The sequence below is a fragment of the Brenneria sp. hezel4-2-4 genome (assembly GCF_013155275.1).
Lineage (GTDB): Bacteria > Pseudomonadota > Gammaproteobacteria > Enterobacterales > Enterobacteriaceae > Brenneria.
The window spans coordinates 690,574-748,244 of sequence record NZ_JABJXS010000001.1; the positions used below are offsets into that span (position 1 = coordinate 690,574).

Genomic DNA, 57,671 nt, shown 5'->3' on the forward strand with positions numbered 1-57,671 from the left:
ATGCGTTTCCAGCGTAGGGTAAATGGCCTGCGCATCCTGCTGGTAATATTGTTGCCACTGGTAAAGCGTGAGTCCAATCGCTGATGTCATGATTTGAATTCCAACTGGTATACAAGATTGAATTCAAATTAGCAAAGCGCATACCAACTTTTAATTTATTGATTTTTATTACTTTATTTATTTCGCACGATCATGCGCACGCACAACCAGCGGGCAGCCGTGCGCTATAAAAGGGCAAGGAGATAACGAAAACTGATGAATATGCGGATCAGAGGGCAATGCCATAGCGCGACCGCTATATGTTATATTTTTTTGTTCATTGCACCAGAGCGGCATTGCGTTTATATCGAAGGAAAACATTCGGTCAGGTAAAGGTATGCATCTGGATTTGCGACAATTGCGCAATTTTCTCGCGTTGGCGGAACACGGCAGTTTTGTGCAGGCGGCGGAATCGGTCTGTTTGTCGCAGTCGGCGTTCAGCCGCAGCATTCAAATGCTGGAACAAACCATGGGCTATCCGCTCATCGACAGACAAAGCAAACGCTTTGCGCTGACGTGGCAGGGGAAAAAATTATTGCCTTTCGCCCGCCGGATACAGGAACTCTCCTGGGAACTGATCAATGACATGCAACAAATCAGCGATGAGGGCGGCGGCGAGTTGACCTTTGGCTGCGGCCCCGCGCCCGCCGTCGCGCTTATTCCGCTCGCGGTGGCGCATTTCCATCAACTGCGGCCGCGGGACAGAGTGGCCTACAGCGTGGATAACTGGCAGTCGCTGCGTCAACGCTTGCTGGCCGATGAATGGCCGTTTTTCGTTGCCGACACCTGGCATGCCGAACTCGAAGACAGGTTTCGGGTGCAGCCGTTAAGCCAGCAGCGCTGCTTTTTTATCTGTCATCGTTCACACCCGTTGGCGCAACAGGCGCGGGTTATGCCGGATGAACTGCTGCGTTATCCGCTAGCCTCGCCTTATTTGCCGGTCGGCATGCGCAAAATTCTGGCTACGTTGACACGCCAGCCCGACTTTCGCCCACAAATCCAGTGCGACCATATCTATTCGTTGTTCAACGTGCTGTGTCATACGCAGGCAATCAGTTTTGCCAGTGAAGACGGCTTTGCCCTGGGCCATCGCAGCCATCAACTGGTGGAAATTCCCCTGGCGGAAACGCCGCCGGAATGGGGAAAGATGCGAACCCGGTTTGGCATTATCTCCAACCTGCAAAAAAACCTCCCGCCACTGGCGCAACTGATGATCGACACTCTTATCGAGCAGGACAGGCAGCGCCAATCCGACGACTATTTCACCGATGCCTGACCAACAGCGTCATACGCAGGCCAAACCGCTTGCCACTGTTGGTCGGCCAGCGCCCGATCGACAAAACGGCTATCGAACCAGTCGCCCACCGGATAATCACGACGGATCAGCCCGGCGCTTTTTGCCCGTTGAATGCTGTCCTCAAAACTGCTCTGCAAAAAAACATCCAAACGCGGCGAGCTTTGGAAATTGAGATCGTCCGGCGCCAACTCTTCCTCAAACAACGCCTGCGGGATCTGACTCTGTGCCGACATCAGCGCGATATACTCCGCCAAATGCGCGGGGTCGCTGACCCAGCGGGCGTTCTCCACCAGCACATTCACCAGTTGTTGCGTCACCTGCGGGTAGCGCTGGATAAAATCGTCCGTCGCCAGCACCGCCGCCTGCGTGGTGTTGGCGCGGCCCAGCGCCCCGCTGCTCACCACAATGTTAATCCCCTGCTCACGCAATACCAGAAGCCCCATACCGCCCCATACCGCATCAACCCGTTTGGCGGCCAGCGCCGCTTTGCCTGCCGTCCAATCCAGATTAATCACCCGGATATCCCGTTCATTCAGTCCGGCGCTTTTCAGCGCCCGCTCAAAAGAGAGCTGATCCGCCGTTCCTTTATAGACCGCGACGCGTTTGCCGCGTAAATCTTCAATCCGCTGAATACCTGATTCCGGGGTGGCCGCCAGATAGGAATTTGCGCCGCGCGCCCCCACCAGCACCCGGGTCGGCAACCCGCCCGCCCGACCGATGATCGCCGCCAGATCCCCCAGGTAAACCACGTCCAACTGTTGGTTCGCCAGCGCTTCGTTCACCGCCGGCCCCGCGCCTTTAAAAAACGACCACTTGACTTTGATCCCTTGCGGTTCAAACACCTGCTCCAACTGCTGACGAATATGCGCCAACCCTAGCGGCCCACGGATAAACGGTTTACTGCCCGCACTCTGATCGGGCAGGCCGATACGAATTTCCGTCGGTTTATTTTCCGCCGCCTGTACGGCCGACGCGCCTGTCAGCGCAAAGCCGATCAGCATCAGCGCGCCTGCGAGGCGATGGATGGTCATTCGCCAACCATATCGCGGTGTTAATGATGTTTCCTGCATGATCTTCTCCGTGAATAACAGAACGTTACCACCAAACTAGCGAAACGATCGGCCACGGTTTAAATAACATTTACGGCTTTAGTCAGTGAAAAAAAGCATAAATCAGTGGGCAAGCGGCAATCCGCCATATATGCATTTCTTGCACGGCGGCTATCGGTTTAATGCATTGGCGTTAGAGGCTAAAAGCTGTTTTTTATGCCTTATCCGTCTTTTTTAGCCGATTCCCCGGAAAAAAATGAATAAGGTTATGTTGCTGAAAATGCCTACGCCGACGTGGCCCCCGGCGCCGCACAGGGCGTTTTATCCGTTCATCGTCCCGCTCGCGCTATTGCTGTTATGGTTCGTCAGCAGCCGGCAGGGGTGGATGCCGCCTCAAATTCTTCCCGCCCCCGTCACGGTGATGCAAACCGCCGCCGAGCTTTGGCAGGGCGATCTGGGTTCACAGTTGCTTATTAGCCTGTACCGGCTGATAACCGGCCTGCTGGCGGGGTTGCTCGCCGGCACCTTGCTGGGCGCGCTAATGGGCGCCTCGCCGCGCGCGGCCAATCTGCTGCACCCGACGGTTTATGCGCTGGCGCAAATTCCCACGCTGGGATGGATACCGCTGTTTATGGTGCTGTTCGGTATTGACGATGCGCTGAAGCTGGCGGTGATTGTCAAAGCGGTGATCGTCCCCGTCACGCTGCATACCCAAAGCGGCGTACGCAACGTCCCTGCTTCGCTGCTGGAAGTGGTGCGTATCCTGCGGCTGACTCCCTGGCAACGTCTGCGGCGTTTAACCTTGCCGGCGATGCTGCCGGTCTGGTTGACCGGACTGAGGCTGGCGCTGTCGCAGGCCTGGGTCTCTTTGATTGTGGTGGAGTTGCTGGCCTCTTCACAGGGCATTGGCTACCTGTTGGTATGGGGCCGTCAGCTGTTTCAACTGGATATTGTGTTTGTCTGTATCGCGGTCATCGGTTGCGCCGGGCTGGCGATGGAATGGCTGATTAACCAACTCGAACGGCGGCTGGTCTACTGGCCGCACCCACCGGTCAGTCGTCTTAACGCCATACCGTCAGGCCGGCTGTCCGGCGTGCTGCTGCCGGTAGCGCTGCTGGCATTATGGCAGCAGGCCAGCCTGTCTGGTTGGGTGGATACGTCGCTGCTGCCCCCGCCGTCCGCCGTATGGCAAACGCTGGTTCAGGGCGTCAGCGACGGCGTCTTACCGGATGCCATGCGCCGCAGCCTGATGCGGGCGCTGGCGGGCGCGGCGGGCGGCATCACCGTCGGTCTGCTGCTCGGGGTGGTGCTGGGACTCAGCCCGCGCGCCGACGCGCTGTTCACTCCGACCTTTGCCACGCTACGCCAGATTGCGCTGTTTGCCTGGCTGCCGTTGCTGACCGCCTGGGTAGGCAACGATGAAACGGGCAAAGTGGTGTTCGTGTCGCTGGCGTCCTTCTTTCCCATGCTGGTAGCCAGCCACCGTGGCGTGCGTCAGCGTTCGCTGGCGCTACAGGAGGTGGCGCAGGTACTGCAACTGTCGCTGGTCGTGCGGCTGCGGGTACTGATCCTGCCCGGCGCGGCGCCCGCCATCTTCGCCGGCCTGCGTCTGTCGCTGATTTATGCCTGGCTCGGTACGATCGGCGCGGAGTATTTCATGTCATCGGATATCGGCATCGGTAGCCTGATGATTAACGCTCAGCAGTTGCTGGACATGCCGACCATTCTCAGCGGCATGCTGTTGATTGGCCTTACCGGAGCGGCAATCGACCGCGCCGGCCTCATTCTGGAAAAACGCGCCACCCGCTGGCGCCGCGCAGGAGAATCCGTATGACCGCCATCCAGACCGGCTATCCGCCGGTGGTGCAGTTTGAGCGCCTAAAAAAACAGTTCAACGTGCAGGGACAACCGCTGACGGTGATTGACAACTTTTCGCTCTCCATCGATAGCGGAGAGCTGGTGGCGATTGTCGGCAGCAGCGGCTGCGGCAAATCCACGCTGCTGCGTATGCTGGTCGGATTGGATAACGACTATCAGGGCCGCATTCTGGTCGATGGCAAGCCGGCGCATGGCATCAGCCGCGAACGGGGAATGGTGTTTCAGGAACCACGACTGTTTCCCTGGCTGACGGTTCGCCAGAATATCGCGCTGGGTCTGGCGCGCGAAAAACAGCATCGCTCGGCGTGTGAACGCCTGATCGACCACTTTATCCGACTGGTTGACCTGCATGATTTCGCCGACGCCCTGCCCGCCCAGCTCTCCGGCGGTATGGCGCAGCGCGTCGCCATCGCCCGCGGTCTGGTGGCCAACCCGCGGATTTTATTGCTGGATGAACCCTTTGGCGCGCTGGACGCCTTGACCCGTCAGCAGATGCAGCAGGAGCTGCGGCGCATTCATCAGGCGGAAGGCACCACCACGCTGCTGGTAACGCACGACGTAGAGGAAGCGGTCTATCTGGCCGACCGCGTGGTGGTGCTGGCGCCCCGTCCAGGACGGATCAGACACGTCGCCACCCTCACGCTGCCGCATCCCCGGAAGCGCGACAGTCAGGCGTTTCACCAACAGTGCGGCGAATTGCTGTCGCTGTTGACCCAGCCGGCTTCATCGGCACACCCCCTCACCACTTTTTGAATGGAGTTTTGTTATGGGACACCCTTCCGTTTACCCCACCGGCACCACCCTCTATAACCCGGACAAGGCCTGGGGCGGCTATACCGTATTTCAGGCGCTGGAAAGCGGCGCCGTGCTGATCGATATGAACGGAACCGAGCTACGCCTGTGGGAAGGTCTGCATGGTTTCCCCAACAAAATCCTGCCCGGCGGCTATATCCTCGGCCATAGCGGTGAACGCGATCCGCGCTACGGCATGCAGGACATGGTTGATCTGATCCAGGTTGACTGGGAGGGGAATATCGTCTGGAAATTCAACGGCTATGAACAGATTAGCGATCCCGATTTGCCGGTTGAATGGATGGCGCGCGTTCACCATGACTATCAGCGCAGCGGCAACCCGGTAGGTTATTACGCACCGGGGCAAGAACCGCAGTCGATCGGCGGCAATACCCTGATTCTGGCTCATAAAAATCTGCACAATGCGCAAATCAGCGACAAGCTGCTGCTTGACGACACCATTATCGAAGTAGACTGGCAGGGAAATATCCTGTGGGAGTGGCGATGCAGCGATCATTTTAATGAACTGGGCTTTGACGACGCTGCAAAAACCGCTATCTACAACAACCCCAATCTGCGCAAAAGCGGCGGCGGCATGGGCGACTGGATGCATATCAACTCGATGTCGGCTCTCGGCCCCAATCCGTGGTTCGATCAGGGCGACAGCCGTTTCCATCCCGACAACATTATCTGGGACGCCCGTGAATCCAACATTATCGCCATTATTGATAAACAGAGCGGCAAGATCGTCTGGAAGCTCGGCCCGGACTACCGCACGCCGGAACTGAAGCATCTGGGCTGGATCATCGGCCAACACCATGCTCATATGATCCCCGCCGGCTTACCCGGCGCGGGCAATATTCTGGTATTCGACAACGGCGGCTGGGCAGGCTACGGCGCTCCCAATCCGGCATCCGCCGATGGCGTTAAAAACGTCTGGCGCGACTACTCGCGCATACTGGAAATCAACCCGGTCACGCTTGATATCGTCTGGCGCTATTCTCCCTATGAAGCCGGAATTCCGCACCCTACCGACGCGTTCCGCTTCTACAGCCCTTATATCAGTAATATTCAGCGCTTGCCCAACGGTAATACGCTGATCAATGAAGGCGCTAACGGCCGACTGTTTGAGGTGACGGCGGAACATGAAATCGTGTGGGAATATATCTCGCCGTACTGGGGGAAAACCGTTAACACCAATATGCTTTACCGGGCGTATCGCGTCCCTTACGACTGGGTGCCGCAGTTGGCCCGCCCGCAGGAAACCCCGGTCGTGGCGCCCGACAACACCCATTTTCGTCAACCGGGCGCCGCTCAACCCGGTTTCGCCAGCGTGATTCATGTCAGCGGCGTGCGACCCTATAAAAAAAACGGCGACGCGCTGTGCGTCGCCACCGACAGCGAGGATCTGAAACGCAGCCCCAAACTGTTCACCGTCAATCGTTCGCGCTTTACGCCACTGGCGGGCGACGGTTGGGAAACGCTGAAACAACACGCCGCGCCGCAGTTATTGCTGGTCGGCGCGGAGCGCTGCGTCCACTGTAAAAGTCTGTACCGCCAGTTGGAAGCGGTACTGAACGAAGAGCAATACCGCTCTCTTGCCAGCCACTATCTGGATGCCGACAGTCATAGCGACCTGGCCCGGCAGTTGGCGGTACGTACGCTGCCGACCCTTTTGTGGCTGGAACAGGGCGAGGAAAAAGGACGCATCGGCGGCGCGCAGTCACCGCAGAAGCTGCGTCAATGGCTCGCCGGCGTCGTCCGGTAATACCCTCTTCTTGTCAGAAGCTGCCGCTTAGTCACCTATTTACCGCTAACGGCAGCGGTGCCGTCAGCGTGAGGTGTTGCGCCAAAGCAAGGTAGTTTCATGCAACGTGTTATATGCCACGATAAGCCGCGTCAATCGCCGCGGCGCCTTGTGCGATGACTTTCGGCGCAACGTGGCGTAAATATTCAAGCTGTAGCAAAACGTTTCCTTTGCATCGCCCGCCTTTATTTTGTTATGTTATCACATATCAAATATTCAGCACGGCTCATCATGATAAGCAGGCACAGACAAACCGACGCGATACTGCAAATCGATCGTCTTGATTTATCTCTTGGCGGAGACAGTAAAGTCAGCGATGTGAGTTTCAGCCTGTACCCGGGCGAAAGAGTTTGTCTGATCGGCGCCTCCGGCTCCGGTAAGTCGCTAACCGCCAGAGCAGCGATCGGCACGCCGCCGGCAGGCTGTCGGATAAACGGGCGAATCCGGGTCAACGGCGAAGACGTCACCCATTTGAAGGCGCTGGCCCGTCCGGCGTCGGCGCGGGTATCAGCCATTTTTCAGGACTCCGCCGGCGCGCTTAATCCCTTGATGAGACTCGGCAAACAGCTGTCGCTGGCCTTGGGCGCTTCATCACAGGCCGAACTCGCCGCGCTGCTGGATGACATGGGGCTGGGGGATATTCCCCACCTGCAACAACGTTTTCCGGCAGAGCTATCCGGCGGGCAACGCCAGCGTATTTGCATCGCTCTGGCGCTGCTGGGCAAGACGCGTCTGTTGGTGGCCGACGAACCGACGACCGCGCTCGACGTCATTACCCAACAGCAGGTTTTGCAAGTATTGCAGGCCCGATGCGCGCGCCCCGACGCCCCCGCCTTGCTATTCATTACTCATGATATCGCCGTCGCTGCGCAGCTGTGTCAGCGCGGGCTGGTGATGGAAGCGGGTCGACTGGTGGAATCCGGCGACATGCGGCAATTGCTGAATGCCCCTCGGCACCCGTATACGCGTAGCCTGATTGCGGCGGCGCGGCGCGCCGGCTTGTCATTGCCGACCGCCGGAGGCCTGGTCGGATGAACCGCCATCTTCACGCCATATCAACCCCTTTTTTGCGCATGGAACGCGTCAGCCGTTATCGTCAGGCGCCGCGTTTCCGGTGGCGAAAAGCCGATCCCGCCGGCGCCATCTTTCGCGATCTGTCGCTGACGCTGCAACGCCATGAACGCGTTGGTCTGGTCGGCGCCTCCGGCTGCGGTAAATCCACATTGCTGAAAACCCTGCTGGCGTTGGACACGCCGGACAGCGGCACGATACACTGCGACGGCCAATTGGTGCGGCCGGGTTCGGTACGTTCACTGCTGTGGTATCGCCGTCGCGTACAGTATATTCCGCAGGATCCGGCCGCATCTCTGGATCCGCGCCAGCCTGTCGGCGCACTGATTGCCGAACCCTTGAAACGCCTGAGAAGCGGCGAAAATATTTCGTCATGCGTGCGGATGGCGATGGATCAGGTCGGTCTGAGCGTCAGCTTATGCTCAAGGCCTGCCGGTCTGCTGTCGGGCGGACAGGCCCAGCGCGTCGCGATGGCCCGTGCGCTGGTGACGCGCCCCGCTTTTTTACTCGCTGACGAGCCCACCAGCGGATTGGATCTACCGCTGCGTGAACAAATCAAAACGCTGCTGCAACAGGTAACGTCGCAAAATAATATGGGATTGCTGATGGTGTCACACGACATTTCACTACTTGCGGGTTTATGCGAACGTATGCTGGTCATGGACGATGGGCGCATTATCGAAGATCGTCCCACCGCCGATGTGCTGGCGTCGCCACAGCGCCGGCATACTCACCGGTTATTGCAGGCCATCCCTTCTTTACCTATTTGAACGGATAACTTTTATGTCAGACCTTATAGCCGGCCGCGCGGGACGGCCTTACCCGCCGTTATTACTCGGCAGCCAGTTGGTTTTCAATATTGGCTTCTATGCCGTGGTTCCTTTTCTGGCGATTTTCCTGCGTGACGATATGCTGCTTTCCGGCTGGGCGATCGGGCTGGTCATCGGATTAAGAACCTTTTCGCAGCAGGGCATGTTTTTGGTCGGCGGCGCGCTGGCCGATCGCTTCGGCGCCCGCATTATCATCCTCTGCGGCTGTGTGGTGCGCATTGCCGGATACCTGCTGCTGGCGCTCGCCGATTCGCTGTGGCCGATCATTCTCGGCGCCTGTCTGACCGGCGTCGGCGGCGCGCTGTTCTCGCCGTCCATTGAGGCGCTGATGGCGCAGGCCGGTACGCACAGCGAAAAAGACGGCAAACGCAGCCGTTCGGAATGGTTCGCGTTATTTGCCGTCTGCGGCGAGCTTGGCGCCGTACTCGGGCCGCTGATCGGTTCAATGCTGGCCGGCTACGGCTTCCAGCGGGTGGCATTGGCCGGGGCGTTCGTTTTTCTGCTGGCGCTGCTGGTGCTGTTTTTCAGCCTGCCCGCCACGCCGCGCAATCAGTCGCCCCTGCATATCGCGCCCTGGTGGCAAACTTTCCGCCAGCGGCGTTTTGTCGCTTTCATCATTGCCTACAGCGCTTATCTGTTCAGTTATAACCAGCTCTATCTGGCTTTGCCGGTGGAACTGCACCGCGCCGGCGGCAGTGAAAAAGATCTCGGCCCGCTGTTTGTGCTGGCCTCCATTCTGGTTATTTGCCTGCAACTGCCGCTGGCGCGTTTTGCCCGTCGTTACGGCGCGGCCCGCATGCTGCCGCTGGGGTTTGCGCTGTTATCCGCGTCTTTCGTCAGCGTGGCGCTGTTTGCGCCCGGCGTCCCGCCGGAAGGCTGGCTGCGATTACTGCCGGCGATATTATTGATTACGTTACTGACGCTGGGACAAATGCTGATCGTCCCCGTCGGTATGGATCTGATCCCTCACTTTGCCAATAACCATAATCTGGGCGCGCACTACGGCGCCTTGGCGTCAATGGGCGGGGTGGCGGTGTTGGCGGGTAATTTCCTGCTTGGCGGTCAGCTTGACCATGCGTTGACCCCCTCGCCGCGGGCGGCGGTTCCCTGGCTGATGCTGGCCGCCGTTCCGCTGTGCAGTTCGCTGGCGATGGCGCTGATTTGCCGCCCGTTTAAACCCCTTTCCGCGCTGAATCGATAAGGACCACCCGATGAGTATCCGCCCTTTATGGCCGGTTTCCGCTTTGCTCTGCGCCGCCCTGCTGCTCTCCGGCTGCTTCAGTGAGCCAGAGGAAAAGCCGGCCGCCAATAACGACAGCCGTATAAAACTCGCCATGTTGCAACCGCCGCGATCCGGGTTGACGCCGCTCAGCGACGATGCCTTTAAGCTATCGCGCTGGAGTACGGCGGAGACGCTGGTGGCGCTCGATGCGCTCGGCGAAGCGCAGCCCGCGCTGGCGACGCAGTGGCGGCAAATCGATGATAAGACCTGGCGTTTCGAACTGCGCCCGCATGTACGTTTCCATGACAACACTGCGTTGACCGCCGCCACGGTGGTCAATGCGTTGACGGCGGCGTCCACCGCCGCGCCTAAACCGCGTATCCTCGACGGCGTCCAGATGAAGGTGATGGCCGAGGGCGATGGCGCGGTGCTGGTTTCAACCGATAAGCCGGATCCGCTGCTTCCTCAACGGTTGTCCAGCCCGCAGTTGGCGATCCTGTCGGCCAATGCCTATGGCGCAAACGGCATCGTCAACCCGCAAAATACCGGCAGCGGCCCTTTCGTGTTGCGTAGCGTGAACGGCACCAGCGGCGCGACGCTGGACAGATTCGACGGCTATTGGGGCGAAAAGGCGCAGGCCGGCGGCATCGACGTCAGCTTCGTGCCTGACGGCGCGGCCCGTGCCGCCGCCTTGCGTACCGGCGCCGCCGATATCGTTGAAGCGATCCCGGTATCGCAGGCGCCGTTATTGGATCAACGGCTGGTGCATGAAGTGCCGATGCCGCGCACCAACACGCTGTACCTCAATACCCGGCAGGGGCCGATGGCGGATCCGGCGCTGCGCGCGGCGGTTCGCGATGCCGTGAACCGTCGGCAACTGGTGGATAACGTTTATGAAAAACGCGCCGATGTCGCGCAAGGGTTGCTTGGCCCGGCCCTGCCGTGGGCGGCGACGCTGCGCCAGCCGATAGCCGCCCCGGTGCCGGCCGCGTCGCCTAACGGCGCCGGCATCACGCTGGCGACCTTCAGTGATCGCGCGGAACTGCCGGAAGCGGCGGTTTATCTGGCGCAACAACTTACCGCCGCCGGCTTCACGGTAAAACAGGTGGTACGCGAATACGCCCAAATCGAAAGCGATGCGCTGGCCGGTAAATTCGACGCCTTTATATTGTCGCGGGCCACCGTGCTGGACTCCGGCGACCCGGTGGCCTATCTCTACAGTGATTTCGCCTGTGAAGGCTCTTTCAATATTTCCCAGCTCTGCCGCCCGGAAATCGATCGGGCCTTGCAACAGGCCGCCGCGATCCCGGCGGGCGATGAACGGCGTCAGGCGATTATGCGGGCGGAAAACCTGATCCTCGCCAGCGACGCCGCCATCCCGATGCTGCATGAACGCGTGATTCAGGGGGAAAGTGCAGCGGTAACAAACGCGTTGCGTGACCCGCGCGAACGCACGCTCATCAACTCAGCGACCCGAATCCGTTCGGATAACGACGCGAATTAATGAGCGCGCCGCAGCCGTGAGCGAACAGCAGCCATGAGCGAACAACCACCATGAGTGAACAGATCTATTGCCGTACCTGCGCCAATCTCAGCCGTACGCGCCATCCGCGCTACGGCGTATTGATCCCGCTGGCGTCACGTCTGCTGACGTTGGCGGGCATTATCGCGCTGATCGGCATTTTGCCGTGGCTGTCAGGGCAAGATCCGGCGCTGGCCCTGCTGCGCGCCCGTTCCGGCGAGCAGGAAGCCACGGCGGAAACGTTAAATGCCATCCGTCAGTCGCTGGGGCTGGATCAGGGGCCGTTGCGGCTGCTGGCAAACTGGCTCAGCGGATTGCTGCGCGGCGATGCCGGCCATTCATGGGTATCGGGACGGCCGGTATTGCCGGGGATGCTACAGGCCGCGGGAGTATCGCTGACGTTGATGGCGTCGGCCGCGCTGGTGGCCTTTTCGCTGGCGGCGGCGCTGTGCGCCCGCACCTTCCGGCAAGGGCTGCGCGGTCAAATCAGCCGCTCAAACGGTCTCTTCGCCGCGCTGTTCACGGCGCTGCCGGAATTCCTGCTGGCCTCGTTCCTGCTGATCGTCGGGGCGGTATGGCTGCAATGGTTTCCGCCCTATGGCTGGCAGGGGCTGCATTACGCGGTATTGCCCGCGCTGGCGCTGGGTATTCCCGCCGGCGGATACCTCGGTCGGATTATCGCCGATGCGCTGTCGGCGACCTTCAGCGAAAGCTGGCTGATAACCTGGAGCGTTGCCGGCGTCAGCCGCCGGCATCTTGCGCTGGCGGTGCTCAAACGCACCTTGCCCAGCGTGATGCCGCTTGTCGGGCTGGTTTTAGTCTCCTTGACGGGCGGGGCGATCGCGGTAGAAAAAGTCTTCGCCATTCCGGGACTTGGCCGAGCGACGCTGGGCGCGTCGGCGGCGCAGGATCTGCCCGCGCTACAGGCCGGCGTGTTGATTTTACTGATTATCGCGTCATTAATCGGTATGGCGGCAGGCGGCATACGATTGCTGATCCTTGGGCGCGCCCTGAACAGCGGCGCGATGCCGGTGCCGGAAGAAACGCAACTGACGGTATCACGTTACGCCCGCTGGGTGCCGCTGCTTTGCCTATTGCTATTAGCATTGCTGTTGCTCGCCGGATTGCCGCGCGATCCCTATACCTCCGCCTTTTTACGTTTGCAATCCCCGTCCTGGGAACTGCCTTTCGGCGCGGATGCCATGGGGCGCGATCTGCTGGCCCGCGTGGCGCATGGTACGCTTAACACCTGTTTGCTGGCATTAATGGTATCGCTGGCCTGTCTGGCGATCGGCCTGTTTATCGGGCTGTTTCCCCGGCTGTTTAGCGGCCCGGTCGAAGTGGCCAACGCCCTGCCTCCGGTTATCGCCGGCCTGTTGGTGGCGGCAATCAATGGCCCGTCGTCAATGGGCGCGGCGCTGGCGGTGATCGCCGTCAGTTGGGCGCCGCTGGCGGCGCACACCGCGGCGTTGGTTGCCGAAATCGGCGCGCGCCCTTATATCCGCATGTTGCCGGTGATCGGCGTCGGCCCGGTACGCCGCAGCCTGTTTTACGTGTTACCGGCGTTAATCGGGCCGCTATTCCGCCATGCGATGCTGCGTTTGCCCGGTATCGCCCTGGCGCTGGCGTCGCTGGGGTTTTTAGGCTTAGGCGCAGCGCCCCCCACGCCGGAATGGGGCCGCGTACTGGCGGAAGGGATGCCCTATATTGAGCGGGCATTCTGGGGCGTATTGGCGCCGGCCGCCGCGCTGGGCATTCTGTCGATTCTGGCGGTCAGCGCCGCGAATCTATCCGGTCTGGCAAAACGGTGACGCTTTTGCTTCCCTTTTGCGCCAGCCTGTTACAGCATGGTTCATCACTAACGCATTCAAAAAACAAACGGAGAAAACGATGGGCGACAACGGATCCGGCACAAACCTCACCACCGCCGAAGCGCTTGATAAACTGGAAGCGTTGTATGATAAGGCGGTTTCAGCGCTGCGCGACGCCATCGGCGATTTCATCAGCCACGGTAAACTGCCTGACGTGAAGGCCCGCGCCGAGGGTCTGTTCGCCTATCCTGAGCTGCGCGTCAAATGGGATGGCGTAACGCCCGGCCACCCCAAACATCGGGCCTATGGGCGTTTTACCCGCCCCGGCAGCTACGCCACCACCATTACCCGTCCCCATTTTTTCCGTCACTATCTGGCAGAACAGTTGTCCCTGCTTGAAGGCGAGTATGCCGCCAGCATCGATGTGGCGCCGTCACAGCAGGAAATCCCTTTCCCGTACGTTCTGGACGGCTCCGATCTGCTTCTCGATCGTTCGATGAGCGCCGGGATCGCCAAGCATTTTCCGACCACGGAACTTTCTCAGATCGGCGACGAAACCGCCGACGGGTTATTTCACGCCACCACCACCTCTCCGCTGTCGCATTTTGACGCCCTGAGGACGGACTTCTCGCTGGCGCGATTGCGGCACTATACCGGCACGCCGGTGGAACATTTTCAGCCTTTCGTTCTGTTTACCAACTATACCCGTTACGTCGATGAATTCGTGCGCTGGGCCTGTAGCCAGATTGCCGATCCGGACAGCCCGTATGACGCCCTTTCCTGCGCCGGCGGCATCGTCATTAGCGCCGAAACGGCGGATCCCGACCAGACCGTTTCCGATCTCGCCTGGAAAAATCACCAGATGCCGGCTTACCATCTGATTTCACGCCACGGCAAAGGCATTACGCTGGTCAATATTGGCGTCGGGCCGTCCAATGCCAAAACCATCTGCGATCACCTCGCGGTGCTGCGCCCGCATGCTTGGCTGATGATCGGCCACTGCGGCGGCCTGCGTGAAAGTCAGGCGATTGGCGATTATGTGCTGGCGCATGCCTACCTGCGCGACGATCATGTTCTGGATTCGGTGCTGCCGCCAGACATTCCGATCCCCAGCATCGCCGAAGTCCAGCGCGCGCTTTATGACGCCACCAAAACGGTAAGCGGCATGCCCGGTGAGGAAGTGAAACAACGGCTGCGCACCGGCACGGTAGTCACCACCGACGATCGCAATTGGGAGCTGCGCTATTCCGCCTCGGCGCTGCGATTTAATCTCAGCCGCGCGGTTGCCGTGGATATGGAAAGCGCGACGATTGCCGCGCAGGGTTATCGCTTCCGGGTGCCTTACGGCACGCTGCTGTGCGTCTCGGACAAGCCGTTGCATGGTGAAATCAAGCTGCCCGGCCAGGCCAACCGCTTCTATGAAGGCGCCATTTCTGAGCATCTGCAAATCGGTATCTGCGCCATCGACCTGCTGCGCGCGGAAGGCGACCGCCTGCATTCACGCAAGCTGCGCACCTTTAACGAACCGCCGTTCCGCTAAAGCGCGATTCATTAAAACAAGGCCGGGGGCTTGCGGGAATATCGCCGCTACCTTTTGTGCAGCAATTCTTTGATTTCCTGCGTTTCTTTTGCATCAATGCTTAATTCCGCCGTCGGTCTTAGCAACAGACGGCGCAGCCCAATGGGGTCGCCCGTTTCAAGACAATAGCCATATTCGCCGGTTCGTATACGCTGCAATGCCGCATCGATTTTCGGCAGCAGCCGGCTTTCGCGGTCGATCTGGCGAAACAGCATTCGCTGTTCTTCCTCTCTGGTGGCTTTATCTCCGTCATCCCCCTGCCGCTCGTTGAATTGAAGATTCCCCTTAAGCTCATCAATATGATTGAGGAGCGCGATCCGCTCCTTATCAAGCCGGCTTTTAAAAAAATCCAACTGCTGCTGGTTCATATACGCTTCCGACGGCATGGCCAGAAGCTGTAATTCTTCTTGTGCTGATTTCGGCATCTTTGCCTCCAAAAAGGTGGGTAAATCCTGTTCTCTCAACAGCGATAACTGGCGGTAAAACATGATTTAGTCTGCCAGTAAATTCGTTTCCCATCCGCTTGTTATGTCACAGGCGGGGAATCAATGCCGCCCCTGTAGCATAGTTCCGTTCCGGCATTCCGGCATTCGACAGCGAGCGAGCTTTTTCAGCGCGCGGCGTAGTGAGTTGATTAAAGACAACGGGTGACGATTACCAGGAGTTGCGAACAGATATGAGCGGGCGGATTTTCGTCAGAACAGGAAATATCGATGCATAAAAAACCGCCCCTTACCCTTAGTTTTGGAATCCTGTCCGGCGTTAAGGGGCAGTTCAATGATCCATCGCGTTAATTTATTTCCGGGTGCTGAACGATCAAGGCTTTTCTTCTCTTCTGTAGCGCCGCAATTTGCTCATCAATATCTTCTATTTTCTGCTCGATATTATCATATTGCTCCTGCAACAATTCTCTCGCCTCGGCCCGGTCTGAAGCCGCCGGCGTCGCGCCTTTTAATGGCTGGTTGGCCGTTTCTTTCATCGATATCCCGGTGACCAGACCAATAACGGCGATAACCATTAAATAATAGGCCGGCATATAGAGATTACTTGTCGCTTCAACCAGCCATGCCGCCGCCGTGGGGGTAAAACCGGCAACCAGAACGGAGATATTAAATGATATTGCCAACGCGCTATAACGGATATGCGTCGGGAACATGGCCGGCAAAATAGACGCCATTACGCCGGTAAAAGAGTTCAGCAGAACAGCCAGAATCAACAACCCGCAAAAAATAAGACCAATCACGCCGCTGTTAATCAACATAAAACTTGGAATGGATAAAATAAACAGCCCAATGCTGCCGCAGATAATAAAAGGCTTACGCCCAAATCTGTCGCTCATTAATCCCATTATTGGCTGTACAAATAACATACCGATCATTACAGCGATAATAATCATGACGCCATGATCTTCAGAATAATGGAGGCTGTGTGAAAGGTAACTCGGCATATACGTCAGCAGCATATAGTAGGTGACGTTGGTGACAATAACCACGCCGACGCACAGCAGCAAATTCCGCCATTGCGTGGTTGCAATCTCGCGGAACGACACCTTCGGTGATGATTGCAGGCTATCTTTCGATGCTTTATCAATATTGTCAAAATGTTGCTGGAAAGTAGGCGTTTCCTCCAATGCGTGTCGCAAATAGATCCCAATCAGGCCCAAAGGCGCCGCGATAAAGAAAGGAATGCGCCATCCCCATTCAAGGAAATCCGCTTCGCCGACAATGGATGAAATCAGGACCACCACGCCAGCCCCTAAAACAAAACCGGCGATCGATCCAAAATCCAGCCAACTGCCTAAAAATCCGCGCTTTCTGTCGGGTGAATATTCGGCGACGAATATCGCCGCGCCGGTGTATTCGCCGCCAACGGAGAACCCCTGGGCCAATTTTGCCAACAATAATAATATCGGCGCCCAGATACCGATTGACGCATAGGACGGGATCAAACCGATACAAAACGTACTGACCGCCATAATAATAATGGTGATCGACAACACTTTCTGGCGACCGAATTTATCGCCCATCGCGCCAAAAAATATCCCGCCCAGCGGCCTGACCAGAAAAGGAACGGAAAATGTCGCCAGCGCAGCAATCATTTGCACGCCGGGATCGGCGCCGGGGAAAAATACCCTGCCGAGGGCATAAGCAACAAAACCATATACGCCAAAATCAAACCATTCCATGGCATTGCCAAGCGCCGCCGCCGTAATGGCCTTTTTAAGCTTGGCGTCATCAATAATAGTAATGTCCTGTATTTTCATTGGCTCAGTTCGTTTCTTTCTGAATACCATTTATGACTTCCTCTGTTTAAAAAACAACCACTCATAAAACGATATCTATAAGCCATTGCAATAACCGTATCCCAAAACCTTCTGATTATAGAATATTTTAAAAAGCGACGCATGTTACGCCCGGAAATTGATACAGGCGGAAATTTCATTGAGTAATAAATAACCAGGCGTTATTTCAATTTGAAATTATTTGGCGACGAAATACTAAACAGGAATACTAAACAGATCGTTAAGCCGACGTCCCAGACAAAAGGGAAGTCGGCTTTAGAAGCTTTTAGCGTGAACTGCGGGCGGCAATGATCGCTTCCGTCACATTGCGCGGCGCTTCCACATAGTGCTTAAACTCCATGGTGTAGGTGGCGCGCCCCTGAGACATCGAACGCAGCGCGGTGGAATAGCCAAACATCTCAGACAACGGCACCTCGGCGCGAATAACCCGTCCGGCGATCATTTCCTCCATGCCCTGCACCAGACCGCGCCGGGACGACAAGTCCCCCATCACGCCGCCGGCATACTCTTCCGGCGTTTCCACCTCCACTTTCATCACCGGCTCCAGAATCACCGGGTTGGCGCGTTTAATGGCGTCGCGGAAGCCGAAAATCGCCGCCATTTTGAAGGCCATTTCCGAGGAATCCACCTCATGGTAGGAACCGAAGGTCAACGTGACCTTGACGTCGACAATCGGATAGCCCGCCAGCACGCCGGTCATCATCGCTTCGCGCACGCCTTTTTCCACCGACGGAATAAATTCGCGCGGAACCACCCCGCCTTTGGTGGCATCCTCGAAAGCAAAGCCTTTACCCGCTTCCTGCGGCTCCACCGTCAGCACCACATGACCGTACTGGCCTTTCCCACCGGACTGGCGGACAAATTTCCCTTCCACGTCAGTCACTTTGCTGCGAATGGTTTCACGATAGGTGACCTGCGGCCTGCCGATATTGGCCGCCACGCCGAACTCGCGCTTCATGCGATCGACGATAATTTCCAGGTGCAGCTCGCCCATGCCGGAAATGATCGTCTGACCGGATTCCTCGTCGGTTTTGAGCCGGAATGAGGGATCTTCGGACGCCAGCCGTTGCAGGGCGATGCCCATTCTTTCCTGATCGGCCTTGGTTTTCGGCTCTATTGCCAGCGAAATCACCGGTTCGGGGAACTCCATACGTTCCAGCGTCAGCACGGCATCCGGGTCGCACAGGGTTTCCCCGGTGGTCACCTCTTTCAGACCGACGCAGGCGGCAATGTCGCCGGCCCGAATTTCATCCACCTCATGACGGGCATTGGCATGCATCTGGACGATACGCCCGATGCGCTCTTTCTTGCCCCGCACCGGGTTATAGACGCTGTCGCCTTTTTTCAGCACGCCGGAATACACCCGCACGAAGGTCAGTTGGCCGACGTAAGGATCGGTCATCAGTTTAAACGCCAGCGCCGAGAATTTGTCGTTGTCGTCGGCGTGACGGATCGCCTCGTTGCCTTTTTCATCCATACCGCTGACCGGCGGAATATCCAGCGGCGACGGCATCAATTCGATAATGGCATCCAGCATGCGCTGCACGCCTTTATTTTTAAACGCGCTGCCGCACAGCATCGGCTGGATGTCACCGGCGATGGTGCGGGCGCGCAAACCAAAGGTAATCTCCTCTTCGCTCAGCGCCACGCCGTCCAGATACTTAGTCATCAGTTCGTCAGACGCCTCTGCCGCCGCCGTCACCATTTTCTCCCGCCATTCCTGCGCCGTCGCCAGCAAGGCGTCCGGGATCGCCTCATAGCTAAAGGTCATGCCCTGCGAGGCTTCATCCCAGATGATGGCGCGCATCTTGATCAGATCCACCACGCCAATAAAGTTTTCTTCGCTGCCTATCGGGATCACAATCGGCACCGGATTGGCTTTCAGCCGGTCAATCATCATCTGACGGACGCGGAAATAGTCGGCGCCGGGGCGATCCATTTTGTTGACGAACGCCAGCCGCGGCACATGATATTTATTGGCCTGACGCCAGACCGTCTCCGACTGCGGCTGCACGCCGCCGACAGAGTCATACACCATCACCGCGCCATCCAGTACGCGCATTGAACGCTCCACCTCAATGGTGAAGTCCACGTGTCCGGGGGTATCGATAATATTGATATGGTGCCTGGGATAGCGATGATCCATGCCCTGCCAGAAGCAGGTTACCGCCGCCGAGGTGATGGTAATGCCGCGTTCCTGCTCCTGCGCCATCCAGTCGGTGGTTGCCGCGCCATCGTGTACTTCCCCCATCTTGTGACTCACCCCGGTGTAAAACAGGATGCGTTCCGTGGTGGTGGTTTTCCCGGCATCAATGTGGGCCGAGATGCCAATATTACGATAGCGTTCAATGGGGGTTGTACGAGCCATATAAAACATCCTTAATTAGTGAAACTAATTCTGGGCCGGCAGATAACTGTCTGCGACAGAACGCGGTACTGATATCGGCGAACAGTATAGTACAATTGTACGAGTATATACGAACTATTTAAGGCATTGCTTTTCCCCAACGGCCATAGCGCTTTTCTGACGATTGGCATGCCAAACTTCTACAGTATTACCGATCGGGAGATTTTTGCCGAAAAGTGCCTTTATTGTATTATGCGCGCTCCGGCGTTGATTGCCGTCACACATACTTTCCCTGATCGTTGTCATATCAATCTACTTTTTCTATATATAGACTCACAGGGCGTTACGAATAAAGGCGAAACCTGACAGATCTGGCTTTATTGCCAGGTCTGTCAGGTTTTTTTTTGGCGCTAGAAAAGGAGCAACTCGAATGAATAAATTACTCGCAGCCGGATTATTGCTGCTCTCCACCGCCAGCCAATCGGTATTGGCCGACCAACCGCAGGTCACGCTGCACAGCGGGCGTATTGCGGGAATATCCGCTCAGGGCGTGGAGGCGTTTAAAGGCATCCCGTTTGCCGCCTCTCCCATCGGCGAACGACGCTGGCAACCGCCGCAGCCGGTCACAAACTGGACGGACGTCCGCCCCGCCGTCGACTTCGGCAAAGATTGTTTACAGGAGCCGTTTCCCGGCGATGCCGCGCCGCTCGGCATCGGTTTTAGCGAGGACTGTCTGACCCTTAACGTATGGCGTCCGGCCAATGCCAGCGGCCCGTTGCCGGTCATGGTGTGGATCCACGGCGGCGGTTTCGTCAACGGCGGCTCATCGCCGGACGTCTACGCCGGGGAATCATTTGCCCGTCAGGGGATCGTGTTCGTCAGTTTCAATTATCGCCTCGGCCGTTTCGGCTTTTTTGCCCATCCGGCATTGGCTGACCAGCCGCTGCGCGGCAATTACGGTTTAATGGATCAGATTGCGGCGTTGAAATGGGTGCAAAAAAACATCGCCGAATTTAATGGCGATGCGCAAAATATCACGCTGTTCGGCGAATCGGCCGGCGGGTTCGCCATCCATTCACTGCTCACGACTGATTTGGCGAAGGGGCTGTTTCATAAAGCCATTATTCAGTCGGGCGGCGGCAGACATAATCTGGCGATCGCTCAAGACTGGTCCAGCGCGGAACAGGCCGGAGCGGCATTCGCGCAATTAAACGGCATCAGCGGAAAAGATGAGAACGCCCTGGCGGCGCTGCGCAACATTCCGGCGGATAAGGTGGTGAATGGCCTGAACATGGCAATCAATCCGGCGGATTATTCCGGCCCGATGATTGACGGCAAACTGATTACCGGCGAACCACAAGATCGTTATCGTCAGGAGGCGTTCCATCGCATGCCGCTGATGGTTGGCGCCACCGACGCCGATATCGGTTTTCCCCCTGAGGTGGCGACGCTGGATGAAGCGGTGGCCGTTTTCGCCGCGGCCGATCGCCAGCAAGCCAAACAGGCTTATCAGGACATGTCGCCCCAGGACGCCGCCATGGCGATCTCAAGCGATGGTTTTATGGTGGAGCCGGCCCGGTTCATCGCCCGCATTTGGGAAAAGGCCGCCATTCCGGTCTGGCAGTACCGTTTTGGCTATGTGGCCGACAGCATGCGCGGCGAGTGGCAGGCAGCGGTGCACGCCAGCGAGATCCCTTACGTGTTCAACACCCTGAGCGCCCGCTACGCGGATAAGGTCACGGCCAAAGATCAGGCCGTCGCCCGGCAAACGCATCAGTATTGGGTCAACTTTGCCCGTACGGGTAATCCCCATAGCGCCGGGTTACCGGCCTGGAATGCGTATAACAGCCGGCAAGATAATGTGCTGATCATTCCGGCCGCCGGTGCGGAACACACCAAAGAGTTTGCCGATCCGTGGAAGACGCGGCTTGACCTGATTGAAAAATTGGCGGAAAGCAGCAACTAACGTTTTTCAACGGTATGGCGTAGCGGCCCGCAGGGGCGCGGACAAAAACCGCCCGCCATAAAAAAACCAGTCAGGATTAACTGACTGGTTTTTAGCATAACGAAAAGAAAACACGGTATGTCCGGTCGGCATGGCGTGTATTACTCAACCACGTATTCCTTCACTTTATTCTCTCCTGTGCTTTCTTTCGACATCACGCCTCTGAGCTTTTTTAACACCTCACCCGCTTCTTTCAGCACGCGCGCGCACTGTTCGTGAGTGATGGTCAGCGGCGGCTCGATACGCACCGATTTAGCATTATTCAGCGTCCCTGCGACCAGAATATGGCGATGAAAAAGTTCTTTCGCAAACGCATAACCGATCTCGTTTTTCCTGAATTCGATAGCCAGCAGTAAGCCAAGACCACGGGATTCGGAAATCAAATCAGGATAGTCGGCGGCAAGCTGCTTCAATCCTTGCAGCAAAAAGTCTCCTTTTACCGCCGCCTGCTCCGGCAGCTTTTCCGTCAGCAGGACATTGATGGTCGCCAACGCCGCCGAACAGGCTAGGGGGTTGCCGCCAAAGGTGGTGGTGTGCAGGAACGGATTTTCGAATAGCACGGAAAACACCTCTTCCGTCGCCACCGTTGCGCCAATGGGCATTACGCCGCCGCCCAGGGCTTTAGCCAGACACAGAATGTCGGGCTGAACGCCATAATGCTCACAGGCAAACATCTTGCCCGTCCGCCCCATGCCGGTCTGAACTTCATCCAGAATCAGCAATGCCCCAACCTCATCACATAATGCTCTGACAGCAGGCAAGTAATTATCCGGCGGTACAATTACGCCGCCTTCTCCCTGAATAGGTTCAAGGATGATGGCGGCAACGTCGTCTCCGGTCTTCTGGCATTGATGAACCTGCTTCCTGATGGCAGCGATATCGCCAAAAGGAACATGGTGAAAACCCGGCAGTAACGGCATGAAAGGACGACGAAACTCGGCCTTGGCGGTAGCGGACAGCGAACCGAGCGACTTACCGTGAAACGCGCCCGATGCGGCGATAAAGGTATATTTGCCGCGCTGAGATTGATAAGCCTTAGCCAGCTTCAACGCCGCCTCAACCGCCTCCGTTCCGCTATTGCTTAAAAAGCTGTATTTCAGATTGCCCGGCGTTAGCGCCGCCAGCGTCTTTGCCAACATGGCCCGTAGCGGATCAAGGAGTTCCTGACTATGCAAGGGTTGTTTGGCAAGCTGCTGCTCTACGGCCGCGATAACCGTGGGGTTGCGATGACCGACATTGAAGATGCCGTAGCCGCCCAGACAGTCCAGATATTCCTGTCCCTGGGTATCAACCAGCGTATTCGGGCCGCTGGCGCGCCATTCGACTGCGCCGTACTCGCCCCCGGAGGTGACGGATTTTCGATATTCAAGAAAACCCGGATTGACGTATTCACGAAATGAGTTCAAGACATCTTGATTTAACGAGGAAATCTCCCCGGTAGTCAGTTTTTCACACTTAATCCATTTTAATGCCTGCTGAGTACACTCTAGCGGGTTGAGGTTAGCCTTTGATCTGGACAAAATGCACTCCTTGATAACTGATATCACGTGATATCAAGTTAATTAATGCACATAACACGCCAGTTGGCTGCATAAAACGGCAATAAAATATTAAAATCTGATACAGCACGCAAAACTAAAATAAAAACAAAAGTAAAACCGCCACGTCAGCATAAAAACGCAATATCGACGATTAATTCAGGGGAAAAGGCAGAAAAAAACGCCTAAATGCATCATAACCGCGCACCTGGCACTATTTTAGTGCAAAACAGCGAAAAAAAGCCGCACTCAGCAACCGTGCGGATTATCGGCAATCCCGCATGGCTCGATTAATGATTAAGCCATACGGGATGATGCGCCCAGGCGGGAAATCAATGGCGGATCATGACGTGACGAACGAGGGTGTAATCTTCCAGGCCGTAGATCGACATATCTTTGCCATAGCCGGAAAGTTTCTGGCCGCCGTGCGGCATTTCGCTCACCAGCATGAAATGGGTATTAACCCAGGTACAACCATACTGTAGATTAGCCGCCAGACGGTGCGCCCGGCCGATATCCTGGGTCCAGACCGATGAGGCCAGTCCGTAATTGGAGGCATTGGCCCAGCCAATCACCTGCTCTTCATCGTCAAACGGCGTGATGGAAACCACCGGGCCAAAGACCTCTTTTTGCACGATCTCATCTTCCTGACGCGCCCCCGCCAGCACCGTCGGCTGGAAGTAGTAGCCCTTGCCCGCCACCCGTTCGCCGCCGGTCACCACGGTGATGTGCGACAGCGCCTTGGCCCGTTCAACAAATCCGATCACCCTGTCCAACTGTGGCTCGGTAATTAACGGCCCCAGCTCGGTTTTTTCATCCAGCGGATCGCCCATGTTCAATGTGGATACGGCCTCGCCCAGTTCGGACACCACCCGATCATAGATATTGCGCTGTACATACAGGCGGCAGGCGGCGGTACAGTCCTGCCCGGCATTATAAAAGCCGAAGCTGCGAATACCGTCGACCACCTGTTCGATATCCGCGTCGTCAAACACAATCACCGGCGCTTTGCCGCCCAACTCCATATGCGTACGTTTTACGCCGGAGGCCGTATTAGAAAGAATGTGCGCGCCGGTGGCAATGGAGCCCGTCAGCGAAACCATCCGCACCAACTCATGCCCGGTCAAGACATCGCCAATGTCGGCGCCGCGTCCGAACAGAATATTCACCACGCCGGCCGGCAGAATATCCGCCAGCAAATGCGCTAAATAAAAGGTGGTCAGCGGGGTTTGTTCAGCGGGTTTCAGCACCACGCAGTTCCCCCCGGCCAGCGCAGGCGCCAGCTTCCACGACGCCATCATCAGCGGGTAATTCCACGGGGCGATGGACGCCACCACCCCCACCGGATCGCGCCGGATCATTGACGTATGCCCTGAAAGATATTCGCCCGCCGCCGAACCGTTCAGGCAACGCGCCGCGCCGGCAAAAAACCGGAATACATCGGCAACCGCCGGGATCTCATCATTCAGCACCGCATGATAAGGTTTGCCGCAGTTAATGGACTCCAGCCGGGCAAACTCCTCAGCATGCTCTTCAATCACATCCGCAATTTGTAATAAATACGCGGCACGGTCTTTCGGCGTGGTTTTCCCCCACTGCGCAAATGCCGCATCCGCCGCCTTGACGGCGGCATCGACCTGAGCCAGGTCAGCCTGCGCAATCAAGGCGATTTGCTCTCCGTTTGCAGGATTAAAAACCGCCAAAGCCTCACCCCGGCCTGCAACTTGCTTACCCTCTATGAGCAACTTGTCGTGCATAATGGTTTCCTTATAAACAGAAAATCAGTGGTGGTTTTCATTTACTGGTTCTTCAGCCAATAACGGACACCTGCAAAATATCTGCCACTTTGTCAGGCTGATGAACACGTTGATGTTGTCTGTTGTCTGCTACCGCGACGGCGCATTGCCTGTCTCTTTCTTGATCCGCTCTTTCCTGGTCTGCTCCGCGGCGTTTTTAGCCTCTTCGGCCAGGGCTTCAATTTCTTCTTCCGTCAGTCGGTCGGACGCTTTATGCACTTTCGCCAACCCTTCGCTGACGGTCACATCTTTTGGATTTGATTTAGTCATGCTGTCTTTAACTCCTGCTATATAAAAGGTGAAAGATATCAAAAAGTATAGTCGGTCATCCCGATACTCAACGGTATGCGCCAACAAGGCGCTGCGCTTGATTAACGATGCGGGTACGGTTAAGCGCTGCCGACGGCGCAAGAAATGAGCGAAGAGGCCATCACTTAACGCGGCGCCTATTCGGGAGGAGGGATAATATATTCTAAAAAAATTTATAAAATGATCGGTTTAATAACTTATAAAGCTATCAATAAAAATAGCCCAAATTTCATCAAGAAAAAATAAAAATACAATAAAAGGCAATTTTAGACAAAACCGAGCGGTAAATTTCCACCATTATCATTGATAGCGCCGACCGCCGGCGTAGAATTATTGACATTCACCCCCAATAAGAGGTGTGTTATAATTAAATAAAAATATACAATTAAATCAATATGATAACTTAATTCACTTCATAATAAATAGCTTTCTCCGGCTAAAAAAAGGTTTTCTCAGGCATAAATCAAACCAGATAAGCCAAAAACAAAAACCAATATATAACAAAAGGAACACAATAAATTAATGAATAATCAATATTTAAAACATGAATTTATTCAAATAAGAGCATGGCATTTAAAAAACTAATATTACAGTTAAAAAACTAAATAAAGCAGATAAAAATAATTATTGCGACTTACTTCTTTTATTTGAAGTAAAAAAAAGAAACATAAAAAATAATAGACTTAGATCAAGAAAAATAATAACAAATAATACCTATAGTACCCGCGACGAAGGTAAGACAACCTAATTAATTAACTCGTCACTTTTAGCAATGGGGTATCTATGGATTTTATCATTCAACTAGTCATTGTCCTGATCTGTCTTTTCTACGGTGCTAGAAAAGGCGGGATCGCGCTGGGGTTATTAGGCGGTATAGGACTCGTTATTCTGGTCTTTGTATTTAAACTTCAACCAGGTAGACCACCCGTTGACGTCATGTTGGTTATCATCGCCGTGGTAGCCGCATCGGCAACACTTCAGGCCTCGGGCGGCCTGGATGTCATGTTACAGATCGCAGAGCGTCTGCTGCGCCGTAATCCAAAATACGTCTCGATTATTGCGCCGTTCGTCACCTGTACTCTGACCATTCTGTGCGGAACCGGCCACGTGGTCTATACCATCCTGCCGATTATCTATGATGTCGCCATCAAAAATAATATCCGCCCGGAAAGACCTATGGCCGCCAGCTCCATCGGCGCGCAAATGGGTATCATCGCCAGCCCGGTATCGGTGGCCGTGGTCTCGCTGGTCGCCATGCTGGGTAACTTTACCTTCCAGGGCAAACATCTGGAGTTCCTCGACTTACTGGCGATTACCATTCCCTCTACTCTGCTGGGTATCCTGGCGATTGGTATTTTCAGTTGGTTCCGCGGTAAGGATTTGGATAAAGACCCGGATTTCCAGAAATTTATCTCCGTCCCTGAAAATAAACATTACGTTTATGGCGATACGGCGACACTGCTGGACAAAAAACTTCCGCGCAGCAACTGGGTTGCCATGTGGATCTTTTTGTCCGCCATCGCCGCGGTAGCGATTCTGGGCGCCGTATCGGAGCTGCGTCCGACATTTGATGGCAAGCCGTTGTCCATGGTGCTGGTTATTCAGATGTTTATGTTGTTCGCCGGCGCCATCATTATCATGGCGACCAAAACCAACCCGGCATCCATTTCCAAGAACGAAGTGTTCCGGTCAGGGATGATTGCCATCGTGGCGGTGTATGGGATTGCCTGGATGGCCGAAACCATGTTCGGCGCGCATCTGGAGCAGATTAAAGCCACGCTGGGTACGCTGGTAAAAGAGTATCCGTGGGCCTATGCGGTGATTCTGCTGCTGGTATCGAAATTTGTTAACTCACAGGCCGCGGCATTGGCGGCGATTGTGCCTGTTGCGTTGGCAATCGGCGTTAATCCGGCTTATATCGTTGCGTCCGCGCCGGCCTGCTACGGTTATTACATTCTGCCAACCTACCCAAGCGATCTGGCGGCGATTCAGTTTGACCGCTCAGGCACCACCAAGATTGGTCGTTTCGTTATCAACCACAGCTTTATCCTGCCTGGCTTGATCGGGGTAATCACATCCTGCATATTCGGCTGGGTATTTGCCGCCATGTATGGCTTCCTATAATAGCTAACGCCAGCCAAAGGCCGTTCGGTTTCCGAACGGCCTTTTACTTTGGTTAGCCCGCAGCAGAACGCCGCCATTCCCAGACGCAAGCCTGGGCCAGCGCTCGCGTCGGATCGATACTGACATCCAGCCAGCGCGAATTTACCGCCGTCAACGCCGGCGGCACCTCGGTACAGGCCAATACCAGCCACTCCGCGCCACGCTCAACCAGCCGCTGGGCCAGTTGGTCAAGCAACTCCCCGCCCTTTGATAACTCGCCGCGTTTGACCGCATAGCAGCCCGGTACAAACAGCGTCGCCATTTCCTGCTCATTCGGCGTCAGCGTAACCGCGCCCAAGGTGGCAAATCGCTGCTGATACCACCCGGCATCAAGCGTGCCCGTTGTCGCGATCAGCCCGATTTTACGCGGCGCCTGAACCTGACCTTGTACCAGACTGACCGCGGACGCCAGCGTTGCATCGGCGATATGAATCAAAGGAACGCGGCTCTCAGCCTGCAATGCGTCAAACCAGTGATGCGCCGTATTGCAGGGAATAACGATATGACTGAGCGGTAACTGATTAAGCTGGCGAATTGCCGCCAGCAGCACCGGCAACGGCGATACCCCGGTTCCCGCCAGCGCCTGCTGGCGATCCGGGATTTGAGGCACATTCCAGACCACTACCGGTACATGATCCTGATCGCGGCAGACGGGGGTTTCTGCGATAATTTTCTGCAACAGGTCAACGGTTGCCAGCGGCCCCATGCCGCCCAGCACGCCGATCAAGGTTTCATTACCTGGCTGAATATTCATCAGAAAGACGTTTGTTCAAAAAGCTGGCGATAGCCGAACAGTCCGGCTGCGCCGCCGGTATGAATAAAGACGATGTTCTGATCGCGGTCAAAATGCCCCTGGCGGATCAGATCGATCAGTCCCGCCATACCTTTCCCGGAATAGACCGGATCAAGCAGAATACCTTCCAACTGCGCCAGTAAAGTCAGGGCTTCCAGCGTGCCTTCGGTCGGAATACCATATCCTTTCCCCACGTAGTCGCTATTGACTTTCACCGCCTGACGGGGAATTTCACCGGCAATACCCAGCAGTCGCCAGGTTTGCTGGGCCAGCGCATACACATTTTCTTCCTGCTTCTCCCGCGGCGCTCTCACGCTGATGCCCAACAGGGGGATCTGGCTGTTGGTCGCGGTTAATCCGGTGACCAGGCCCGCCTGCGTACCGGTGCTACCGGTGGCGTGCACAATATGATCGATGCGCAAACGCTGCTGACTGGACTGAAACAGCAGTTCCTCCGCACAGGCCACATACCCCAGCGCCCCAACAGGACTCGATCCGCCGCCGGGGATCACATAGGGCTTACGTCCCTCTTTACGCAACGAATCCGCCAGCGTTTCCATCGCCTGCTGCATATCGGTGCCGGCCGGCAAATGGTCGACAATTTCGCCCCCCAGCAGGTTATCCAGCAAAATATTACCGGAGCGCTGATACTCCTCGCCATAATCGGTAACGCGCTTTTCCAGCAGGATTTTGGTTTTCAGCCCCAATTTTGCCGCAGCGGCAATCGTTTGCCGGACATGGTTGGACTGCGTGGCGCCCTGGGTGATAATCACGTCGGCCCCCTGTTGCCGAGCATCGGCCAACAGGAATTCCAGCTTGCGGGTTTTGTTGCCGCCGGTGGCCAATCCCGTGGCATCATCACGTTTGATGTAAATCGTCGGGCCGCCCAGATAGTCGGTCAGCGCAGGTAATGGCTCCAGCGGCGTGGGGAAATGCCCCAACGCCAGCCGGGGAAAACGGGCAAGGTGCATGATTTTCTCCTCAAAAAGTAACGTCAACTGCTTACAGATTAATATGACGCCGGGCTTCCTCACGGACACGATGCAACACGTGCCGTTTCAGCTCTGCGTACTCAGGATGCTGCGCCAGTGTTTCAATATTCCGCTCCCGTCCAAACGGCAGACGAATTTCTTCGGCGATACGCCCGGGGCGCGCCGACATCACCAGCACCCGATCGGCCAAAAACAACGCTTCCTCCACATCGTGCGTCACAAACAGCAGAGTGGTGCCGGTTTTCTGCCAGGCCGACAACAGTAGCTCCTGCATCATCAAACGGGTTTGCGCATCCAGCGCGCCAAACGGTTCATCCATCAGCAGCACTTCGGGTTGAGGCAACCACGCCCGCGCCAATGCCACCCGCTGCTTCATGCCGCCGGAAAGCTGCCACGGGTAATGTTGATGAAATCCTTCCAGCCCCACCAGCGCCAGATAGTCCGCCGCTTCGCGCTGAACCTGCTTTTTATCCGCCCCTTGCATCCGCGGGCCGAAAGTGACGTTGTCCAGCACCGTTAACCAGGGAAATAAATTAGCCTGCTGAAAAACCATGCCGCGCGACGGCCCCGGGCTGGAGACGGGTTGCCCTGCGCATAGCACCTGCCCCCGGCTGGGATTTTCGAAACCGGCAATCAAATTCAAAATGGTCGACTTACCGCACCCGGAAGGGCCAAGCAGTACGACAAACTCCCCACGATTCACCTGTAGCGATACGTCATCCAGTACAGTCAATCTTCCGCTCTGGGAGGGAAAAGTGAGGCTGACACGATCGACGGCGATATGCGCCTGATTTGCTTGCGTCATTATTCTTTTCCCGCCCACGGCACTAAAATGCGTTGCAACCCAACCAGCAATAGATCGAGTAAATAGCCGATACCGCCCAATAGCAGGATCCCCAACATGACAATATCCGTTCGCAGATAGGCGCTGGCGTTCATGACCATCCAGCCGATTCCCGAGGTCGCCGCCACCATTTCCGCCGCAATCAGCGATGTCCAGCCAATACCAATGGAGAGTCTGACGGTGGTAAAGAGTTCAGGCAGCGTATCGGGCAACACCACGCGAAAGAAAATCTGTCTGCGGCTGGCGCCCAGCGTTTGCGCCACCCGAATGCGGTTACGACCGATACGTTCCACGGCCGCATTGGCGCCGACCACCACGCTGAGAAAGGTGGCGATAAAAATCAGGAAGAATTTCGATGCCTCGCCAATTCCCAGCCACACCACCGCCAGCGGTATCAGCGCAATTTTCGGCAGCGGGCGTAAAAACTGCACAAAAGGATTAAAAATCGCGGCGATCGGGGCCGACAGCCCCATTATCAATCCCAAAGGGACGCCGATAAAAATCGCCACGCTGAAAGCGCTCATAGCCCGGGCAACGCTGACCATCACATGTTGCCACAGCGGCACCTGCCGGTAGCCCTCCTGCACCAGTTCCCGAGCGGTTAGCCCGATGTCCGACAACGGCGGCAACAGCAAGGGATCGATCCACTGTCTGATACCGGCTATCTGCCACAGGGCCAGCACAGACAGCACGGAGATGATACTTAATAACGCATAGGACAAATTTTTCACGACCCGTTAATTCCCTGCCGCCGCCTGCTTCAAATAGGTGGAATTAATCGAATCTGCAAAGGAGGAAGGGATGTCCCGCTGACGAACTTCACCGATGCTTTCCAAAAAATGCGCCGTTTTGGCGACGGCCTGTCCGATGCCGCTTTGATCCGTATCGCTGCCGTCCCCCAGCCACTGGGCCGTTGCCTGTTGTTCAAGCGTTGGATATTCCAGACCCGACAGCGTATTGGTCGCCGTAGTGACGGCCGCGCCGACTTCTTTTGCCACCGTTGCCGCCGCTTTTTCCGGGTCTTGCTGGAATTCTTTCACTTTTTGCTGATGCACCTTGAGGAAACGAGCCACGGTTTGCGGATACTGCTGGGCAAAAGCCTTTCTGACCACATAGTTGTTGTAAATCAGATAACCGTCTTTTTGCAGATCCTTAGTCGCGAATACGCCGTGCCCGCCGGAGGCTTCCAACTCCTGGGCAAACGGCGCCCAGACATAACCGGCGTCAATATCGCCGCGTTTCCACGCCGCCACCATTTCGGCCGGACGCAATGGTATCAGGGTGATTTTGCTGCGATCGAGCTGATGGACGGCTATCGCGGCTTCCAGCGCATACTGCGCGGTGGAGTTAGGCGGATAGGCGACCCGTTTGCCTTCTATATCCTTCAGTGAGGTAATACCCTGTTTGGCGATCAGCCGCTCATAGGTGGCAATCACACCTGAAACGCCGATAATCTCAATGGGCAATTTACGTACGATTCCGGCGGTCGCCGGACTGGATCCGAAATTGGCAATATCAATCGCATTACTGGCGAAATAATTAAGCGCATCCGCGCCGGAGGCGAATTGCACCCACTTAACCGGCGTTTCCAGCGCTTTTTCCAACGATCCATCCGCTTTTGATAACACCAATACCTGTGAACCGCCGCTGTAGGCAACCCGGACTTCATCCGGTTTATTTTCCGCCGCCCATGCCGATGTGGCGATCAATAACAGGCCGCTTATGCCCAAGACGCTGGCTATATTTTTTCTCACGTTTATTTTCCCTATTGGATTAAAATGTCATACCGAATTATGCAACCTGTTTATTTAAATCAGTAAGTTGCCGCCAGCTAGCGTCATCAACATAAATACCCTCTTTAATTCGCTGAAGATATTCTTGTTTTTCCACATCGCCCGGCAATAATAATTCCCCATCATCGCGCGACTGGCGAACCCAGGCTAATAAGGCCGGAATTTCCTGCTGATAAGAATCCGCGCCGCCTAAGCGATTCGGATCAATTAATATAGACAGCATACTGTTGATGATTTGTTTCTTTTCTCCTTTTACCGTGCGCTCGGTTTTCCCGCCGGTTAATGCGGCGCCCAGAAGCGAACAAATAAGTGATAATCCCGATCCTTTATGTTGCCCAAACGGCAGCAACGCCCCCAGCGGCTGTTCCATCAGCCAGCGCGGATCAACCGTCGGGTTCCCCTGATTATCAACAATGCAGCCGGGTGGCAGGCGTTTACCTTCGTTCCAGGCAATGCGCGCTTTATTACCGGCAATCACGCTGGTGGCGAAATCCAGAATCACCGGATCGCCTTCCGCTACCGGCACCCCGACACAGAAAGGATTAGTGCCGAAACGAGGCCGCTCTCCCTGCCACGGTAAAACCACCGTGGTATGAACATTGGCGAAATGCAGCGAAACCAGCCCGGCGTCCACGGCCTGTTCGGCCCAGGCGCCGATGCGCCCCAGATGATGGGCGTCCGCCAGACTGACCACCGCCACACCGTGCGTTTGCGCGCGGGCAATCCCTTCGGCCAGCGCCTGCTTCGCCACCACCTGACCAAATCCCTGTTGGCCGTTAAAGGAAATAAGCGGCCCGAAATCCAGGGTTTTCTCTGCATTGGCGTGCGGCGCCAGCCCACCTTCTTTGATAGCCGCGATATAACGGGGCAGCATACTGACGCCGTGCGAATCATGCCCCTTGAGGCTCGACTCCACCAAATTATCCGCCACGATCTGCGCCACACTGGCATCAACTTCGATATTCACTAATCGGTCACGCAAATAATCGCGTAAATAATGATGACTAAATATCGGCATAATCGCCTCTGAATACGAATTAAATTATATGGGCAACACTATAACGCCGGCACTTTTATACCTAACTGAGAAATAAAACTATCGATAGCAAATAATGTGCTAAAGCCATTACCTGTCGATATTTACTTGATATTTGGCAACAAGTTTAAAATTCATTCTAAGTTATTCCAAAACGGACTTTAGCAATAAATGCAGAAGAAAATAGGATGCGAAAATCCTGTCTATTTAAACCAGGTCTATCAGCTTTATATTTTATTTAGCTGTCATCAGGGTAATGCCAAAAGAGAGAAAAAAATGAGCCAACCACCCAAAAATAAAACCTTCCGTCATTTGACTCTGGCGGCAACGCTGGCATGCACGTTAGCCTCATTTGGCGCCGGTGCGGAAGGGAAGATCAGCATCGCCCAGCAGTTTGGCATTGGTTATCTCATCCTGGATGTGGTGCGCGATCAAAACTTGATCGAAAAACACGGTAAACAACAGGGGATTGATATCCAGGTGGACTGGCGTACGCTCTCCGGCGCAACCGCCATCAATGAAGCGCTGCTGTCCGGCGCGCTGGATGTCGCGTCGGCCGGCGTACCGCCGATGCTGACCGTGTGGGATCGCACTCACGGCCGCCAGAACGTCAAGGCCATCGCCTCGCTGGGATCGATGCCCAACTATCTGCTGAGCAATAATCCGGCGGTGAAAACCATTGGCGATTTAAGTGAAAAGGATCGCATCGCCGTTCCCGCCGCCGGCGTAGGGTTCCAGTCGCGCACCTTACAGATTGAAACCGCCAAGCAATACGGCGTCGATGACTTTAAGCGCTTTGACAAAATCAGCGTAAGCCTGCCCCACCCCGACGCCAGCGCGGCGCTGGTTGCCGGCGGCTCTGAAATCAGCGCTCACTTCTCCAGCCCGCCATTCCAGTACCAGGCGCTGGAGAACAAGAATGTGCATAAAATTCTCAGCTCTTACGACGTGTTAGGCGGGCCGGCGACGTTCAACGTGCTGTACACCACCCAGAAATTTCATGATGAAAACCCTAAAACCTACCGCGCGTTTTACCAGGCGCTGGAGGAAGCGGCTGAAATTATCAAAGCCGATAAAGCGGCGGCGGCTGAAACCTATATCCGGGTGGAGAAATCACGGCTCGACCCGGCGCTGATCAAGCGCATCGTTGAGGATCCTGAAATCGACTTCACCATCACCCCGCAACGTACCTATATCTATGCCGAAAAATTACATCAGCTTGGGGTACTGAAAAACAAGGCGGACAGTTGGAAAGATTACTTCTTCAGTGAAATCCATGACCAGCCGGGAAGCTAAGCGGCTGAGCGCTAACCCTCGGCTCATCACGCACAGGAGGATTTATGGACATCTCTAATCACGACGCGTCGGCACAGCCGCTGTTGCAGATAGACGGCGTCGGGCTGGAATACCGCACCCGGCGCAGCCAGGTACGGGCCACCCACGACGTGAGTTTCGACGTGTTTCCCGCCGACCGTTTCGTGCTGCTGGGGCCGTCGGGATGCGGCAAGTCCAGTCTGCTGAAGTCAATCGGCGGCTTCCTGCCGCCGGTGGACGGCGAGATCCGGCTGGATGGCGAGGCCATCACGCGGCCGGGGCCGGATCGGATCATGGTATTTCAGGAGTTTGATCAGCTACCGCCGTGGAAAACCGTGCTCGAAAATACGCTGTTTCCGCTGGTCGCCAGCCGCAAAGCCAATCGTGCCGAAGCAAGGGACAGGGCTATGTATTTTCTGGAGAAAGTCGGCTTGACGAAGTTTGCCGACGCCTATCCGCATACGCTGTCCGGCGGCATGAAGCAGCGGGTGGCGATTGCCAGAGCGCTGGCGATGCAGCCCAAAGTGTTGCTAATGGACGAGCCGTTCGCCGCGCTGGATGCGCTGACCCGCCGTAAAATGCAGGAAGAACTGCTGATCCTGTGGGAAGAGGTGCGGTTCACGCTGCTTTTCGTCACCCATTCCATTGAAGAAGCGCTGATCGTCGGCAGCCGGGTGCTGCTGCTCTCGCCGCATCCGGGACGCGTTCGCGCTGAAATCAACTGTCACCAGTTCGCCCTGGCCGATCAGGGCAGCGAGGCTTTCCAGGCGACGGCCCAGCGCATTCACCATCTTCTTTTCCCGGCAGAAGGCGCCGCACCAACGCCAGCCGCTACGCATCAGGGTAACTATTATGAGCATCCAGCCGCCCGTCCGACCCGAGTATCAGCGTGAACTGACGCCGCTGACCCATTTCACGCTGGCGCAGCCGCTGCCCCTGTTCACCCGGTTATGGAATCAGGAATGGTTGCGCAAGCTGGTGATTCTACTGGCGCTGCTGGCGCTATGGGAGTTGGTCGCCCGCTGGCAGAACAACGATCTGATGTTCCCCGGTTTTGTGCAAACCTTGCAGGCCTTCAAGGCCGATGTGGCCAGCGGCGAGCTGCCGGAAAAAGTGGTTGTTTCGCTTGGCACGCTGCTGAAAGGCTATGTCATCGGCAGCCTGCTGGCGCTGGGACTCAGCGCGCTGGCGGTGTCAACCCGTACCGGGCGCGATCTGCTGGCGACCTTGACCTCGATGTTCAACCCGTTGCCCGCCATTGCCCTGCTGCCGCTGGCGTTGCTGTGGTTTGGTCTGGGAGAAAACAGCCTGATCTTCGTGCTTGTCCACTCGGTGATGTGGCCGATGGCGCTTAATACTTACTCCGGTTTCCTCAGCGTGTCGGAAACGCTGCGGATGACGGGACGCAACTATGGTTTAACCGGCCGACGTTATGTGACCTATATTCTGATCCCGGCGGCGTTGCCCTCCATCTTGTCCGGTCTGAAAATCGGCTGGGCGTTCGCCTGGCGAACCCTGATCGCCGCCGAACTGGTCTTTGGGGCATCCAGCGGCGGCGGCGGTCTGGGCTGGTATATTTTCCAGAACCGTAATGAACTGTATACCGACCGCGTTTTCGCCGGTCTGGCGTCCGTCATCATAATTGGTTTACTGGTGGAAAGCCTGATTTTCGCCAGTATCGAAAAACTGACGGTAAAACGCTGGGGGATGCAACGTTAAGCAATAGTTGGACGATTCTGGTTATGCGAAATTTACCCATGCTTAGCCAGAATCATTCTTTTGCCGCATAGTGCATCGCTGCTACAACTACTTATCCCTTTTCCCAGATATGCGAGGCCTCGTAGATGATCGCAATACAAGCGCCGCAGACCTACCTGAATCGTGATGGCGTCATCACTACCGTCGGTGAGTTTGTCAAACCACTGGCCGACACCCTGCTGATTGTAACCAGCCCGCAGGCATGGCGCGCCACGGCGGAAAAAGTCGAGCGCAGTCTGAACCAGCACGGCCTGAAGTATCAGGTGGAATTTCTGCCGGGAGACTGCACCAAATCCGCCATCGAAGCCTTGACCATACAGGCCCGCAAGCTTGAGGCTGAACTGATTCTGGGGATTGGCGGGGGACGGGCGCTGGATGCGGCCAAAGCCGTCGGCGAAGTATTGGGGCAGATCCCGGTGATTACGGTTCCCACCATCGCCGCCACCTGCGCCGCCTGGTCGCCCATCAGCGTGATCTACAGCGATACGGGAGCGCATCAGGGCGCATTAGCGCTGAAGCGGCTGCCGGTATGGGTATTGGTGGACAGCGAAGCGATCGCCCAAAGTTCGCCGCGTTACCTTAAGGCCGGCATCGTTGACGCGCTGGCGAAATGGTATGAATTCCAGCCCTATCTGCGCAACGGCGATGACGGGCTGGCGCTGGCATTGAAAGCGCAGGCCGCCAAACTGGCGCTGGATACGTTTAATGCCTACGGCGAACAGGCCATCGCCGACAATCAGCAAAAGCAGGTTACCCCGGCATTACGCAAAGTGATTGACGCCGTTATCGCGCTGGCGGGCGTGGCGAACAGCATGAAAGACGACGTGCCGCGTATCGGCGTTGCTCACGCCATTCATAACAGCATGACGCGCCTGCCGGAACTACATCACTGGCTACACGGTGAAAAGGTGGGATTCGGTCTGGCGGCGCAAACGTTTCTGGAACATGACAACGCCCGTGACAGAGAAGAATTATTATCGCAGCTCCAGCGTTACGGCGGCCCGTTAACGCTGACGTCGCTCGGTCTTGACCAGCAGCCCCAGCGCATTGATGAAATTGCCGACAACGTGAAGATCACGCCCCCTATTGCCGCCTTACTGCCCTTCTCGGTCGAAGCGGCGCGCATTAAACAAGCGTTATGGAGCACCCAGCAACTGGCCGCGCTAACGGCCGATAACCAGGCCGCCTGATCCCGTTTCCCCGATCTTTTCGGGGAAGCCTTTGGTTTACGCGCTGAGCGCATTGATAAACGAGTGGGTGCGGCTATTGTCCGGCCGCCTGAATACCTGTTCAGGCGTGCCTTGTTCAACGATCCTGCCATGCTCGGTAAACACCACCTGATGGCTAACCTCCTGCGCAAAACGCATTTCATGGGTGACCAGAATACAGGTCATCCCGTCGTTTACCAGTTCGCGGATGACCGTCAACACCTCCCCGACGGTTTCCGGATCCAGCGCGGAAGTCACTTCGTCAAACAACACCAGTTCCGGCTCCATCGCCAGCGCGCGGGCGATCGCCACTCTTTGCTGTTGTCCGCCGGACAGTTCGCCGGGATAGCTATCGGCCTTATGCTCCAGCCGCACCCGCTTGAGTAACCGCCGGCCAAGCCGCTCCGCCCGGTCACGCGTCTGACCGAGGATCTTGACCGGCGCGACCATGATATTTTCCAGCACGCTGAGATGGGGAAAAAGATTGTACTGCTGAAACACAAACCCCACCCGTTTACGCAGCGCAATTTTATCGACTTCGCGCTTTAATTCATGCACGGCGGTATCACCGACATAGATATGCCCCTGATGAGGCGTCAGCAATCCATTGATGCAGCGCAGGATAGAAGACTTTCCTGAACCAGATGGGCCGATAATGGTGGTCACTTCCCCCTGATTAACCACCAGATCGATACCTTGCAGTATCGCATTGTTCCCCAATGTCAGATGCACATCCTCCAGCCGCACCAGGGTTCGGGCGGCGGAACGCGGCTTAAAGGGTAATGTCGTCATCAGTGGCTCCTCTGTCAAATAAGGGTGCGTTATTGCGTCTGACTAAAACCGAAACGACGTTCAAGACGCTGGGTAAAGCGCGCGATCGGGTAGCAATAAGCAAAAAACAACAGCAACACTGCCAGATAAACCAGCATGGTGAAGCTAATCTGATTGACCGTACTGGCGGCATTGCGGGCCGATTCCAGTACGTCGCCCACGCCCACCAGCGAGGCCATGGTGGTTCCCATTGCAATATGGGCGTACAGATTCATCCACGGAGGCAGCATACGTTTAAAACACTGCGGCAGGATCAGCCAGCGCAGCGCCTGAACCCGGCTGAACGCCAGCGAAAGCGCCGTTTCCCATTGCGCGGCGGGAATCGATCGGATCGCTCCGCGAAAGATCTCCGCCACATTGGCGCAGGCCGGCAACGCCAGCCCCAGCATCACTTTGATCCAGTCAGGAAAAGACACATAGACGTCGCCAATCTTTAACTCGAACGGGAACAGATAGGTGGTGAAAAATATCAACACCAGCAACGGCGCATTGCGGAAAATATGAATAAACAACCGGGCGGGGGCGTTCAGCCAACGCCAGTCCGAGTGAGCCATGGCCCCGACGATAAGCCCGGTCAGGGTGCCCAACGCGATGGCTAAAATACTGATCCAGATATTCAACGCAAAGCCTTTCAGCAGATACGGCATCCACTTAACCAGTTGCGCCAGGCCGCTATTCTCCGCCGGCCGCCATATCTGGCTGAGCAACAGCAAGGCGAATAGCGCCGCCGCCGTCACAATAACGCACTTCAACTTGCCCGTTGAGGTCCAGAACGCCACCGATGAATCAGGCATAACCCGGCATCCTCAGTTTCTCCTCAAGATAGCGTCCGGCCACCGCCACCAGCCAGGTCAGCAAGCTGTAGATAGCCAGCAACAGGATCATCAACTCCAGTACGTTGTCGCGCTGTGACCAAATCATCAGCGATGCGTAGGTCACTTCGCCCACCGCCACGGCCGCGCCCAGCGACGTGGACTTGACCAGATTAACCAAGTTATTGACCAGCGCAGGCAGGGCAAAACGCGTGGCAATCGGCAGATCAACCAGCGTCAGCAGTTGATAACGGTTAAACCCCATCGACCGGGCTGATTCGCGCATCACGTCAGGCACCGCGCCAATCCCGGCGCGAAGCGCCTCGGCGTGCAGCGCGCCATAGTGCATCGCCAGCACGATGATCACCCACACATACGCAGTGAGCGGATTGTTAGCCGCGCCATCCGTCACATGCAAATTAATCAGCATATTCAGTACCAGCACGGCAAAATAAATCTGCACCAGCGTCGGCGTATTACGGGTAAGCTCGACAAACCATCGCGTCGGCAGCGCCAGATAACGGCGTTCGGAGGTTAACATGGCGGAAAACAGCACGCCCAGAATCAGGCTCAGCACCAGCGTAACGGCCACCAGATTCAGCGTCGTCACGATGCCGTCGAGCCACGCCTGACGATCGTAAGGGCTGAGCAGAAAGGCATAGTCCAACCCGATACCGTCAAACCATTGCACCGCGGCGCTGATAACATTCATCATCATGCTATTCCTATGGCGTTGCGAGAACGATTAAGCCGCCGGCTGGTTCAGGATTTCCTGATGCAGCTTTTCCAGCTCGGGCGTCAGGTAAGGCCAGTTATTCTCTTTAGCCACGTTGACCAGCCACCCGGAGCGATGCCATTCGTTGACGATCTCGTCCAACGCGGTTGCCGTATCCTGCTGACCTTTCTTCACCCAAATGACGCCGGGCGACAGCTCCAGCGGCTGCTGAATCGGCACTTCATAATCAGCCCAATCCGGATTAGTCGATAACAGATAACGCAGCGAGGCGCCGTCATGCACCGAAGCCGAGCAATTGCCGCCCTTTAATGCCAGCAGCGATTCGGCCGAACCGGCCAGCCCTTTGGTCTTGATGCCATACCCCTCCACCAGCGGTTTGGCATAGTTGCTGCCCTGCGACAGGCACACCTCTTTACCCCGCAAATCTTCCCAGCGCGTCACGCCGCTGCCCTTCTTGATCATTGCCGAGCCGTAAGCGTATTTATACGGCGTTTTGGCGTGATCCAGCGCTTTTTCACGCTCTGGCGTCACCTGCATGTTGGCCAGCAAGGCATCCACCTTTCCCTGCTGCAAAAACTGTACGCGATTGGCTGGGTTAACCTGAACAATCTCGGCTTCGGCACCCAGACGCTTGGCAATATCATTAGCCAGTACGATTTCAAATCCGGCCGGCTTGTGGGTATTCACATCGGTATAGCCAAGCGGCGGGCTATTGAGAATGACGCCGATACGCACTTTTTTGGTTGCCTGGATACGATCCAATGTCGCATCCGCGTTCGCCTGTGACATAAGCGCCATGCCGAATACGATCAACGCTGTTTTTAGTTTGGTTTTTTTCATCTTGTTGCGACCCTTTGATCTACACATCCCCCGGTTCCGGCTAAACGACAATCCAGACCATTAAAAAATCACCTTAATGGCTCTTCAGCCACCGCGACAAATGACTTATTTGGCTTTAGATTGATGGAATACGCATTTCCGGGCCGTATGCCGGCTTTTATTCGGTACGAGTGCGTGGAAGATAACAGGACACGGGGTTCAGACCCTGCCCGCCGGAGCGGCCAGGGTGAGTAAGGATACAAGAGAGGAAAGAGTGAAAATGCTATCCCTGCCGGGCAGGTTCAGTGCGGATACCGTTCAGTTCGCGTTCATAGGCGCGCGCTTTTTCCTCGTCAAACTGGTGTTCCCACTTGGCAATCACCAGCACCGCCAGCGCATTGCCCACCACATTGAGCGCGGTACGCGCCATATCCAGAATGCGATCCACCCCGGCAATAAACGCCAGCCCTTCCAGCGGGATACCCACGCTGCCGAGCGTCGCCAGCAGCACGACAAAAGAGACGCCCGGCACGCCGGCGATCCCCTTTGAGGTCAGCATCAGCGTTACCACCAGCACGACTTCCTGTCCGATAGACAGCTCAATGCCATACAGCTGCGCAATAAAGATCGCCGCGATGCTCTGATACAGCGTCGAACCATCCAGGTTAAACGAATAGCCGGTCGGCACGACAAAGCTGGTGATCGATTTCGGCGCGCCGTACGCCTCCATCTTCTCAATGATGCGCGGCAATACGGTTTCCGAACTGGCGGTGGAATAAGACAGAATCAGTTCATCTTTCAGAATGCGGATCAGCGTAGTGATGCGCAGTTTACACAGCCGGGCAATCCCTCCCAGCACGATCAGAGCAAAGAACAGGATCGCGCCGTAAACCAGCACCACCAGCTTCGCCAGCGGCCACAGCGAGGAAAAACCGAAATTAGCCACGGTGACGGAAATCAGGGCAAACACCCCGACAGGCGCATAGCGCATGATCATGTGCGTCACTTTAAACATGCTTTCCGACACGCCGCGAAACACATTCAACAGCGGTTCCCGATTCGCTTTTGGCAAAGAAGACAGCCCCAGGCCAAACAGCACCGAGAAGAAAATGATCGGCAGCATGTCTCCGTCGGCCATGGCGGCAAAAATATTCGGGGGGATTAAAGACAGCACGGTCGCCACCAGACTATGGGAGCCGCTCTGCACCTGTTCCGTGGTTTTCTCATATTGAGAAATATCAACCGAGGTCAGCATCGACATATCAATGCCGACACCCGGTTGAAAGACGTTTGCCAGCGTAATCCCCAATATAATGGCCAGGGTGGTGACGATTTCAAAATAGACGATGGTTTTAACGCCAATCCGCCCAAGCTTTTTTGCATCGCCGACGCCGGCAATCCCCACAATCAAGGTGGCGATAACAATCGGCACGACGATCATCTTGATCAGGCGAATAAAGATATCGCCGGCAGGGCTGAGAATATTACTGATAAGCCATTGGCGACTGTCCGGCTGTTCATGCAATACCGCACCGAGGGCGATACCGAGGACCAACGCAATAAGGATTTGCCAGGCCAGGCTGATTTTCTGTGTTTTCATAGCGATCTTCCGTTTCAAAACTCCCCGCCACGAACGAATGGCGATAACGCGAATTGCAGCTCAATGCGAGCCGAAAAATAAGCGTGGAGATAGCGAGTATCAGGCATGTTTGATGGGGCAGTTACCGATATTTTTTCGGGTATCGGTACGCAGAATGAATTACATAATTATGCAATAAAAACCCACAAGTCTTTGTATCTAAAAACAAAACATCAAACATAACTTATTGTTATGCGGGAGGATGCTACTATCCCGGTACGGTGAGATCAAGCGGATTGTTGATGGGTAAAACCATAAACATGCTAATGGCCTGCATGAATACTGCGGCCTGGACGATAGGGTAAACAGGCAAAACAGCGGTGGTAAAACGCGGGCGCAGCCAGATATTTTCTGGCTGGCTAACCAATTAGCCTCCGGCGGATTTCGAGGCGCAGCCAGACGACAATCTGAGAACGGATCGGCGGTCGCTACGGCAATAAATCAGATTTGGTAATCAATCACGTTCTCGTCATTCTCGGCGAACACTTTGTCTTTAATCTCATCCAGGGACAACTCCGTGTTGCATAGCTGGATAAACTTCCAGGCATAGTTACGTTGTAACTGATTCTTTTTTAACCCCAGCCAAACAGTGTTGGCTTCAAACAGATGCTCGGCATTCAGCCGCACCAGTCCTTTGTCGCGCTGCGGATCGTAAGCCTTATCCGCCAGAATGCCTACCCCCAACCCCAACTCCACATAGGTTTTGATGACATCGGAATCCTGCGCGCTCAGCGTAATATCCGGCGACATGCCCGCCGCCTGGAAGGCGCGATCCACGCGAGAACGCCCGGTGATCCCCTGACGATAGGTAATCAACGGCGCCGCGTTGAGCATATCCAGCGTGACCACCGGCTCGTGCGCCAGTGGGTGCGCTTCCGGCACCACAATCGAATGGTGCCAGCGATAATAAGGAAACGCCGCCAGCGAAGGATCGTTAATCAGCCGTTCGCTGGCGATCCCGATATCGGCTTCCCCTGAATGCAGCATCGTCGCGATCTCGTCGGGCGTGCCCTGATTGAGCACCAGCCGTACCTGCGGATAAAGCGCCCGGAATGCCTTGATCACTTGAGGTAAGCTGTAACGCGCCTGGGTATGCGTGGTGGCGATCACCAGTTGCCCGGTATCATTATTGGTAAAGACATTGGCTAAACGTCGGATATTGCTGGCGTCATTCAGGATCCGCTCCGCCACGATCAGCAGCTCTTTACCCGGCTCGGTCATTCCCAGCAGACGTTTACCGCGACGGATGAATATTTCAATCCCCAGTTCCTCTTCCAACTCGCGAATATGGCGGCTCACACCGGATTGAGAGGTAAACAGCGCATTCGCCACTTCGGTCAGATTGTAATTACACCGTGCTGATTCACGAATAATCTTCAATTGCTGAAAATTCACCCTGTACTCCATCACTGTTGCAACATATAGGTGTATTGATACGGAGGAATAATGGCGGGGACAAATAAGGAAATGGTTTTGTTTATATTTTTTTATACTAACGCCGATCGCACAATCAACGTTGAGCGACAAATGACGCGGACAAGAATAAAAATAGTTTGTATTCAATGTATTGGAAAAGACATAAAATCATGACGGGTATTTCCCCGGCGAATATTTAGATCTTTACGCTATGAATTATTGGTTTTAAATCTAACCAATCCCGCTGCGTGGGAAGGCGTGGACGGGAATATGCGAGGCGCATATTTACCAAGACAGCCGCGCTTTACCTGCCATACACTACACCGAACGCGGCTCAGCCAACAAAATAAAACAGGTTTTATCATGCCAACTGGTGTTCTCTTTGCTCTTTCCGCAGGATTACTGTGGGGATTAGTGTTTGTCAGTCCTCTGCTGGTGCCGGAGTATCCGGCCGCCTTGCAATCAACGGGACGCTACCTTGCCTTCGGCCTGATCGCCTTGCCGCTGGCCTGGCTGGATCGCCGCAGGCTGCGTCGGTTAACCCGTCAGGATTGGTGGGAAGCGGCCAAATTAACCACCGTCGGCAACCTGCTTTACTACTTTTTTCTGGCCAGCGCCATTCAGCGTACCGGTGCGCCGGTTTCAACCATGATTATCGGCACCTTGCCGGTGGTGATCGCCGTGACGGCCAATCTGCTCTACGGCCGCCAGGATGGTCGGGTATTATGGCGCCAACTGATACCGGCTCTGGCGCTAATCGCCACGGGGCTCGTTTGCGTCAATATCGCCGAATTGAAAGCCTTAGCGCTCACGCTGGACGTCTGGCGTTATGTCAGCGGTATCGCGCTGGCCTTTATAGCGGTTATCTGCTGGACCTGGTATCCGTTACGCAACGCCCGCTGGCTGCGCGACCACCCAGGCAGCAATCCCACCACCTGGGCGACGGCGCAAGGGCTGGTTACGCTGCCGCTGGCGCTGCTGGGATATCTGCTGGTTTGCGGCCATCTTGTTTTTACCCGCGAGGAATTCAGCCTGCCGTTCGGCCCCCGTCCCGCGGTGTTTATTCCGCTGATGGTGGCTATCGGTCTATTTTGCTCCTGGATGGGCACGCTGTGCTGGAATGAAGCCAGTCAACGGTTGCCGACCGTGCTGGTCGGCCCGCTGATCGTGTTCGAAACCCTGGCCGCCTTAACCTATGCCTTTATTCTGCGTCAATCCTGGCCGCCGTTGTTAACGCTGGGCGGCATACTCTGCCTGGTTGCAGGGGTGATTTATGCGATGAGAATCAAACCGAAACCGATGGTGGTGCCGGTGACGGTCGCGGACCCGGTGGGGAAATGAGTACGCATCAGCGCTCCGCGCATCACGCCCCGTGAGCCAACCGCTCGAACAACGCGGTCAATTGCTGCTCATCCCGCGCCCCCTGATGTTGGGCGGTGACGTTGCCGTTGCCGTCAATGATAAATGAGGTGGGCGTGCCAATCACCTGATAGCGCTCTTGGGTGATGCCAAGCTGATCGCGGATAACCGGGTAGCTGATGTTTTGCTGATCCACCAACGGGGAAATATCCACGCTGTCGGGATCGGTATTCACCGCCACCACCACTACGCTGTCAGCATAATCTTTGCTAAGCTTTTCCAGCGTGCCCATTTCGGCCAGGCACCCCCCGCAGCCCGAAGACCAGAAATTCAGGTAGACGCTTTTTCCCTGCCAGCGCGTCAGATCGACCGGTTGCCCTATCAGATCATACGCCGCCAGCGCCGGCGCTTTTGCCCCGACGCTGACCCGTTCTTCTTTACAGCCGCCAAGCAACGTCAGGATGGCCAACAGACAACTGACGATTAACCCGTTACGCCATGACATGATGATTCACCTCTTCGCCGAAATATTTACCGTGCTGTAAGCGGATAATGCGGTCGGCAAACTTACCCAGTTCAGGGTTGTGCGTCACCATTACGATGGTACGCCCCTGCCGGTGCAGATCTTTCAGCAGATCCAGCACCCGCTGTTCGTTCTCTTCATCCAGATTACCGGTCGGTTCATCGGCGAAAATGACCGGCGGTTCATTCACCAGCGCCCGGGCAATACACACCCGTTGCTGTTCGCCGCCGGAAAGCTGACTGGGTAAATGGCCGATGCGATGTTCCAGCCCTACCTGCTCCAGCACCCGCCGTGCGGCCGCCTCATCCACGATGCTGTGATAATGCTGCGCCAACATGATGTTTTCCAGCGCGGTTAAAAACGGGATCAGGTGGAATTGCTGAAAAACCAGTCCGATTTTATCGGCCCGAAATTTACGCCGCCCCTCTTCGTCCAACGCGGCGGCATCAATACCATCCAGCAGCACCTGGCCTTCGCTCACCGTATCCAGACAGGTGAGAATATTCATCAGCGTGGTTTTACCCGAGCCCGACGCGCCCATAATGGCGACAAACTCGCCGCGGGCGATGCGAATATTGATATTTTCCAGCGCGGTGACCTGTCCAAAGCGTTTATACAGCTCGCGGGTTTCAATCACCGCCTCGGGTGCCGGCTCCACGGCCGGAACATTTATTGATGGGCCCATCGCTACTCTCCTTTTAACACTTTAGCCGGTTCGACATGAATCGCCCGTCGGGTGGGAACAATGGCCGCGGCGGCGGCGACCAGCAGAGAGAGCGCCAGCGTCAGCGGGAAGACCGGCGCCCGCAGCGAGATCGTGGCATTGAAAACGGCCATCCCCAGAAGCTGCGCCAGCAGATACCCCAGCAGCCAGCCGCACACCACCGCCGCCAACGCGATAATCCCGGTTTCCGCCAGCATCTGACGGATGATATCCCGCCCGCTGGCGCCCAGCGCTTTCTGCAAGGCGAACTCGCGCGCCCGTTCCCCGACAATCGCCATCAGCGTCGTGTTTACGCACAGCGAGGACAGCACCAGAATGACGGCGGAAACCAGCCCCATCAGCCCTTTGATTTTATTCAGCACCTGGCCTTCAGACGCCGACACTTTGAGAATCGGGCGGATTTCCAACTGCGGATACTGTTGCTGTAAGCGCGCGGCGAATTGATCCACCTGCCCGAGATCGTTGCTGACGCTGAGCAGCGCATTGCTGATCGTCCCGGCTTTATCTAGCCATTTCTGCGCCAAATCCAGGTTCACAATCAGCATGTTGTCCGTGGCGTCGCCGGATTCCACGATGCCTTTAATCTGTAAACGCTGCCTGCTGCCCTCGCCCACCAGCGTAATGCCGTCGCCGACGTTAACGTTCAGCCGCTCCGCCAGCTTGACGCCGATCATCGCGTTGCGATCGTCAAAGCTGACGCCGATCCAGTTTCCTTTCACCTGCCAATAGGGCGCGAGCGGACGCAATGATTCAAACCACACCCCCATCAGCACCACTTTTTCCAGTTCGGTGCGCGCCATGCCGTACAGATACGGGCTGGCGGCATTGATTAACCCGGCCGGCGCATCATCCACGATCTGCTGAAAGGTCGGCTGGGGCAGCGAATTCCCGCGCGCCGGGCCGATGTAAAAGTTCGCTCCAAAGGTACGCAGTTCCTGACTCATTTTGGCGTTGATGTCGAAATACACCGCGGACATGGCGGTGACAATCGCCGCGCCGACCGTTAAGGCGGCAAACACCACGCTGACCCGCTGCATCCGCAGCCGTAGCGCGCGGATGACCAACCGCCAGAACATCCCGTTCATCCAGCCATTAGCGGCCATACAGCACCTCCACCGGATAGAGTTTGCTGATGCGCCGCGCCGGGAACCAAGTGCCGATCGCCGCAATCAGCACCGAAATCACCAGTACGCAGGGGATCACAATCCAGGCAAAGCTGAGCGGCACCCCAAACAGCATCAGGCCGATGGCTTTCGCCAGCCCCCAGCCCGCCACACAGCCGGCGATCCCGCCAAGCAGGCCGCTCAACGCCGCTTCCAGATAAAACAGCAGCATAATCTGCCACTGGCGGGCGCCCAGCGCTTTCATCAGGCCGATCTCTTTCGCCCGCTCCATAATGGTGCTGGTCATCAGCGAGGCAATGCCCATCGCCGCCGCCACCAGCGCCGCAAAGGTGACCACCGCCAGCAACAGCTGGATCTTATCAATCACCACCCCTTCCGAGGCGGCAACCTGCCAGATAGGTCGCACCACCGAACCGGAAATCGCCTCTTCCAGTTGATGGGCGATCGATGAAACATAGGCGGTGCAGTACCACAGGTCATACTCTTCAGCATTCAGCGCTTCCAGATTTTCACGCGCCCGGCGCGACAAATCATTCTCCGGCACCGTCAGCGCGGAAACGCGAATCGCCTGTATTTTTCCTTCCAGCCCCAGCAAGGCCTGCACCACCGCCAGCGGCATCACCAGTAGGTTTTCCTCCTCGCCGCCGCTGCTCAGAATGCCGCTGATCCGAACCGTGGTTTCGCCTTTCGGGCCGCGTAACCGCAACTGGCCGCCAGTCTGCCAGTTATTCTGCTGGGCCAGTTGCTTGCCGACCAGCGTCTCCGCCGCCGCGCCGTCAGTCACCGGCTCCCGCGGCCATTGACCGGCCACCTGCCAGTAAGGACTGACGGCGATCTGCCCGGTGCGATAGTCTTCTTCGTCCGGCACCGCCACCGGCTGTGAGAAAAAGGTGCCCAACACCGCCACCGGCTGTCCGTTTATCTCAACGTCGCCGCTCAGCAACGGCGCAAAGCCGACAATGTTGTTGCGCCAGAAAATATCTTTGATATTGGGCAGTTCCGACTCATCCAGAAAATCCTGCCCCTCCAGCGGATTGCTGCGCTCGCCGAACAACGCCGGAAGCGCCGCCTGCCCCGCCGGCTCAATCAGGATATTCGCGCCATAGGATTTCAGTTCGCGCGCCATTTTGTCGCCGATATCGATCGATACTGCCAACAGCGCCGAAATCAACCCCGCCGCCAGGAACACCGTCAATACCGCCAGCGATTTACGCCGGATATTTCTGCGCCAGGACTGACGTAACATGCGCCATAACATGATTATTCCCCTTCCGCTTGTTCGTCGGCCGCCGCCGCTGAACCGACATATTTAGCGGGGTTTGCGCGGAAGTGGTTGTAATTCGCTTCCGTCGAGAAGAAATAGGTTTTACCACCGTAGCGATACTTATGTTCGGCCTTCACGTTGGTCAGCCTGGAACCGTCCACCGGATCGACCACCTCCAGCGATATCACCGTGGTGAAATAGTTGACGCCCGCCGCCAGCGACGCCTGGCTAATCACCAGCTCATTGTCGTCATTGCTCCAGCCTTCGATCGGCACCGGGTTACAGCCCCCCGCCTTGCCGATGGAGGGAATGAAAATACGCACGTCGCAGGCCACGCAGATCACCTGATTACCTTCCATCACATAACCCTGATCGCCGCACAGCAGGCAGGCGTCGAACACTACGCCCAGCCGCAGCCGATCCGGATAGCGGTTAATGACGAAAAAACGCACCGCTTTGCCATCATCGGCAATCCACACAAACCGATGCAGTTTGCCGTCGCGAATCTGTTCGAGGGGAATATGCACCTTGCCATCGGCGGCCAGCGTCACCGGCAACGCTTCCGACAGCCGGGGGGGCTGTGAGGCGACTTTATCCCAGTAAAGCTGCGCCAGGACGATCGCCAGCAGCGCAATCAGCATAGCCAGCACCGTGCGGCGCACGTTGCGGTAATCGGCGGTGGCTTTGCGTCTGGCAATGGCTTCGGCGGCGGCCTGCATCCGTCGGCGCGCGCGTAATAACGGCAGCAGATAGCCGGCCGCCGTCACCGCCATCAATAGCGCGCTGAGATAATTTAATAAATAGGCGCTATTGGTGACCTGCGCCACATAGCTCAGACGCGGCTTGGTCAGCCCCAGCGCCTGTAGCTTCATCAATAACAACAGCAGGTTGCCGCTGATCGGCAACATTAATAACGCCGCCAGCAAAATCAGCAGCGGCCAGCGCAGTACGCCGAGACGCCGTACCATCATGCCGCAGAGCGCCGCGCTGAACGCCAGCCAGCCAAAAGCCGCCGCCACCGCGCTGAAATTCAGCAGCAGATCGGTATTCACCACATGGGTGTTGGTCAATGCGCTCAGGTTGGGATCGCCGCCCCAGTGGGCAGCCGCACCGGCAACCAATATTGCCTGCCATAGATAGCCGATACGTAAATGAGAGAAAAACTGACTGATAAGAAACAGCGCCAGGGTCAGCGCCTGGATGCCGGTCACCCAGAGTTGCAGTTGCTGGCCGTTGGGCATGCGAATACCCACTAGCGTACCCGCAATCAATGCCAGCAGCGTCGTCCAGACCAACGGCCTGATTTCAGGCGTGGAACGGTGGCTCCAGTTCAGCCCCAACAGCAATGCTATCGGCAGGAATGACTGTAGTGTGGTAACAAAGAAATAACTCATATTCCCTTCATCTTTCACGTTGCAGGTGCGTCGGCTTCCGCACCTTGAAATCTATCGGGTATCACAACGCACACGCAGACGAGAAAGCCCACGCCCCTGACACCATGACCGGCAGAGGCGTGGAACACTACCGCGATGAAAAGGCGCTCATCGCGGACGGGGCGATCACTTTAAACCGACATATTTGAAATCAAAGCTGACATCAAACGGTTTCCACCAGCGGCCGACACCGGTTTCGTCGTCGGTGTGACGGTGCATACCGGCTTTGGAAGGCGGGTCGATGTGGTAAACGACTTTGTAGTTGCCCACGCCCATCATTTTGATGTTCGCGCCATAGTGCGGGCCATCGCTGGCGACCATCGGCATAAACGTCCCTTCCTGCTTGGCGCCGGTATCGGTGTTAGTCAGGGTATAGGCGATGGTCAGAAACGGCATCCACTCACCGGCGCCGAATCCGTTTTTATTCCCTTCAACCGCGTGAATATCGGCTTCCAGATGGATATCCGCTTTTGCCGCCGGCAGCCCCATGCCACGGGGTTCCATATCAATCGGTTGCAGGTAAACCGCCGCGATTTCCAACTCATTTATGGTCACTGGCTCGCCGGCCGGATACTCTTCAAACGCCAACACCGCCGGCGCCGTGAAAATGCCGGCGATTAACGCGCCGGTAATCAGACTTTTTTGCATATTCATCAACCCATCCTCATATCATCAATGTCCCCGTCTTGTTTCAAATTACCGGCGTATTGGTTGCCTGCGCCTTGAAATCAATAGGGGGTGTAACGGCCGTTTCTGGTTATTTTTGCCTTTCACTGCATCCAGTATCAGATCGCCGCCGCCCTGCGCCGCATGATCCAAAGCGCGGCCAGGGCGGCGACCAACAGCACCCCTTGCGGTATTAAGGTTTCCACATAGGGATAAATACCCAACCCGCTGATTTCCGGTACGCCGGTCAGCAGTGTCGGTTCGAACAGTTTGCCTTCAATCAGTTCCAGTACCCCTTTGCCGGCAAAGACAAACGCCATCAGATACATGAAACAACCGGTGAACATAAAGAAAGGCTTAAGCGGCAGTTTAACCACCGTAAAGCGCATGATCAGATAGGCGATAATCAGGATCACGCAGCCAATGGCGAAGCCCGCCAGAATGGAAAGATGGCCGGCCAGATTGTTGGCGTCGCCCACCAGCGCGTAGTAGAACAGCACGGTTTCGGCGCCTTCGCGGTAAACCGCCAGGAAGCTGGTCAGCCACAGCCCCACCATCGAACCGCTGCTCAAAGAATGGGATAGTTTGCCTTCCAGATACGCTTTCCAGTGGCGGGCTTCCACTTTTGACAGCAGCCAGTAGCTCATAAAGAACAGCATCACCACGGCAATCAGCATCGTCACGCCTTCCAGCAGTTCGCGGCTGGCGCCCGAATTGGTGAACAGTAGCTGGAAAATCACCGCGGTAATCACGCTGCACGCCAGCGCGACATACACGGACTGACGGATTAACGGCAGTTTGTCGTGCTGATTATTCTTCACCAGATAGGCAACGATCGCCGCCACGATCAGCAGGGCTTCCAGCCCTTCGCGCACAATAATCAGCAGGCTGTAGATCAACAGGCTCCAGTGCGTTTCATTGCCCTCGCCCAACATATCGGCCGCTTTCGCCAGATCCTGTTTCAGCGCCTCGGCCTGAATTTGCAGTTGTTCAACCGGTTGTCCGGCATTCATCAGGCTGACCAGACGGGTAAAATAGCCCTCCAGCGTCGATTTGAACGCCGCATCGCGGGAACCGACTTTATTTTCCATTCCGGTGGCTTCGAACAGATCGAAGTAAGCATCCTGCACGGCTATCATCGCCGGTTTAACCTGCCCCTGCCGATAGGTTTCTATTGCCGCCAGAATGGCCTGATTAATATCGTCGGAAACGTTTACCCAGTTGGCATCCGGCGCATCGTCGGCAACGCCATCATCGGCCGATGGCGCCGTGACCGGCTGGCTGTCGCGCGTGGTGGGCAACCCCGGCAAGAGATCTTCAATATCCTGCAACAGGGTGGTGACCCGATAGGCCACTTCACTCATCTGGTCGGGCTGATTGGTCAGGGCAATCAGCGAGGTGAACTGTTGGTTAATCGCGGCGGCCTGCTGCGAGGAGCGATTTTGCCGCACCGACATTTCCATCTCGGAATTTTTAAACCCCTGATAATGCGCCGACTGCACGCTCTGACTGGCTTTTTTATACTCACCGGCCTGATAGTCGCTGACGGCCTGCGCCAGCCCGTCGTCAATAATTTTAAAGCTCTGCTGCCAGTACAAAGCGATGTCCGCGTTGTCATAAGCGCCGTGCTGCTGTTGCGCCACCAGCTTATGGCCGTCTGACAAGACCGGCAGAACCGCGTTCAGTTCGCCTTTCAGCCAGGACACTTTCGCCTGCACTTCCGCCAGCGGTTTTCCTTCGCCGATCATGCGGCGAATTTCGCCAAAGGTGGCTTCCAACTGATAGCTTTTTTGCGCGGAGATATTGATTCGGATCGGGCCTTCGAGGTTTTCAAACACTTCGAAATAGGCCATCTGTACTTCGGTGCGGGCTTCATCCGGCTTTTGCTGTTCATACAGTTGAGCCGTTTTATCCAGTCTGGATTCAATATCCTGGATAAAAGTAGCGTAATCCGTGGCGGCTGACGCCAGAGAACTGCCGACTAGCCAACACAATGCGAAGAAAAGTTTTTGCCAGGTAGACATAAGTGAAGGAAGCGCTAATGATATTTATTCTCATTATCACCCTGATAAACAGATATGTCTTGATTTACATCACGGAAAAATCGTTATTGATGCAAAAAAATTGTAACATCTTGTTCCACCTCTTCCATTTGCCGCAACGCATCGAGAGTGGCATAGGCTTCCTGTTCATCTAACAGGCTCATGGCAAACCCGACATGAACCAGTACCCAACGGCCAATCAGTTGATCGCTGTTGATGCCGTCCGCAACCAACGCAATGTTCACCTCGCGCCGGACGCCGCAAACATCGACCCACGCCAGCTGTTGCTCGACGGACGCCAGCTCGACAACCTTTCCCGGAATACCCAGACACATGATGCTTTTCCATTAATGATTTGAAGAATAAAGTACCTAGCAATTTCTATGCCAATAAATAAAAAATGAGGTTGAATCTAGCGCCGACACCCTGATGATTAGCCGTTTCTTTACATTAAGCTTGAGAAGATTTACATAAAACGCCGGTTTTTTAGCCTGTTTGATGCCCCCCTTTTCTATCGTCGTCACCCTTGATTTTACTATCGTCAAAAGTGTCGAAACCGCTCCGGGGGGATCGCTCGTCACTAGTGTCGAATGACACGGCATCGCCGTCATTTTCAATAACGCCTTTGCGCTCAATCCCTTATCTAATGCGGCCTGCCCTATCCACGCGCCTGACGTGGCACGAAATATGCTTTACGCAGCCAACCTTAATAGAATCCCCCGGAGGGTATGGCTATGAACCGCTTCGTCATTGCGGAGCCTAAACGCTGTATCGGCTGCAATACCTGCATGGCCGCCTGTACGCAGGTGCATCGCCGCCAGGGATTGCAGACGCATCCGCGGCTGACGGTAGAGCGCGACATCACGGGCACCGCGCCGGTGTTATGTCGACATTGTGAAGAGGCGCCCTGCGCCAAAGTCTGTCCGGTAAACGCCATTACGCATCAGGATCAGGCGGTGGTATTAGACGAAAGCACCTGCATCGGCTGCAAACTGTGCGCCATCGCCTGTCCTTTTGGCGCGATTACGCCGTCAGGCAGTAAACCGGTCGCCATTCCGGACACCTTCGACCAGCACATTCCTTTATCCCTGCTTTCCGACGTGCCGGTCAGCGTGGCGTCCGTCAATCCGTTTCTGGCCTGGAATGCCGGGATACGCAGCGTCGCGGTGAAATGCGATTTGTGCGCCTTTCAGGCCCAGGGGCCGGAATGCGTGCGCGTCTGTCCGACCGATGCTCTGCTGGTCATCGACGATAGCCAAATCGAACAGGCGGCTGCCGCAAAACGCCGGCAGGCGATGGATTGGCCCGCTGGCAACATACCGTTCCCGCCCGCCGCAACCGAACGGGAGAATAAACGATGATGACTTCACTGGAATGGTTGGCGTGGGCGCTGGCCCTTTATCTGGCGGGCGCGGCGCTGTCGCTGTGTCTGTTTCGTCTCGAATCCCTGGTCATTCCGCTCAATGCGCTGCTTACGGCGCTCGGCGGGCTGTGCGCCATCGCCTCGGCGCTGCCGGTATTGCGCGACAATGTGACGTTAACCGCCGCCGTGGCGACGCCGTTTTCCGCTTTCGCGCCGCTCACCCTGCGTCTGGACGCGCTGGCCGCGCTGATGATGCTCATCATCTCGCTGCTGACGATCGTCATCGCGCTCTATTCGCTGGCCTATCTGCGGGAATACCGCAGACGCGCCGGGTTCATCGGTTGGTTTATGAACCTGTTGGTTGCCGCCATGCTGGCGCTGGTGTGCGTGGATAACGCCGCTTACTTTATTATTCTGTTCGAGGCGATGACGCTGTGCGCCTGCGCGCTGATGCTGTGCGGGCGCAACGGCGAGCCCGGGGCGGGAACGGGCTATTTTTTCAGCGCGCATATCGGCATCGTGCTGGTCATACTGGCGTTCTGGCTGCTGTATCGCCAGAGCAACAGTCTTGATTTCGCCGACTTTCGCCAGCTCTCCCTGTCGGCCTCCCGGGCGTCCGGCGTGTTTGTGCTGGCCTTTGCAGGGTTCGGCGTCACGGCCGGCCTGGTTCCGCTGCACGGCTGGCTGCCGCGCGGTCTGCCGGCGGCGCCGTCCCACGCCTCGGCGCTGCTCGCCGGCGTGATGGTGAAGATCGGCCTTTTCGGCATCATCAAAGTGGCGATCGACCTGCTCGGCGCCACCGAAATCTGGTGGGGCGTCATGGTGATGCTGTTCGGCGCCGCGTCCGCGGTATTGGGCGGGCTATATGGGTTGGCGGAACACAACATCAAGCGCGTACTGGCTTACCACACGGTTGAAAATGTCGGCATCATTCTACTGGGCATCGGCGTGGGTATGGTGGGGATTGCCAGCCGCCAGCCGTTACTGGCGGCGCTCGGCCTGCTGGGCGGGCTTTACCATATGCTCAACCACACGGTATTCAAAGGGCTGCTGTTTCTCGGCGCGGGTTCGGTTATTTACCGTCTGCATATCAAAGATATGGAACGAATGGGCGGGCTGGCGCGGCTGATGCCTTATACCGCCGTGACCTTCCTGATCGGCTGTATGGCGATTTCCGCGCTGCCGCCGCTGAACGGCTTTGTCAGCGAATGGTTTACCTATCAGTCGCTGTTTATGCTCAGTCAGGATAGTCGCCTGCCGCTGCGTCTGGTGGCGCCGCTTATTATCGTGGTGCTGGCGATAGTCGGCGCGCTGGCGGCCATGTGCTGCGTGAAATTATACGGCATTACCTTTTCAGCCGCTCCCCGCAGCGCCGCCGCCGCCGAAGCGCGCGAAGTCCCGTGGGCCATGCGGGCGGCCACGCTGCTGCTGGCGCTGCTCTGCATCCTGCTGGGCCTCGGCGCCAGCGAGGTGGCGCCCGTTATCCTGCGCGTGGCCGTCAGCCTGACCGGCGCCGACGCGCTCGCCGTCGCCCAGGGCGGCCTGTTGTTCCCCGGCTCCCCCGACCAGACCTCGCTGTCGATGCCGCTGATCTTTATCCTGCTGCTGGCCTTGCCGATCCTGCCGGTGCTGATTTACCTCGGCGCGAAAGGCTCGCGCCTGGCGTTTCGCCGGCACGGTACGCCGTGGGCCTGCGGCTATGCCTATGAAAACGATATGGCGGTTTCCGCCGCCAGCTTTACCCAACCCTTGCGCGTGATGTTCGCGCCGTTCTACCGCCTGCGCGCCTGGCGGTGGCCGGGCGTCGCCTCGTCACAGGACACGCATTCTTCATCCGCTGCGGGAGAACATCATGATCGCTGAAACCCCGATCGCAGTAACGGTCACGCTGCCGGCAATGATGGCCTTCGGTTTTTTGCAGGCGCTGCTGATGCTGGCGATTGCTCCGCTGATGTCCGGCATGTCGCGGGTTATCCGCGCCAAAATGCATTCACGGCAAGGCCCGGGCGTATTGCAGGACTACCGTGACCTGTTCAAGCTGCTGAAACGTCAGGATATTGCGCCGCTGCACGCCGGCGGCGTTTTTCGCCTGATGCCCTATGTGATGATTGGCACCCTGTTGCTGATCGCCATGACGCTGCCGGCCGTCACCTGGGCATCGCCCTTTGGCGCAGGCGGCGATGTGATCACTCTGCTCTATCTGTTCGCTCTGCTGCGTTTTTTCTTTTCCCTGTCGGGGCTGGATACCGGCAGTACCTTTGCCGGCATCGGCGCCAGCCGCGAGATGACGCTCGGCGTACTGGTGGAACCCATTCTGATCCTGTCGCTGCTGGTGGTGGCGCTGATTGCCGGTTCCACCAATATCGGCGCCATCAGCAGCGCGCTGGCCGCCTCGTGGGTGTCGCCCGTGGCAACCTTTATCGCCCTGCTGGCCTGCGCCTTCGCCGCCTTTGCGGAGATTGGCAAGATACCGTTTGACGTCGCGGAAGCCGAACAGGAGTTGCAGGAAGGCCCGCTGACGGAATATGCCGGCGCCGGGCTGGCGCTGGTGAAATGGGGCCTCAGTCTGAAACAGGTGGTGGTGGTCGCGCTGTTCCTGGCGGTGTTCATCCCCTTCGGCAAGGCGGAAACCTTTACGCCCGCGGCGCTGGCGACGGGCGCGGCGTCCTTTGTCATCAAGCTGACGCTGGTGTTTATCATCGCCTCGCTGATTGAAAACAGCATGGCCCGCGGACGTTTTCTGTTTATCGGCCGAGTGACCTGGCTGGGATTCGCCGTCGCGGTACTGGCATGGTTTTTTTATCTTATCGGCCTATAAGGGATTAATACTCGCTATGAAAAAAACGTCCTTTACCGCCGCCTACCCGCAGCGCGTCGCCCCGGCAATCGCCGGGCCGCACGCGTTGCCCTCTTTCCGTCAGGAGATGTACCGTGATGAATGAAACCTCTGCTGCCAGCCTCAATGCGTCGTCTGGCAAACGCGGCGTCGGTTATGCCGCCCAGGTCAGACAGCGGTTTCCGGCAGCCATTCTGCAAGAAGAGTGGCAAACACCCGAGCAGTTGACGCTGACCGTCAAGCTGAACGCCCTGCCCGAGGTGGTGGAATTTCTGTACTACCAACAAGGCGGCTGGCTGTCGGTGCTGTTTGGTAATGATGAACGGTCACTGACCGGCTATTTCGCCATTTACTACGTGCTGTCCATGGAACAGGGCGAGAAGTGCTGGGTCACCGTGAAAGCGCTGGTCGACGCCGATAACCCTGAATTCCCCTCCGTCACCCCCCGCGTGCCCGCCGCCGTGTGGGGAGAGCGCGAGGTGCGCGACATGTACGGTCTGATCCCGGTCGGATTGCCCGACGAACGCCGTCTGGTGCTGCCGGATGACTGGCCGGACGATCTGTATCCGCTGCGCAAGGACGCCATGGATTACCGCCAGCGCCCCGCCCCCACCCGCGATGAAGAATCCTATTCGTTCATCAACGACGCCGACGGCGAAGCGCGCATCGTACCGATTGGGCCGTTGCATATTACCTCTGATGAACCGGGCCATTTCCGCCTGTTCGTCGACGGCGAGCGCATTGTCGATGCGGATTATCGGTTGTTTTACGTACACCGCGGCATGGAAAAACTGGCGGAAACGCGGATGGGCTATAACGAAGTCACCTTTCTGTCCGATCGGGTGTGCGGCATCTGCGGGTTTACCCACAGCGTGGCCTATACCACCGCGGTTGAAAACGCGCTCGGAGTGATAGTGCCGCCGCGCGCGCACAGTATCCGCAGCGTGTTGCTGGAGGTGGAACGGCTGCACAGCCATCTGCTGAATCTC

General features: G+C 56.5%; 49 protein-coding genes (2 of these 49 only partly in view). 21 read left to right on the top strand and 28 right to left on the bottom strand.

The genetic code is table 11. The features are described 5' to 3' along the window. Positions 1-90: the 5' portion of an allophanate hydrolase gene (gene atzF, locus HOY33_RS03210; RefSeq protein WP_172288465.1), read on the bottom strand. The gene continues 1,713 nt to the left of window position 1, outside the view; only the first 90 of its 1,803 coding nucleotides appear in the window; its start codon is at positions 88-90; its stop codon lies off the left edge, out of view. 286 nt (positions 91-376) lie between these two features. Between atzF and HOY33_RS03215 the strand changes: the two genes are divergently transcribed. Next, complete coding sequence (locus tag HOY33_RS03215; protein ID WP_172288467.1) at positions 377-1,315, top strand: LysR family transcriptional regulator; 939 nt, start codon at positions 377-379, stop codon at positions 1,313-1,315. Here HOY33_RS03215 and HOY33_RS03220 read toward each other — a convergent pair. Further along, positions 1,297-2,406 carry an ABC transporter substrate-binding protein gene (locus HOY33_RS03220; RefSeq protein ID WP_172288469.1) on the bottom strand — a complete coding sequence of 370 codons (1,110 nt, stop codon included), beginning with the start codon at positions 2,404-2,406 and terminating at the stop codon, positions 1,297-1,299. The genes HOY33_RS03215 and HOY33_RS03220 overlap by 19 nt on opposite strands. Before the next feature lie 235 nt (positions 2,407-2,641). On the opposite strand from HOY33_RS03220, the gene HOY33_RS03225 reads away from it, so the two are divergent. From HOY33_RS03225 to HOY33_RS03265, 9 genes are all read left to right on the top strand, one after another. Beyond that, complete coding sequence (locus HOY33_RS03225; RefSeq protein WP_172288471.1) at positions 2,642-4,219, top strand: ABC transporter permease; 1,578 nt, start codon at positions 2,642-2,644, stop codon at positions 4,217-4,219. Beyond that, positions 4,216-5,016: an ABC transporter ATP-binding protein gene (locus tag HOY33_RS03230; protein ID WP_172288473.1), complete on the top strand. Its 801-nt coding sequence runs from the start codon at positions 4,216-4,218 to the stop codon at positions 5,014-5,016. The genes HOY33_RS03225 and HOY33_RS03230 overlap by 4 nt, the downstream gene beginning before the upstream one ends. A gap of 13 nt (positions 5,017-5,029) precedes the next feature. Beyond that, positions 5,030-6,823: an aryl-sulfate sulfotransferase gene (locus tag HOY33_RS03235; protein WP_172288475.1), complete on the top strand. Its 1,794-nt coding sequence runs from the start codon at positions 5,030-5,032 to the stop codon at positions 6,821-6,823. 270 nt (positions 6,824-7,093) lie between these two features. After that, positions 7,094-7,897 (top strand): ATP-binding cassette domain-containing protein, encoded by an 804-nt coding sequence (locus tag HOY33_RS03240; protein WP_172288477.1) that lies wholly within the window; start codon positions 7,094-7,096, stop codon positions 7,895-7,897. Next, on the top strand, positions 7,894-8,703 hold the full coding sequence (locus tag HOY33_RS03245) for an ABC transporter ATP-binding protein (protein WP_172288479.1): 810 nt from the start codon (positions 7,894-7,896) through the stop codon (positions 8,701-8,703). The genes HOY33_RS03240 and HOY33_RS03245 overlap by 4 nt, the downstream gene beginning before the upstream one ends. Positions 8,704-8,716: 13 nt before the next feature. After that, entirely contained in the window at positions 8,717-9,964 is a 1,248-nt protein-coding gene (locus HOY33_RS03250; protein ID WP_172288481.1) for an MFS transporter, read from the top strand. A 10-nt stretch (positions 9,965-9,974) separates the two neighbouring features. Continuing rightward, a complete protein-coding gene (locus HOY33_RS03255; protein WP_172288483.1) occupies positions 9,975-11,489 on the top strand; it encodes an ABC transporter substrate-binding protein in 1,515 nt (504 codons plus the stop codon). 50 nt (positions 11,490-11,539) lie between these two features. Beyond that, positions 11,540-13,318 carry an ABC transporter permease subunit gene (locus HOY33_RS03260; protein WP_172288485.1) on the top strand — a complete coding sequence of 593 codons (1,779 nt, stop codon included), beginning with the start codon at positions 11,540-11,542 and terminating at the stop codon, positions 13,316-13,318. 79 nt (positions 13,319-13,397) lie between these two features. Further along, the gene (locus HOY33_RS03265) at positions 13,398-14,858 is read left to right on the top strand and encodes an AMP nucleosidase (RefSeq protein ID WP_172288487.1); all 1,461 of its coding nucleotides are present in this window, start codon (positions 13,398-13,400) and stop codon (positions 14,856-14,858) included. 47 nt (positions 14,859-14,905) lie between these two features. Here the strand turns inward: HOY33_RS03265 and dksA are convergent, their stop codons facing one another. The 3 genes from dksA to fusA all read right to left on the bottom strand — a co-directional run bounded on the left by dksA (position 14,906) and on the right by fusA (position 19,567). Next, positions 14,906-15,322 carry an RNA polymerase-binding protein DksA gene (dksA, locus tag HOY33_RS03270; RefSeq protein WP_233356311.1) on the bottom strand — a complete coding sequence of 139 codons (417 nt, stop codon included), beginning with the start codon at positions 15,320-15,322 and terminating at the stop codon, positions 14,906-14,908. A gap of 365 nt (positions 15,323-15,687) precedes the next feature. Further along, complete coding sequence (gene proP, locus HOY33_RS03275) at positions 15,688-17,190, bottom strand: glycine betaine/L-proline transporter ProP (protein ID WP_172288489.1); 1,503 nt, start codon at positions 17,188-17,190, stop codon at positions 15,688-15,690. Between the two features lie 274 nt (positions 17,191-17,464). After that, positions 17,465-19,567: an elongation factor G gene (gene fusA / locus HOY33_RS03280; RefSeq protein ID WP_172288491.1), complete on the bottom strand. Its 2,103-nt coding sequence runs from the start codon at positions 19,565-19,567 to the stop codon at positions 17,465-17,467. Positions 19,568-19,976: 409 nt separating this feature from the next. Between fusA and HOY33_RS03285 the strand changes: the two genes are divergently transcribed. Next, on the top strand, positions 19,977-21,512 hold the full coding sequence (locus HOY33_RS03285; protein ID WP_172288493.1) for a carboxylesterase/lipase family protein: 1,536 nt from the start codon (positions 19,977-19,979) through the stop codon (positions 21,510-21,512). Between the two features lie 140 nt (positions 21,513-21,652). Here HOY33_RS03285 and ygjG read toward each other — a convergent pair whose 3' ends face one another. The 3 genes from ygjG to HOY33_RS03300 all read right to left on the bottom strand — a co-directional run bounded on the left by ygjG (position 21,653) and on the right by HOY33_RS03300 (position 25,155). Next, positions 21,653-23,071: a putrescine aminotransferase gene (gene ygjG, locus HOY33_RS03290; protein WP_172288495.1), complete on the bottom strand. Its 1,419-nt coding sequence runs from the start codon at positions 23,069-23,071 to the stop codon at positions 21,653-21,655. A 350-nt stretch (positions 23,072-23,421) separates the two neighbouring features. Next, positions 23,422-24,846, bottom strand: coding sequence for an aminobutyraldehyde dehydrogenase (gene patD, locus HOY33_RS03295; RefSeq protein WP_172288497.1), 1,425 nt, complete (start codon positions 24,844-24,846; stop codon positions 23,422-23,424). A 129-nt stretch (positions 24,847-24,975) separates the two neighbouring features. Then, positions 24,976-25,155, bottom strand: coding sequence for a hypothetical protein (locus HOY33_RS03300; protein ID WP_172288499.1), 180 nt, complete (start codon positions 25,153-25,155; stop codon positions 24,976-24,978). An 822-nt stretch (positions 25,156-25,977) separates the two neighbouring features. On the opposite strand from HOY33_RS03300, the gene HOY33_RS03305 reads away from it, so the two are divergent. Continuing rightward, a complete protein-coding gene (locus HOY33_RS03305; protein ID WP_172288501.1) occupies positions 25,978-27,318 on the top strand; it encodes an anaerobic C4-dicarboxylate transporter in 1,341 nt (446 codons plus the stop codon). Positions 27,319-27,370: 52 nt separating this feature from the next. Here HOY33_RS03305 and HOY33_RS03310 read toward each other — a convergent pair whose 3' ends face one another. The 6 genes from HOY33_RS03310 to HOY33_RS03335 are packed head-to-tail and all read right to left on the bottom strand — an operon-like array spanning position 27,371 to position 32,797. Next, positions 27,371-28,111, bottom strand: a complete 741-nt coding sequence (locus HOY33_RS03310) for an aspartate/glutamate racemase family protein (protein WP_172288503.1) — start codon at positions 28,109-28,111, stop codon at positions 27,371-27,373. Next, positions 28,111-29,121: a D-cysteine desulfhydrase gene (locus HOY33_RS03315; RefSeq protein ID WP_172288505.1), complete on the bottom strand. Its 1,011-nt coding sequence runs from the start codon at positions 29,119-29,121 to the stop codon at positions 28,111-28,113. The genes HOY33_RS03310 and HOY33_RS03315 overlap by 1 nt, the downstream gene beginning before the upstream one ends. Before the next feature lie 31 nt (positions 29,122-29,152). After that, the gene (locus HOY33_RS03320) at positions 29,153-29,947 is read right to left on the bottom strand and encodes an ABC transporter ATP-binding protein (protein WP_172288507.1); all 795 of its coding nucleotides are present in this window, start codon (positions 29,945-29,947) and stop codon (positions 29,153-29,155) included. Next, positions 29,947-30,717: an ABC transporter permease gene (locus HOY33_RS03325; protein ID WP_172288509.1), complete on the bottom strand. Its 771-nt coding sequence runs from the start codon at positions 30,715-30,717 to the stop codon at positions 29,947-29,949. The genes HOY33_RS03320 and HOY33_RS03325 overlap by 1 nt, the downstream gene beginning before the upstream one ends. 6 nt (positions 30,718-30,723) lie before the next feature. After that, positions 30,724-31,740 (bottom strand): glycine betaine ABC transporter substrate-binding protein, encoded by a 1,017-nt coding sequence (locus HOY33_RS03330; RefSeq protein WP_172288511.1) that lies wholly within the window; start codon positions 31,738-31,740, stop codon positions 30,724-30,726. A gap of 37 nt (positions 31,741-31,777) precedes the next feature. Further along, positions 31,778-32,797: a malate/lactate/ureidoglycolate dehydrogenase gene (locus tag HOY33_RS03335; RefSeq protein ID WP_172288513.1), complete on the bottom strand. Its 1,020-nt coding sequence runs from the start codon at positions 32,795-32,797 to the stop codon at positions 31,778-31,780. A gap of 294 nt (positions 32,798-33,091) precedes the next feature. Here HOY33_RS03335 and HOY33_RS03340 point away from each other — a divergent pair, with 294 nt between their 5' ends. From HOY33_RS03340 to HOY33_RS03355, 4 genes are all read left to right on the top strand, one after another. Beyond that, on the top strand, positions 33,092-34,111 hold the full coding sequence (locus HOY33_RS03340) for an ABC transporter substrate-binding protein (RefSeq protein WP_172288515.1): 1,020 nt from the start codon (positions 33,092-33,094) through the stop codon (positions 34,109-34,111). A gap of 44 nt (positions 34,112-34,155) precedes the next feature. Then, positions 34,156-35,022, top strand: a complete 867-nt coding sequence (locus HOY33_RS03345; RefSeq protein WP_172288517.1) for an ABC transporter ATP-binding protein — start codon at positions 34,156-34,158, stop codon at positions 35,020-35,022. Further along, complete coding sequence (locus tag HOY33_RS03350; RefSeq protein WP_172288519.1) at positions 34,982-35,848, top strand: ABC transporter permease; 867 nt, start codon at positions 34,982-34,984, stop codon at positions 35,846-35,848. Before HOY33_RS03345 ends, HOY33_RS03350 begins: the two co-directional genes overlap by 41 nt. Before the next feature lie 125 nt (positions 35,849-35,973). Continuing rightward, positions 35,974-37,077, top strand: a complete 1,104-nt coding sequence (locus HOY33_RS03355) for an iron-containing alcohol dehydrogenase family protein (protein ID WP_172288521.1) — start codon at positions 35,974-35,976, stop codon at positions 37,075-37,077. Positions 37,078-37,113: 36 nt separating this feature from the next. Here HOY33_RS03355 and HOY33_RS03360 read toward each other — a convergent pair whose 3' ends face one another. From HOY33_RS03360 to cbl, 6 genes are all read right to left on the bottom strand, one after another. Further along, a complete protein-coding gene (locus HOY33_RS03360) occupies positions 37,114-37,887 on the bottom strand; it encodes an amino acid ABC transporter ATP-binding protein (RefSeq protein ID WP_172288523.1) in 774 nt (257 codons plus the stop codon). Positions 37,888-37,916: 29 nt separating this feature from the next. Next, a complete protein-coding gene (locus tag HOY33_RS03365; RefSeq protein ID WP_172288525.1) occupies positions 37,917-38,720 on the bottom strand; it encodes an amino acid ABC transporter permease in 804 nt (267 codons plus the stop codon). Next, complete coding sequence (locus tag HOY33_RS03370; RefSeq protein WP_172288527.1) at positions 38,713-39,456, bottom strand: amino acid ABC transporter permease; 744 nt, start codon at positions 39,454-39,456, stop codon at positions 38,713-38,715. The genes HOY33_RS03365 and HOY33_RS03370 overlap by 8 nt, the downstream gene beginning before the upstream one ends. A 27-nt stretch (positions 39,457-39,483) precedes the next feature. Then, positions 39,484-40,314 (bottom strand): transporter substrate-binding domain-containing protein, encoded by an 831-nt coding sequence (locus tag HOY33_RS03375; RefSeq protein WP_172288529.1) that lies wholly within the window; start codon positions 40,312-40,314, stop codon positions 39,484-39,486. A gap of 262 nt (positions 40,315-40,576) precedes the next feature. Further along, the gene (gene gltP, locus HOY33_RS03380; protein WP_172288531.1) at positions 40,577-41,893 is read right to left on the bottom strand and encodes a glutamate/aspartate:proton symporter GltP; all 1,317 of its coding nucleotides are present in this window, start codon (positions 41,891-41,893) and stop codon (positions 40,577-40,579) included. A gap of 480 nt (positions 41,894-42,373) precedes the next feature. Continuing rightward, entirely contained in the window at positions 42,374-43,327 is a 954-nt protein-coding gene (gene cbl / locus HOY33_RS03385) for an HTH-type transcriptional regulator Cbl (protein ID WP_172288533.1), read from the bottom strand. A gap of 384 nt (positions 43,328-43,711) precedes the next feature. On the opposite strand from cbl, the gene HOY33_RS03390 reads away from it, so the two are divergent. Then, positions 43,712-44,689 carry a DMT family transporter gene (locus HOY33_RS03390; protein ID WP_172288535.1) on the top strand — a complete coding sequence of 326 codons (978 nt, stop codon included), beginning with the start codon at positions 43,712-43,714 and terminating at the stop codon, positions 44,687-44,689. 22 nt (positions 44,690-44,711) lie between these two features. Here HOY33_RS03390 and HOY33_RS03395 read toward each other — a convergent pair whose 3' ends face one another. The 8 genes from HOY33_RS03395 to hybG form a co-directional block, all read right to left on the bottom strand. Then, positions 44,712-45,212 (bottom strand): TlpA disulfide reductase family protein, encoded by a 501-nt coding sequence (locus tag HOY33_RS03395; protein WP_172288537.1) that lies wholly within the window; start codon positions 45,210-45,212, stop codon positions 44,712-44,714. After that, positions 45,199-45,915 (bottom strand): ABC transporter ATP-binding protein, encoded by a 717-nt coding sequence (locus HOY33_RS03400; protein WP_172288539.1) that lies wholly within the window; start codon positions 45,913-45,915, stop codon positions 45,199-45,201. Before HOY33_RS03400 ends, HOY33_RS03395 begins: the two co-directional genes overlap by 14 nt. 2 nt (positions 45,916-45,917) lie before the next feature. Next, on the bottom strand, positions 45,918-47,030 hold the full coding sequence (locus HOY33_RS03405; RefSeq protein WP_172288840.1) for an ABC transporter permease: 1,113 nt from the start codon (positions 47,028-47,030) through the stop codon (positions 45,918-45,920). A gap of 16 nt (positions 47,031-47,046) precedes the next feature. Further along, positions 47,047-48,336 carry an ABC transporter permease gene (locus tag HOY33_RS03410; RefSeq protein ID WP_172288541.1) on the bottom strand — a complete coding sequence of 430 codons (1,290 nt, stop codon included), beginning with the start codon at positions 48,334-48,336 and terminating at the stop codon, positions 47,047-47,049. 2 nt (positions 48,337-48,338) lie between these two features. Further along, positions 48,339-49,736 carry a Fe-S-containing protein gene (locus HOY33_RS03415; RefSeq protein ID WP_172288543.1) on the bottom strand — a complete coding sequence of 466 codons (1,398 nt, stop codon included), beginning with the start codon at positions 49,734-49,736 and terminating at the stop codon, positions 48,339-48,341. Positions 49,737-49,901: 165 nt separating this feature from the next. Continuing rightward, on the bottom strand, positions 49,902-50,429 hold the full coding sequence (locus HOY33_RS03420) for an iron transporter (RefSeq protein ID WP_172288545.1): 528 nt from the start codon (positions 50,427-50,429) through the stop codon (positions 49,902-49,904). A 131-nt stretch (positions 50,430-50,560) separates the two neighbouring features. Then, on the bottom strand, positions 50,561-52,465 hold the full coding sequence (locus HOY33_RS03425) for an FTR1 family protein (protein ID WP_172288547.1): 1,905 nt from the start codon (positions 52,463-52,465) through the stop codon (positions 50,561-50,563). An 83-nt stretch (positions 52,466-52,548) separates the two neighbouring features. Beyond that, positions 52,549-52,818 (bottom strand): hydrogenase maturation factor HybG, encoded by a 270-nt coding sequence (hybG, locus tag HOY33_RS03430; protein WP_172288549.1) that lies wholly within the window; start codon positions 52,816-52,818, stop codon positions 52,549-52,551. Positions 52,819-53,217: 399 nt separating this feature from the next. Between hybG and HOY33_RS03435 the strand changes: the two genes are divergently transcribed. The 4 genes from HOY33_RS03435 to HOY33_RS03450 all read left to right on the top strand — a co-directional run. Continuing rightward, positions 53,218-53,844, top strand: a complete 627-nt coding sequence (locus HOY33_RS03435) for a 4Fe-4S dicluster domain-containing protein (RefSeq protein WP_172288551.1) — start codon at positions 53,218-53,220, stop codon at positions 53,842-53,844. Next, a complete protein-coding gene (gene hyfB / locus HOY33_RS03440; protein WP_172288553.1) occupies positions 53,841-55,709 on the top strand; it encodes a hydrogenase 4 subunit B in 1,869 nt (622 codons plus the stop codon). The genes HOY33_RS03435 and hyfB overlap by 4 nt, the downstream gene beginning before the upstream one ends. Before the next feature lie 34 nt (positions 55,710-55,743). Next, positions 55,744-56,664 carry a respiratory chain complex I subunit 1 family protein gene (locus HOY33_RS03445; protein ID WP_172288842.1) on the top strand — a complete coding sequence of 307 codons (921 nt, stop codon included), beginning with the start codon at positions 55,744-55,746 and terminating at the stop codon, positions 56,662-56,664. A 116-nt stretch (positions 56,665-56,780) separates the two neighbouring features. Continuing rightward, positions 56,781-57,671: the 5' portion of an NADH-quinone oxidoreductase subunit C gene (locus HOY33_RS03450; protein WP_172288555.1), read on the top strand. The gene runs 846 nt beyond the window's last position; the window shows 891 of its 1,737 coding nt (coding positions 1-891); it begins with the start codon at positions 56,781-56,783; its stop codon lies beyond the right edge, outside the window.

Coding starts and splice junctions, on each gene's coding strand:
- HOY33_RS03335 (WP_172288513.1), bottom strand. CDS start 32,797: ATGCCGATATTTAGTCATCATTATTTACGCGATTATTTGCGTGACCGA.
- HOY33_RS03370 (WP_172288527.1), bottom strand. CDS start 39,456: ATGATGATGAATGTTATCAGCGCCGCGGTGCAATGGTTTGACGGTATC.
- HOY33_RS03425 (WP_172288547.1), bottom strand. CDS start 52,465: ATGTCTACCTGGCAAAAACTTTTCTTCGCATTGTGTTGGCTAGTCGGC.
- HOY33_RS03215 (WP_172288467.1), top strand. CDS start 377: ATGCATCTGGATTTGCGACAATTGCGCAATTTTCTCGCGTTGGCGGAA.
- HOY33_RS03390 (WP_172288535.1), top strand. CDS start 43,712: ATGCCAACTGGTGTTCTCTTTGCTCTTTCCGCAGGATTACTGTGGGGA.
- HOY33_RS03300 (WP_172288499.1), bottom strand. CDS start 25,155: ATGACTAAATCAAATCCAAAAGATGTGACCGTCAGCGAAGGGTTGGCG.
- HOY33_RS03240 (WP_172288477.1), top strand. CDS start 7,094: ATGATAAGCAGGCACAGACAAACCGACGCGATACTGCAAATCGATCGT.
- HOY33_RS03235 (WP_172288475.1), top strand. CDS start 5,030: ATGGGACACCCTTCCGTTTACCCCACCGGCACCACCCTCTATAACCCG.
- HOY33_RS03340 (WP_172288515.1), top strand. CDS start 33,092: ATGAGCCAACCACCCAAAAATAAAACCTTCCGTCATTTGACTCTGGCG.
- patD (WP_172288497.1), bottom strand. CDS start 24,846: ATGCACGACAAGTTGCTCATAGAGGGTAAGCAAGTTGCAGGCCGGGGT.
- hybG (WP_172288549.1), bottom strand. CDS start 52,818: ATGTGTCTGGGTATTCCGGGAAAGGTTGTCGAGCTGGCGTCCGTCGAG.
- HOY33_RS03255 (WP_172288483.1), top strand. CDS start 9,975: ATGAGTATCCGCCCTTTATGGCCGGTTTCCGCTTTGCTCTGCGCCGCC.
- dksA (WP_233356311.1), bottom strand. CDS start 15,322: ATGCCGAAATCAGCACAAGAAGAATTACAGCTTCTGGCCATGCCGTCG.
- fusA (WP_172288491.1), bottom strand. CDS start 19,567: ATGGCTCGTACAACCCCCATTGAACGCTATCGTAATATTGGCATCTCG.
- HOY33_RS03265 (WP_172288487.1), top strand. CDS start 13,398: ATGGGCGACAACGGATCCGGCACAAACCTCACCACCGCCGAAGCGCTT.
- HOY33_RS03405 (WP_172288840.1), bottom strand. CDS start 47,030: ATGTTCTGGCGGTTGGTCATCCGCGCGCTACGGCTGCGGATGCAGCGG.
- HOY33_RS03395 (WP_172288537.1), bottom strand. CDS start 45,212: ATGTCATGGCGTAACGGGTTAATCGTCAGTTGTCTGTTGGCCATCCTG.
- HOY33_RS03420 (WP_172288545.1), bottom strand. CDS start 50,429: ATGAATATGCAAAAAAGTCTGATTACCGGCGCGTTAATCGCCGGCATT.
- HOY33_RS03435 (WP_172288551.1), top strand. CDS start 53,218: ATGAACCGCTTCGTCATTGCGGAGCCTAAACGCTGTATCGGCTGCAAT.
- HOY33_RS03250 (WP_172288481.1), top strand. CDS start 8,717: ATGTCAGACCTTATAGCCGGCCGCGCGGGACGGCCTTACCCGCCGTTA.
- HOY33_RS03225 (WP_172288471.1), top strand. CDS start 2,642: ATGAATAAGGTTATGTTGCTGAAAATGCCTACGCCGACGTGGCCCCCG.
- HOY33_RS03400 (WP_172288539.1), bottom strand. CDS start 45,915: ATGGGCCCATCAATAAATGTTCCGGCCGTGGAGCCGGCACCCGAGGCG.
- HOY33_RS03285 (WP_172288493.1), top strand. CDS start 19,977: ATGAATAAATTACTCGCAGCCGGATTATTGCTGCTCTCCACCGCCAGC.
- HOY33_RS03375 (WP_172288529.1), bottom strand. CDS start 40,314: ATGAAAAAAACCAAACTAAAAACAGCGTTGATCGTATTCGGCATGGCG.
- HOY33_RS03355 (WP_172288521.1), top strand. CDS start 35,974: ATGATCGCAATACAAGCGCCGCAGACCTACCTGAATCGTGATGGCGTC.
- HOY33_RS03415 (WP_172288543.1), bottom strand. CDS start 49,736: ATGAGTTATTTCTTTGTTACCACACTACAGTCATTCCTGCCGATAGCA.
- HOY33_RS03360 (WP_172288523.1), bottom strand. CDS start 37,887: ATGACGACATTACCCTTTAAGCCGCGTTCCGCCGCCCGAACCCTGGTG.
- HOY33_RS03220 (WP_172288469.1), bottom strand. CDS start 2,406: ATGCAGGAAACATCATTAACACCGCGATATGGTTGGCGAATGACCATC.
- HOY33_RS03310 (WP_172288503.1), bottom strand. CDS start 28,111: ATGAATATTCAGCCAGGTAATGAAACCTTGATCGGCGTGCTGGGCGGC.
- hyfB (WP_172288553.1), top strand. CDS start 53,841: ATGATGACTTCACTGGAATGGTTGGCGTGGGCGCTGGCCCTTTATCTG.
- HOY33_RS03365 (WP_172288525.1), bottom strand. CDS start 38,720: ATGCCTGATTCATCGGTGGCGTTCTGGACCTCAACGGGCAAGTTGAAG.
- HOY33_RS03305 (WP_172288501.1), top strand. CDS start 25,978: ATGGATTTTATCATTCAACTAGTCATTGTCCTGATCTGTCTTTTCTAC.
- HOY33_RS03230 (WP_172288473.1), top strand. CDS start 4,216: ATGACCGCCATCCAGACCGGCTATCCGCCGGTGGTGCAGTTTGAGCGC.
- HOY33_RS03350 (WP_172288519.1), top strand. CDS start 34,982: ATGAGCATCCAGCCGCCCGTCCGACCCGAGTATCAGCGTGAACTGACG.
- HOY33_RS03410 (WP_172288541.1), bottom strand. CDS start 48,336: ATGTTATGGCGCATGTTACGTCAGTCCTGGCGCAGAAATATCCGGCGT.
- HOY33_RS03315 (WP_172288505.1), bottom strand. CDS start 29,121: ATGCACCTTGCCCGTTTTCCCCGGCTGGCGTTGGGGCATTTCCCCACG.
- HOY33_RS03445 (WP_172288842.1), top strand. CDS start 55,744: ATGATGGCCTTCGGTTTTTTGCAGGCGCTGCTGATGCTGGCGATTGCT.
- HOY33_RS03345 (WP_172288517.1), top strand. CDS start 34,156: ATGGACATCTCTAATCACGACGCGTCGGCACAGCCGCTGTTGCAGATA.
- HOY33_RS03245 (WP_172288479.1), top strand. CDS start 7,894: ATGAACCGCCATCTTCACGCCATATCAACCCCTTTTTTGCGCATGGAA.
- HOY33_RS03260 (WP_172288485.1), top strand. CDS start 11,540: ATGAGTGAACAGATCTATTGCCGTACCTGCGCCAATCTCAGCCGTACG.
- proP (WP_172288489.1), bottom strand. CDS start 17,190: ATGGTATTCAGAAAGAAACGAACTGAGCCAATGAAAATACAGGACATT.
- HOY33_RS03320 (WP_172288507.1), bottom strand. CDS start 29,947: ATGACGCAAGCAAATCAGGCGCATATCGCCGTCGATCGTGTCAGCCTC.
- gltP (WP_172288531.1), bottom strand. CDS start 41,893: ATGAAAACACAGAAAATCAGCCTGGCCTGGCAAATCCTTATTGCGTTG.